Here is a 57,671-nt window from a genome sequence, read left to right on the forward strand (position 1 = left end):
CCCGGCCGGACGTCCCCGCGGCGGCTCCTGCCGACCCGACCCGCACCGCGCCCTCGGCGCCGTCCGCGGGATCGGCCTCCTTGGCTCCGGCCGCCGCACGACCCTCCGTGTTCCCCGTCGTGGGACGGCCCGCGGCCCCGTCGGAGGAGCATCCCCCCGCGGCCGATGACGCCTCGCCGTGGGCGCAGAGCGCCCCGGCGCGGCCGGCGCGGAAGTCCCGCGGCCGGCGTGCCGCGACGGACCAGGACCAGGGATGAGCATCGAGAGGCTCGCGGTCGTCATCCCTGTCCACGGGCCCCTCGACCCCGTGCTCCCGCTCCTGGAGGACCTGCTGGGAGCCGATGTCCCCGCCCCGGACCGTCCCGCCCGCGTCCTGCTGGTCGACGACGCCTCCCCCGAGCCGCTGTCCGCCGCGGCGCTGCCCGCCGGGGCGGAGGTGCTGCGCCGGGAGCGCAACGGCGGCTTCGGCGCCGCTGTGAACACCGGCCTCTCCGCGCTTGCGCAGAGCGAGGGCACGGGCGGGAGCCCCGACCTCGCCCTCGTGCTGAACTCCGATCTGCGCGTCCCGACGGGGTTCATCCGGGACCTGCTCGCGCACGCCGCCCCGTGGATGCCCGCGGTGGTGGGGGTGCGCTCCGCGGACGAGGACGGACGCTCCGGGTACGCCGCGCGGTTCTTCCCCACCATCGGCCACCAGGTCGTCGAATGGCTCGTGCCGCTCGCGTCCCAGCGCGAGCGGGACCTGCTGCACCGCGCCGTGGGTCACGACCTCGCCGCGGAGCGCGGGCACGGCATGATCCCCGTGGACTGGGTCTCCGGGGCCGTGCTGCTGCTGCCGATCGCGGAGGTCCGCCGCCTGGGCGGTTTCGACGAGGGCTACTTCATGTACACCGAGGAGGTCGACCTCCAGCTGCGCCTGCGCCGCGAGGGCATCCCTTCCCTGCTGGACGCGGACCTGCAGGTCATCCATGCCGGCGGGGGGTCCTCCGGCGGGGAGGCGCGTCGCCGGCAGTGGCTGGTGGGGGCCCGCATGCGCTACGCCCGCAAGCACGGCAACGTGCATCTGCTGCGTGCCGGCATGACCGCTGCGACCGGGGCGAACCTCGTGTGGAACACGGGCCGCCGTCTCGCCGGACGGGACGTGGATCCCCTCGCCGTCGCCCGCGAGGAGCTCGACCTCATCCATCGCGCAGGACGGGAGCTGCCGCGATGACCCCGAACAGGCGCGGGACAGGCGGCCCGGAGCCCCGCGCCGCGAGGAGCATCGGCCCCGGGACCCGCGGCCGCGCTCTGCGGCTCATGATCGTCACCCCCAGCTTCCACGGGTACTGCGCGAGCCATGCCGCCGCGTTCGCCCGGCTCGGCTACGACGTGCGCACGGTCCGGTACGACGCCTACGACACCGTCGCCGAGAAGCTGCGCCTGAAGGCCACGGTCGAGCTGCCCGAGCGTCTGCATCTCGGGGCGCGGGCTCGTCGGGAGGGCGAGCGCCGCCGCCTCACCGACCGGGTGCTCGCGCAGCTGCGCTCCTACCAGCCCGATCGGGTCCTCGTGATCAAGGGCGATGCCCTCGATGACCGCTTCTGGGATGCGCTGGGCGACATGCCCCGCATCCTGTGGCTGTACGACGACCTGCACCGGCACGACTACGACGACGAGTTCCTGCGAGCCGTCGGCCCGGTCGTCGACTATGCCCGCTCCGAGGCGGACATGCTGCGCGAGCGAGGGATCGACGCGCACTTCGTCCCCAACGCCTTCGACCCCCACCGCGTCGCCCCCAGCACGCGCCGGACCGGGGAGATCGTCTTCATCGGCTCCGGCTACGACAACCGTCGCGAGCTGCTGACGGGCCTGGCGGCGCAGGGCCTGCCGGTGCATGCCTGGGGTCGGGACTTCTCCCGGCATCCCGTGGACCGGCTGCGGACCTTCAGCTGGACGCGGCCTCCGATCCGTGCCTCCCGCGAGGTGCCGCTCGAGCGCGCCTACCAGATCCACGCCGAGGGAGCGGCCGCCGTCGCGATCCACGGCCTCCAGAACGGCCATGCCATGCGGACCTTCGAGATCCCCGGGATGGGCGGGGTGCAGCTGGTGGACCGCGATGACGTGGACCAGTTCTACGACATCGGCACCGAGGTCGCCGTCTGGCACAGCCCGGAGGAGCTCGCCGAGCTCGCCGCCCGCGCGATCGCGGACCCCGCATGGGGCGACGGCCTGCGCGAGGCCGGCAGGCGCCGCACCCTGGCCGAGCACACCTTCGACCACCGGATCGCTGAGGTAGACGCACTATGGGACTGATCCACGCCACGAGCCTGGAGCGCTGGAGCGAATGGGAGCGCTCGCGCCACCGGGGACGGCTGCTCAAGCACGCGGTCCTCGGGACCCTGCGTCCCGCGGCGGCGGATCCGGGTCCCCGCTACGTGCTGCGCTCCCGCGGGACGGTGGCCGCGGCCGGGGACGGGACCGAGGCCGCGCACGCCGACGTCTTCGGCACCGACGGCTCCCGCACCCTGTTCGCCGTCGACTCCGGCTCCCCGACCTCGCGCGCGAGCCTGCTCACCGCGCTGCCCTACCTGCGCGGCGCCGTCGACGTGCTGCAGCCCGCCGGCCTCGACCTGCCGGAGACGAGCGGCCCGGAGTGGTCCTCGAGCGCCCCGGACGGCATGACCCTCCCCGAGGCTGCCGCGGCCCTGCGGGGACGCGGGCTGAGCGCCGTCGTGTCGCTGGGCCAGCACCTGGGCGCCGGCAGGATCGCGCATGAGCTCGCGAGCCGCGAGGGCTTGGCGAGCTACGTCGTCCAGCACGGCGTGCTGACCCCCTTCGCGCCGCCGCTCCCGCCGGAGGCGATCCTGCTGTCGTGGTCCGAGGCCGACGCCGAGTTCTACGCCTCCGGACGTGGCGACGTGAGCTCGCGGAACATCGGCTCCCAGCTGCTGTGGCAGGCTCGCCATGAGTCGGGCGCCCTCGGCGAGGCGTCCGCCGCGGACGCGGACGAGCGTCCCGTCTTCCTGGGGCAGCTGCACGGCGCGGAGCTGCCGCGCCGCATCACGGGCGGCGCCGCCTCCCGGTTCTGCCGCCTCCACGACGGGCTGTACCGTCCGCATCCCAGCGAGACCGACCGGCTCTCCCGCGCGACCCATGAGCTGTGGCGGCGCCGCGGCATCGAGTTCGCGCCCACGGACGTGCCTTTGCGCGCGCTGAGCAGCCCCGTCGTCTCCGTGTTCTCCACCGGGATCCTCGAGGCGGCCGCCCGCGGCGTGCCCTCCTGGGTGTTCGCCCCGGCCGCTCCCGCCTGGGTGGGAGAGCTGTGGGACCGCTACGGCATGCGCCGCTTCGGCGCGCCTCAGCCGACCGCTGCCCCTCCGCTTCCCGACGCGGAGCCCGCCGCCGCCCTCGCCGAGATCCTGGACGGCGTCGCATGACCGCGCTCGTCGTCATCCCCGCGCGCGGGGGCTCCAAAGGCATCCCGCGCAAGAACCTCCTGCCCGTGGGCGGGCGACCGCTCATCGCCTGGACCATCGCCCAGGCTCTCGAGGGGGCGCACGGGGCGGAGGGGGACCTGATCGTCGCCGTGTCCACCGAGGACGCGGAGATCGCCCAGGTCGCCGCCGCCCATGGCGCCCGGGTCATCGAGCGTCCCGCGCATCTCGCGGAGGACACCACCCCCACCGAGCCGGTCGTCGAGCACGCCATGGACGTGGTCGAGGCGGCAGGAACGGTCCTGGATGCGGTCGTCCTGCTGCAGGCCACCTCCCCGGTGCGCCGCCCCGACACCATCGCGCGGGCCCTGGCCCAGTTCCGCAACAGCGGCGTCGACTCCCTGGTGGGGGTCGTCGGCGAGTCGCCGTTCTTCTGGCGCCTGCCCGAGGCCCCGGGGGAGAACGCGACCGCGGCCTACGACACGGCGGCGCGGCCCCGCCGCCAGGAGCTGCTGCCGGAGCAGCTGCACTACTTCGAGAACGGCAGCCTCTACGTGACGGCTCCGCGCATCTATCGCACCCTGCACAACCGCATCGGCGGGCGGACGGATCTGTTCGTCCTGGACGAGGTGGAGGGCGTGGACATCGACACCCTCACGGACGTCGCCGCCGCCGAGGCGATGCTCGCACGACTCGGTTGGAGGACCGCATGATTCTGGATCGACGCACCGCCCCCTACGCAGTGGACCCGCAGGCCACGGTGCTGGAGGCGCTGCGGCGCATCAGCGAGAACCAGTCCCGCGTCGTGTTCCTCGTCGACACCCAGGGCCAGGTCCGCGGCACCCTCACCGACGGAGACGTGCGCCGCTGGCTCGTCGCCCAGGCCGTTCCCGACCTGTCGACCCCTGCCATGGAGGCCGCTCACGCCCGGTTCGTCTCCGTCCCCGAGGGCACCCCGGTCGCGAGGATCGAGGAGCTGTTCGGCAACGGCGTGGACCGCATCCCCGTCGTGGACGAGCGCGGTCGCCTGGTCGCGGTCGCGACCCCGCAGGCGGCGACGCTGAGCATCGGCCGCCGCACCGTGGGGGCCGGGCACCCCGCGCTGATCATCGGCGAGATCGGCAACAACCATCAGGGCGACGTCGAGCTCGCCAAGCAGCTGGTGGACCGCTGCGCCGCGGCCGGGGTGGACACCGTGAAGTTCCAGCTGCGCGACATGGAGGCCCTGTACCGATCCTCCGGCGGCTCCAGCAGCGGCGAGGACCTGGGCCCGCAGTACACGATGAACCTGCTGGCCAAGTACTCGCTCGGCGTGGAGGACATGTTCCGCGTCTTCGATCACTGCGCGGCCCGGGACGTCGACGTGATCTGTACGCCCTGGGACATCCCCAGCGCCGATGCGCTCGCCCGCTACGGTCTGCCCGGATACAAGATCGCCTCCGCGGACCTGACCAACCACGACCTGCTCGCGCACGTCGCGGGCTTCGGGGCGCCGATGATCGTCTCCACCGGCATGAGCACGGAGCAGGAGATCACCGCCGCCGTGGAGGTGCTGCGCCATCACGGCGCCCCCTTCGCCCTGCTGCAGACCCAGTCCACCTACCCGGCGCCCTTCAAGGACGTGAACCTGCGGTACATGGACCGCCTCGCGACCCTGGGCGGCGGCTGCCCCGTGGGCTACTCCGGTCATGAGCGCGGCGGACACGTGCCGGTCGCCGCGGTCGCCCGCGGCGCCTCGATCATCGAGAAGCACGTGACCGTGGACCGCAGCCTCGAAGGCAACGACCACAAGGTGTCGCTGCTGCCCGACGAGCTCCAGACCATGGTCCGGCAGATCCGCGAGGTCGAGGAGGCCCTGGGGAGCGACGCCCCGCGCGAGCTGTCCACCGGGGAGCTCATGAACCGCGTGAACCTCGCGAAGTCGCTGGTCGCGACGCGGGACATGCGCTCCGGCGAGACCGTCGCCGTGACCGATGTCGACGTGAAGTCCCCCGGCCGCGGGCTGCAGCCGGACCGTCGCGCCGCGCTGATCGGCACCACCCTCCACCGCGACGTCGCCGCCGGCGACTTCTTCTACCCCGGGGACCTGGCCGGACGCCCCCAGCCCCGCGGCGACTACAGCTTCCGTCGCCCCTGGGGGCTGCCGGTGCGCTTCCACGACTTCCGCTCCCTGCTCGAGGTGTCCCGCCCGGACTTCCTCGAGTTCCACCAGAGCGCGAAGGACATGGACCTGCCGATCGGCGAGTTCTTCGCCCCCGGCGAGAAGCTCGAGCAGTTCTTCACGGTGCATGCCCCGGACCTGTACCCCGGGGACTTCCTCATCGACCTCGCCTCCCCCGACGAGGCGATCTTCGAGCGCTCCATCGTCGAGGTGCAGCGCGTCGTGGATCTCGCCCGGGACCTGCGTCAGCACTTCACGTGCGAGGAGGACCCCATCGTCATCGTGACGATGGGCGGCTTCCTGCCCGATCGCCACCTCGCCGAGGCCGAGCGCTACCCGCTGTACGAGCGGATCCAGCAGGGCCTCGAGCGCGTGGACGAGACGGGCGTGCGGCTGACCGCGCAGACCCTGCCGCCGTTCCCGTGGCTGATGGGCGGGCAGCAGTACCACAACCTGTTCATGGACCCCGAGGACACCGTCTGGTTCTGCGAGACCTACGGGCGCCGCCTCACCTTCGACGTGTCCCACACGAAGCTCGCCGCGAACTTCGCCCACCGTCCCTTCAGCGAGTACATCGAGGCGATGGGCCCCTACACCGAGCACCTCCACGTGGTCGACTCCGTGGGCGTGGACGGCGAAGGCGTGCAGGTGGGCGAGGGAGAGGTCGACTTCAAGGACCTCGCCGAGCGCATGGACCGCCTCGCCCCCGCCGCCCCGTTCATCCCCGAGATCTGGATGGGCCACGTCAACACCGGCGAAGGCTTCTTCACCGCGCTGGACAGGCTGCGGGAATGGTTCTGAGAGCCTCCGCGGGCACGGCGCGCCGCACGGCGCTGTGGCTGATCCCCGTCCCGGAGCTGGGCGGGGTGGCGCGGCATGCGCTCGATGCGACCGCCGCGGGGATCCCCGGCTGGCGGGTGATCGTACTGTGTCCGGAGGGTCCCCTGGCCGAGGCTCTGCGGGACCAGGACACGCCCGTGCTCACCGGTCCGGTCTCCCCGGCAGACGGCACCCGGTGCGCGACCGCCCATGTGCGTGGAGTCCTGCGGCGCCTGCGCCCCGATGTGCTGCACACCCACCTCGCCTTCGCGGACCTCACCGGCGTCGCCGCCGCGACGGGGCTGCGGTCCGGGCGAGGACGGCGGATCCGCGTCGTCTCCACGGAGCACGGGATCGCCGGGGTGCGCGGCTACTACCAGGCCGGACGCCCGCAGGCGGCCGCGAAGGCGGCCGCCCACCGGGCGCGCCTGCACCGGACCGACGCCGTGATCGCGGTCAGCGAGTCCACCCGCGAGCAGATCCACGCCCAGTGGGGGCACGCCGCCCCCGTCACCGTGATCCGCAACGAGGTGCAGGTGCCGGCCGGCGTCCCGCAGCCGCGGCCCGGCCTGCGGATCCTGTCGCTCGCGCGCCTGGCCCCGGAGAAGCGGATCGATGAGCTGCTGCGCGCCTTCGCGCTGGTCCTCGCCGAGCATCCGCAGGCGCGGCTGACGATCGCCGGCACGGGGCCGTGCGAGGCGGAGCTGCGGGCCGTGGCCGCGGAGCTCGGTCTCGCCGAGGCGGTCACGTTCCCCGGCCATGTCGACGCCGCCGCGGCGCTGGCCGAGCACGATGTGGTCGTGCAGCTGTCGGTGTGGGAGAACCTCTCCTACACGCTGCTGGACGCCGTGGCCTATGGTCTGGGCGTCGTCGCCACCGATGTGGGCGGAAACGCGGAGATCGTGCCGGCGCGGTGCCTGGTGGTGGCGGAGGATCATCGTGGGGTAGCGGCGATGGTCCTGGAGCAGGGTCTCGAACCGGCACGGCGGCCCGTGCGACCGCCCGAGTCCGGGGGCGACCATGGGCTCGCTCGTATGACCGCGCAGATCGACCGGACCTATGCGGAGGCGGTCGCATGAGCGCGGAGACGTTCGCACGGCACGGATCGCTCCGCGAGGGGGCGGCGGAATCGTTCCGCGTCGTCGGAGCGCTGCGGATCCCGGAGCTGCTGCTCGGGTTCCTGCTGATCTTCGAGGGGACGCAGCTGGGGCTTCCGCTGCCGTTCAACCAGATCGTGCTGGTCCTCATCCTGGGGCTCTCGCTTCTGCGCCGGCCCGTCTACAGCCTGGGGAAGCTGCAGGTCCTGATCCCGATCGTCGTGGTCGCGCTCTTCTACATCGGCATGGTGTCCATGGTCGCCGAGCCGACGGAGTTCGCCTTCGACTGGAAGCGGAGGCTCCTGCGGCTGGTCCTCACAGCGGCGTTCCTGTTCGTGCTCGCCTCCGGCCGCATCGACATGAGGTCCTTGCTGGTCGGCTACGGAGGCGGCATGATCGCGAACGCCGTCGCCTTCTACGCTGGCATCGCGCCGGACAACTACGGCGGGACGCTCTCTGGATTCTTCGAGGACAAGAACGTCGCGGGGCTCACCTACGCGGTGATCGGCATCCTCATCGTGAGCCTCGCCCGCAGACCGTGGCCTCGGCTTCTCGTCTTCCTGGGGATGGGGTATCTCGTCCTGCTCACGGACTCGCGGACATCGATCACGGCGTACGCGGCGGCCGGCCTGTGGATCCTGATCGGAGGGCGGCTCCCGAGAATGGGTCGATGGCTGCTGGGAGCGCTGATCTGGTTCAGCGTCGTGATCGCCGCGGAGGACTTCGCGCAGATAGGCCGGTTCTCCGCGCGCGAAGGCTCTGACGCGCTCCGTGCGCGGATCGACGCGGCATCCGAGATCCGCGTGGGGGAGGCGGGGTTCTTCGGCGAAGGGCTGGGGGAGGCGTATGTGTTCCTCAACGAGCAGACGGGGCAGTGGCTGTTCCACAACTCCTACTGGACCTTCCTCGTCGAAGGCGGGTGGCCGTGGCTGCTCGTCGTTCTCGGGATCACTCTTCTCGTCGGTCTCCGGCCTTTCCGCAGTCGTCTCACGCCGATGGAGCTGGTCGGCCAGGCTGCGACCGTCGCGCTGCTCATCTGCGCGTGGCGTCTGGGGGAGGTGTTCTTCACGCTCCAATGGGCGATCCTCATCGCCTTCGCCATCCAGGCGCGGTTGGCTGCGGAAGGGGCTGTGTTCGTGCCTCGCACGCATCATCGCTTCCTCGGGCCGCAGGGCGGACCCTCCTCCGGAGCCCAGGCATGAGCGCTCCTCGCATCGTGGTCGCCACCAACAACGGCGACCTCGGCGGCGGCGAAGTGATGCTGCTGAACATCGCGGAGGCCCTGCGGACCATCGGCCTGGACGTCCGCGTGATCGGGCCGACCGAGCCGGGCGACGTTCTGGTCGAGGCCATGGCCCGTGACCTTCCGACGATCGCGTTGCCGGCCCGCGGACGCAAGCAGTACATGGCTGCACTGCGGGTCTGGCGGATGCTGCACCCGAACACGCTTCTCTGGTGCAACGGGCTTGTGCCCTCGTTCGCCACGGCAGGGATCGGGCCGCGCCTCGTGCACCTCCATCAGCTGCCGACAGGGGCGCAGCAGAGCGCTGCAGAGCTCGCCCGAGCGGGTGCCCGCGAGCTGCTGGTCCCCTCGACGTACATGGCCTCCCGCATCCACCACGGCCGTGTACTCCAGAACTGGACCGAGGAGATCGAGTTCGCGCCCCATCGATCGGCGGAGGACGGCCCGCTCCGCGTCGGGTTCCTGGGTCGCCTCACCATTGCCAAGGGTGTCGAGGTCCTCGCCCGGGCTATGGAGCAGGTGATCTCTCACGCACCCCGGGAGGTGCGCCTCGTGGTGGCGGGCGAGAACCGCTTCGGAGACTCCGAGGACGACCGGAGGGTCGCCGAAGCACTCGGCCGACTGGCTCCGCGCGTGGAGAAGCTCGGATGGATGGACCGCGGCGACTTCTTCCACGTGATCGATCTTCTGGTCCTCCCCTCGGTGTTCCCCGAGTCCTTCGGCCTCGCGGCTGCCGAGGCGATGGGGGCGGGCATTCCCGTCGTCATCTCGGATGCCGGGGCTCTTCCGGAGGTGACCGGGCAGCACCACCCATGGATCGCCCGCAGCGGCGATGCCGAGGACCTGGCGGGCGTCATGCTCCGAGCGCTCGGCGGGATGCCGGAGGAGCGGGACACAGTGGTGCGCGCGGCCCGGCACCGTTGGGAGGAGAGGTTCTCACCCGATGCCGGAACGCGTCGCGTGGCCCAGCTGCTCTCCGAGCTCGATTCGCCCCGTAGAACGAGACGAGTGATGAGGCGAGCGGTGGCATCGGAACCAGGACCGAAGAGAGGACGAGCATGAGCGGCGAGTCGAGACACGAACGGATCCGTCAGGACGCCGCGGATACGCAGCCGCCCGAGGACGTGGTGGCGAGCGTCGTGGTTCCGACATTTCGAGGCATCGATCGGCTGCCGGCCCTCATGGACGCCTTCGCCGTCCAGGGGCCGGATTCACCGGCGTTCGAAGTCGTGGTGGTCGTTGACGGCGTCGATGACGGATCACCTGCGCTCGTCGAGGCAGAGGACCGCTTTCGCACGCGGACCATTGTCTTCCCCGAGAACCGCGGGCGTGTAGCGGCGCTGAACGCGGGACTTGCCGCCGCGCGCGGGGAGATCCTCATCCGTTGCGATGACGATCTGGTTCCCGGTCCCGACTACATCGCCGAGCACGTCGCCGCGCACTCGCCGTCTCCACGCGCCGTGATCGGCCTGTATCGAAACGAATATGCACGGACCCGCTACGCCGAGGTCTACGGCCAGGACGCCGATCGCCGTTTTCGCGCCGGTGCCTACGAAGCACCGGTGGAGCTGAGGTGGCGGTACTGGGCCGGGAACTGCTCGGTCCACAGATCCGCCTATGAGACGGTCGGCGAGTACGACCCCGCCTACCGGCTGTATGGGTGGGAGGATGTCGACTACGGGTATCGCCTGCACAGGGCAGGCTTCGAGGTCATGCTCGTACCGTCCCTTGAGACACCCCATCGTGTCGCCGCTGTGACGGCGAGGAGCCGCGCCGTCCGGGCGAAACACGCGGCCGCCGCTCGACGGATCTTCGAGGCGAAGCACCCCGAGTGCCAGCTTCCCCCGGCGATTCCGCCCGCATCCGCATGGAACCTGCTCGTGCGCGGGGCGGCGCCGCTCATCGGCTCGAGGGCGGAGGCTGCCGGTGCCTTCGTCGATCGGATCATCCCGCGCCTGCCTGCAGCGGTCGGTCGGAAGCTCGTGGCGCTCCTCGTGGAGGCTTCAGCTGTGGCGGGCTACCGCCGTCCCGACGCGGCATCGGACGTGTTCTGATGCCCGTCCGCGTCGCGATCGCCCATGACTACCTGACGCAGCGCGGCGGTGCTGAACGCCTGGTGCTGTCGATCTGCCGTGCCTTCCCCGATGCCGAGGTGCACACTCTGTTCTACGAGCCGGAGCAGACATATCCCGAGTACCGGGACAGGACCGTTCGTCCCAGTGTTCTGAACCGGATCGGCGTTTTCCGCCGAGACCCGCGCCTGGCGATGCCGTTGCTCGCGCCCGTCGCCTCCCGCATGCGGATCGATGCCGACGTCGTGATCGCGAGCTCCTCCGGCTGGGCCCACGCGTTCCGGACCCGAGGGACGAAGATCGTCTTCTGCCACTCGCCCGCCCGCTGGCTGTACCTGCCGGAGGACTACCTGGGGGAGACGGGGCGCTTCGATCCGAAGCGGCTCCTGCTCGCAGCGCTCGCCCCGGCGCTGAAGAGGTGGGATCGTCGCGCTGCGCTGCAGGCGCAGCGATACGTGGGCAACTCCACGGTGGTTCGCGAACGCATCCGTCGCATCTATGGGATCGAGGCACCGACACTGTTCCCGCCGTTCAGCCCGGACGTCGCCGAGGGTACCCAGGAGCCGATCGACCAGCTCCAGGGCTGGGCCGGCACCGATGGGTCCGTGGGCGGTCACTACCTGGTCGTCTCCCGTCTGCAGCCGTACAAGCACGTCGACCGCGTGATCGAAGCTTTCCGGGACCTGCCCGGGCAGCGGCTTCTCGTGATCGGCAGAGGACCCGAGGGAGAGCGGCTTCGGGGGATCGCCCCTACGAACGTCCGCCTCGTCGAAGGGCTCAGCGATGCGCAGATGCGGTGGGCCTATGCCCACTCGCGGGCGCTCATCGCCGCAAGCCACGAGGACTTCGGCCTCACTCCGCTGGAGGCTGGAGCGCATGGGGTGCCCACGCTCGCTCTGCGGGCCGGCGGCTATCTGGACACGGTCGCCGACGGGATAAGCGGCGCATTCTTCGAGACCACCAGCGCGACGAGCATCCGTGAGGCGGTCATGGCTGATGCCGACACGACCTGGGACCCCGACCGCATCCGAGGGCACGCGCAGCGGTTCTCGGAAGAGCGCTTCATCGCGACGCTCCGGGACCTCGTCGAGGAGGTGTTGTCATCATGAGCGTGTTCCCCCGCAGCGATCGTCCTCGCATGGTCGTGCTGACGCACGTCGTCCCCCTCGACCATGCGGACAACGCGGGACAGGTCTACGTGACGGCGCAGATGGACCACTGGAGCCGCGACTGGGACGTGCGCTGCCTCCTCATCGACGGGCGATCCGCGCAGACGGAGCGAGGACGCTCCCATGCTCCGACGACGCTCATCACGCCCTCTCGCCGGCGCCGCCGCCGGGTCCTGGAGCTCATCGACAGCAGGATGCGCTGGTCCCCAGCCAGCCCGAGCCGGACGCTCCGGCATGACATCCTCCAGGATCCGGCAGCGATCCGGGAGCTGCAGTCAGCGGATGCGATCGTCCTGCAGTGGGAGCATGTCGCCGCGCTCGCTCCGACGATGCGCCGCATCAACGCCACCGCGCAGATCGTGGGGGTCCTCCACGACGTGGTGAGTCAGAGCGCTCGTCGCCACCTTCTCGCTGCCAGAACCGTCCGGGAGAAGGTGAAGCACCGTGGGGCGGAGATGGTCGCGCGCTGGCACGAGAGGCGCCTGCGCCGATGGCACGACCGCCTGATCGTCCTCAGCGCGAAGGACCGATCCCTGCTTCCTCGCGGAACCCGCGAGAGGACCGGGATCGTGCCGGCCCCGGCGACCTTCACCTCGCGCGCGTTGCGCGCCCCGGTGCCGGGCCGGATCCTGCTGGTTCTCAACTGGCGACCTGAGAACCTGGACGCGCTCGCTTGGTTCTGCGACGAGGTGTGGCCGCACGTGGGCGTCCCTGCCGCCGACCTGGAGGTCCATCTCATCGGGAAGAGCCTGCACGGACCGGTCCTGGAGAGGGCGCTCCGGCTCGGCTTCGTGGAGAGGGGGTTCGTCGACGATCTGTCCTTGGAGTACTCGCGGGCCGCGCTCGTCGTCGTCCCCCTCCGGCTCGGCGCGGGTGTCAAGTTCAAGACGGTCGAGGCCCTCGCACACGGCGTCCCTCTGATCACGACGACGGTCGGGGCGGAGGGCATCGCCCCGCTCGTGTCGGACCCACAGGTCACGGACGATCCCCGAGAGTTCGCGCGCCTCGTCTCTCGGATTCTGAGGGACCCGGGGACGGCGGAGGAGCACGCTCGAGCTCTGCGCGAGAGGGCCCGGGAGGCGCACTCCGTCGAGGCGATGGCGCGTGCTCTGGATGAGATCGTCTTCCACCGCGGTGCGGGGGAGTGACATGAAAATGGGCATTCTGCTGTATCAGCGAGAATCTCCGAGAGGATCGTAGGGGTCTGGAATATGCGAATGTCTGCGCTTCGGAAGATGATCTCCGACGTGAGAGCGGTGGTGGCCCTCGTCCCGTGGCGGATGCGCCCCGTCCTGCTCCTGCTGGTGGCCGGATCCGTTGCCGCCTCCATGCTCGATCTCGCCGCAGTCGTGCTCATCCTGCCGATCATGCAGCTTGTCGCGAACACTCCTATCGAGGAATCGCAGATGCTCTCGATCCTGAGTCGGCTCCTCGGGCTCGACCAGGTTCCGGCACTCCTGATCGCCGTGCTGGTCGTCGTGGTCGTCCTGATGGTCCTGAAGAACGCGTTCACGCTGATCTTCCGGCGGTGGAGCCTCAGCGTGATGGCGAGGGCCCAGTCCGATGCCCTTCAGGTGGTGATGGGGCGTTACATGAACGAGTCCTACCTCACGTTCAGGCGGCGAAAGGCTGAGGACATCATGCAGGTCCTCAACGTCTATCTGAACTCCTCGTTCGCGGGAGTCCTCTCGAACCTCGTCACGCTCTCCACCGACCTGATCTCTGCGGGAATTCTGCTCGCGGGGCTGCTGGTGCTGTCCCCCCTTGCGACGGTGACGGCGATCGTGTTCTTCGGTGTGTCCTCCGTGCTGATGCAGTCGCTCCTCCGCTCGCGTCAGCACCGGGTCGGCGAAGCGATGCGCGAGTCGAATCTCGAAGGGTGGAGGTATCTCAGCCCAGCGCTGGACGGCTTCAAGGAGCTGAAGATCGCGGGGGCCAGCGATCGGTACGCGGACGAGTTCTCACGCGCCCGGCGCGAGCTGGCGATGTTCACGCGGACAGCGAGTCTGCTGTCGGAACTGCCGCGCTACCTGCTCGAGGTCATCATGATCGTGGGGATCCTGCTGGTCACCCTGGTGCTCTTCGCGGCCGTGGGTCCGGTGAACGCCTTCGCGTTCCTGGGCGTCTTCGCTGTCGCGGCAGTCCGGCTGCTCCCCACGCTGAACCGCATCATGGGGTGCCTGAGCGTCGTGACCACCAATCTTCCCAACGTATCCGCTCTGGTCGAACAGCTCGAGACTCTGCCGGAGGCCACGGAGAGCGGTGTCGACACGGTCCGCACGTACCCCAGGGGGGACATCTCCTTCCAGGGTCTCACTTTCCGATACCCTGACAGCGATGATCTCGTCCTGGACGGCGTGAGCGGAGTTATCCCGGCGGGGAAGACCGTTGCTCTCGTGGGTGGGAGCGGCGCCGGGAAGACCACGTTCGTGGAGCTTCTCCTCGGGCTCTTCGATCCGGTGGCAGGGTCGATCACGGTGGATGGGCATTCGATCCATGACGGCAAGATCGCCTGGCGCCGTCAGCTCGGGATGGTTGCGCAGAACGTGTATCTGCAGGATGCGACGATCCGCGAGAACATCGCCTTCGGAGTGCCCGTCTCGGAGATCGACGAGGACAGGGTGCTCCGCGCGGTGACGATGGCAGAGCTCGGAGACTTCATCGACGGCTCCTCCGCGGGGCTCGACACCGTCGTCGGATACGGAGGGGCCCGGGTCTCCGGCGGACAGAAGCAGCGGATCGGGATAGCTCGAGCTCTGTATCGGGAACCACAGCTGCTCGTGCTGGACGAGGCCACTTCTGCCCTCGACAACGAGACCGAATCGCGCATTACCCGGACCATCGAGGACCTGCACGGCACCATGACGATCGTGGTCGTCGCTCATAGGCTCTCCACCGTCCGGAACGCGGATCTCATCCTCTTCTTCTCCGGAGGGAAGATCGCTGCGCGGGGAACGATGGCGGATCTGTCCGCGACCAACGAGGAGTTCGCGGAACTCGTCCGCCTGGGAAGGTTGAACTAGACATGCCGGACATCGTGGTCATCATCCCGTCGCTGAACGTCGCCGAGACGCTTCCGCGCCAGCTCGCGGCCCTCGACGCCCAGACGGACCTGGGCTTCCGCGTGGTCATCGCCGACAACGGATCCGAGGACGGGACCGCACGTGTCGCACGCGAGTGGCCTGCGCGGTTCGAGGGCATCGAGGTCGTCGACGCCTCGGCGCGCCGAGGCGTCGCGTCGGCCCGCAACATCGGGATCCGGGAGTCGTCCGAGCCGCTCATCCTGATCTGTGACGGCGATGATCGCGTGCATGAGCGCTGGGTCGAGTCGATGCGCCGGTCGCTCGCGTCCGCAGCCGCCGTCACCGGGCCGCTGCGGATCGTCCGGGACGGCGAGCTCGGGGAGACCGTGAACCAGACATCGGTTCCTGTGGCGATGGCGTTCCGGCCCTACATGCCCGGCTGCAACATCGGAGTCCGTCGGGAGGCCGTGGACCTGGTGGGCGGCTTCGATGCCGATCTGAGCATCGGTCAGGAGGATGTGGACTTCGGATGGCGCCTTGACGCGGTCGGCATCGAGATCGTGCATGATCCCGGCGCATGCGTCGACTACTACCAGCGAAGTACGCCGGTGCAGCGCATCAGGCAGCAGTATCGCTACGGGCGCGCCTACGCGATGCTGTATCGCAAGCATCAGGACGTGGCGCCGCCCCCGGCACGGCTCCGCACTTCGATCCGGTGGTTCTGGGAGTGGTGCCGGCAGTTCCGGCCCCGGGACGGACTCGTCGCCTTCGGTGATCCCGCGTTCCACATCGGTCGGCTCGTGCAGTCGGCGCGGCTGAAGACGCCGACTCCGCTGTGATGGTCCGGAACCCGTCCCCCAGCGCTCATGCGCGAGTCGAACGGAGCTAACGGTGGGAGCATACGACGACGTGGTCATCTACACCCCCTGGGACCCGAGCTCGGCGCGGTCCTGGTCAGGCGCCATCGTGAAGATGCGTGCGGCTCTCGAGGAGGAGCTGCCCGGGGCACGCCTTCTCCCCCTCACGGCTCCGGACTCCCTCATCGATCGCCTCCTCGCCAGGGGGCTCGGGGCCGTGGGCATCCCGTATCTTCCGCGCTGGTCGATCATGACCGCCATGGCCCGGAGCCTGCGACTGCGCCGAGCCATCCGCGACTCCGGGTGCGTGAGGGTGATGATCGTGCTCGCCGGGACGCCCGATCTGATGGCGGTTCCGCGCGGCGTGAAACTCGTCCAGGTCACGGACTCGTCATTCGCGGCCTACTCCCGGAACTATCTCGGGAGACTGTCGGGACTGTCCTCGACCCAGGCCACGCTGATCGAGCGTGCGGCGTCCAGGAGGACGGACCATTACGCCGTGGCCTCCGGGTGGAGCAAACGCGTTCTCGTCGAGGATGCGCGCATCCCACCGGGGAAGATCGAGATCGTTCCCTTCGGCCCAGCGATCTCGCCCGAGACCTCTCCGGAGCGATCTCCATCGCGGGGCGCGGAGCCTGTGAGATTCCTGTTCGTGGCCAGCGACTGGGTCCGAAAAGGAGGCGACCTCGCCGTCGAAGCGCTGTCCCGGATCCGAGCGCGCGGGCACGCGATCGGGCTGACGGTCGTCGGGGCGACGGATCGTGACCTCCCGCCGTGGGTCGATCACCGGGCGCGGCTGTCACAGTCAGAGCTCAGCAACGCGTATTCCTCGCACGATGTCCTCATCGAGCCGACCTCCGCGAGCGCGGGCGGCGTCGTCGTCACCGATGCCCTCCACCACGGACTGCCGGTGCTCGCTCACCGCATCGGTGGGATGACCACCCTCGTCCAGGACGGGATCACCGGGTGGCTGGTCGAGCCCTCGGGTATGCCCGAGACCCTGGTCGCGAGCATTGAGGACCGAGTTCTGAGGGACGACCTCGCGGCGATGTCCGTGGCGGCGCGTGACTGGGCTGGCGCCCACGCCACGTGGCACGGATGGGCGAAGCGGATCGCATCGGCAGTGGACTCGCTCCGGTGAGGAGGCGCCCGGCACGATGCCCGTGCGATGGGTCGGCGGGGAAGATCCCTGCCGGCATCTGTGTCGTGGGTGGGTGCTCGGCCGCTATGGCTTCGACCGCGGTGGGCGTGAGAACGCCCGTGGGCCCTCTCCGCGGACGACGGAGATGAGCCGCCGCCCGGCCGCATTCATGGGTGCCTCGACGACCTTCCAGGATGCCCAGGCGAGGATCACCGTCACCACCGTGGATGCCAGGAGGTGGGCGAGTCCGGTGAGACCGAGCATCGCCCAGAGCTGCTGAACCGGGAAGGCGTAGATGTACACACCGTATGAGACGTCGTTCGTCGCACCCACCCGGGTGCGGATCGTCGCGCCCGCTGCCAGGACCAGGTACCCGTAGGGGACCGCGGCGTACCGGTAGCCCTCCGGTACTACGAAGAGCACAGCGGTGAGGACGGCGGAGCCGAGGATGAGCGGGCCCGTGATCGGAAGCTTCTCGCGGAGGGTGAAGATCAGCATCCCTGCCGCGAAGAACGAGCCCAGATGTGCAATGTTCAGGTAGAGGTTCGTGGTGATGTCGAGAGGCCCGGCCAGTGCCGTGACGGAGGTGAACCCGATCAGCGCCATAGCAGCCATGAGAGTCGCGTGCCGTCTGCACCACGGGATGGAGAAGAGCACCAGGCATCCGGCGTACGCGAGGATCTCGTACATGAGCGTCCAGGCCGAGCCGTTCCACGCGTCGTAGTGCGGGAACACCATCCCCTCCATCGAGAACTGGAGAGCGAACGTCGTGACGTTGCGCGCGACGTATTCGGCAGCGGACGCGGGTGACCATGTCGACGGGCCGAGGAGAGTGGCGATCGGCGCCAGGATGAACGCGACGATCAGCAGCTGCACCCAGTACGCCGGATAGATCCGGGCGGCGCGCCGGACCACGTACGACCACCAGGACGACCGCATCCGGCTCCCGGTGATCAGATACCCGGAGATGATGAAGAACCCGGAGACCGACCAACCCCCGAGGCTGGCGGTCCACGCCGGCCACACCGCCCCGGAAATCGCGGGCGTGTGCGACACGATCACCAGGAGCGCGAAGACGAGCCGCAGGAAGTTCAGGGCATTGTCCGAGCTACCCAGAGCTAGGCCGAGCGATCGGTCCTTCGCAGCGGTGCGGGATGTGCCCTGCGGGGTGACGCTGGATGCGGCCATGGTGATCCTCTGGAGCTGTCGAGACGTGCTGGGGTCCGGGTTCGATGCCCGCCGAAGCGGGGCCTGGTGATCGACGGTGACTTCTTCATCGCTGTCTGCCGATGCTCAGGGCGGGACCTTCGCAGGACTCCATCATCGCAACCTCCGATCGACAGAGAGTACGCGACCAGAATGCTCTCCCGGATGGGTAGTGGGGCACGGAAAGGAGTATCGGGTGGGGGTACTGCGCCGGGCCCCAGTGCGGCTGACGGGATGTCAACCTCTGTCAGGTGCTCGAGCCCAGCCGGGCCGGGGTCGATCGCGGAACCACGGAGCGATCTGCCCCGGCCGCAGGTTCATGTCCGGGCTGGGGCGACCCCAGTCGATCGGTGCCCACTCCGTCATGTGCCACGGGAACTCATGAATGGCCATCTCGCTGTTCCCGTAGCGGTCGCGGTAGAGCTGTTCGATGATTCCGCCGGTCGCCCACGGGTCCATGCCGTAGACGTGCTTCCACACGCGCCCCTGCTCGGCGTTGAAGGCGTGGCACCAGAGATTGGTGTCCGTCGCGACCAGGCCGTACGTCTTCGCGGCCCGGATGATCATCCGCAGGAACCGTGGGTACGGCTTCCCTGTCCGGGGGTTGTGGTCCGGGTCGACCTCTGCCTTGAGCCTGCCCCACTGTCCGTGCGTCGGCGTGATCGTTCCACCGTTCCACACCTTTCCCTGGGCGTGCTGCGGGCCACCGGGCAGGTAGTTCTCGAGTTTCCCATCGGATCCGCGGGACGGCCAGGAGATGAGCGGGGACCCCTCGAGCGGCGTCGGCCCGTCGTCCCGGCGCATGCGGAGCGCGGAGGCGGTGAAGCACAGCGCGTGGGTGATCTCTCCGCGCAGCGCCTCCCCGATCCCGATGAAGCCCAGGCTGTTGTGCATACCCGCGACGTTGGACAGCCCCCGGCGCTGCTGGAGGGCGTAGTTGTCCGCGGCGAGATTCCGCAGGCCGGGCTGGGCGACGGAGTACCCGCCCCCTCCGGTCCATTGCCCGGAAGAGTTCTTCTGCGCCATGAAGAGCTCGCGCATGATCCCTGTCCCGGTGTCGTATATGGCCAGGCCGCGGTCCCCGTTCTGGGCCGGGACCATCCAGTCGGCCATCGGCACCGGTCCCCGCATATAGGTCTCGACCTCGAGGGGCGGCGTCTCGATCGCCGTGGCGTTCCAGATCTGGGAGACCGCGCGAGGATGAGTGGAGTCCACGACATACATGTGGATGGGCTGCGTCCCGTAGGCGCTTGTGTTCAGCGACGTCTTCGATCCCCAGGCGCCGTTCGGGGAGAAGGGCGATGCCTCGCTCATGTATGACGCCATCGCGTCGGAGGCTGCGGCGATCGGCATCGAGCGGATGTCGCGCTGGAGCACCGTGCCCCGGCCCAGGTAGGTGCGCGGGTCGAAGGAAGAGGATAAGCGGATGAAGTCGTCCTCGCGCCCCTCGAGGATCTCCACCCAGGCGTTGCCGTCGTGTCCGTACGATGCCGCCCAGTCCCATTGGGCTCGGGCGCTGAGGAGACGAGGTGCCATGGCTTCAGGCTCCGATGGTGCTGACGACGAGGTTGTCGATCGCGTAGTCGAGGTTCGGAGCGCTCGTCGTCAGGTTGCTCTGTCGGATGCCGAACCAGGTCCCATCCACGTCGGGAGCTATGGCGGGGATGCTGACCTCGTGATGCAGACCGTCGGGAGTATCCAGAATCGCCGTGCTGCCCGCCCTCTTCAATGTATATCGACCCTGCTCGAGTGGACCGACGTGCATCACCTGTGAGGTGTTGATGCTGTGACCGGCGCCGTGGACGAGGATCTTCCCGCCGGCGTTGGTGTTGAATCGCCAGACCCATCCATGGATGCCGTGAGGATGAGACCCGAGCGAGATCGTCATGATGTCATTGACTGTCGTCATGCCCGTCGGGATGTGGAGATCGAAGCTGACGGACATGTTCTCCGCACCGGTGTCGAACTTGACCGCGCCCCAGGCTGTCCCGGCCGTGATCCGGAGCGCGGATCCTGACACGGTGAAATGGCTGGTGGAGTTGATGCCGTCCCACAGAATCGGCGTCCCGCCCAGCGCGGCATCGGTGGCGGAGCCGACCAGGGGACCGTCCGCGCGGTCGAAGGTGTCGGAGGTGAAGACGACCACGGCGGTCGGGTCCGGGTAGGTGTGCCGCCAGGCGAACGCGGCCGGGAGCGTGTAGCCCAGGGTCGCGAAGGCCTGGACGTCGATGTCGAACGGGACGGGGACCCCCAGGACTCCGAGGGGGAACGGAGCATCGGGCGTGATGACGATGTCCCGCGGCGTCGTCGCACCGTCCTTCGTGACAGCGGTGATGCGGTATTCGACCCCCACCAGGCTCGGGACGAGGACCGTCGTGTTCCACGCATCCCACTGCGGAGTCTCCGGGACGACGGGCACGACGACGTCGAGGGGCTTCTGCCAGATCACGGGAACGGTCGTCCCGTCCGCCGTCGTATAGGTCGGCGAGGCCGGCTCGCCGGCGGAGACCTCGATCCAGAACCCCTGCGCGGTCGCCTGCTGGTCCTTCGACCAGGTCGTGATGACGTTCTGCTGGACCGTGGTCCATGCAAGCCCGTCCTCGCCGGTGCGCGTGAGGACCTGGCCATCGGTGCCGCCCGGGGGCAGAGATTCAGGAGCCTCCGTGCGGACGAGGTCGATGACCTCCTGTTTCGCGACGGATGGCAGGTGCCCGGTCGCGAGGAGCCCGCGGAAGGTGTTTCCCATGGTCATGCTCCGATCTGATAGACGCCGTCGCCGATCTCGTGCACGGGGAGCGGTGCACCGACACCGTCCACCACGCTCCAGGTCCCGTCCCCGTCGTGGACGACGCTCACATGCTCTGCGGCATCGAAGCGGTCGAAGAGCGCCTGGACATCGGCGTCGACGGGGACGAGCGCGGCCTCGAAGTCGGCCGGGACCTGCCCGATCGTCGTCGTCGCAGGATAGGGATAGCTGCGGTGCGGAGTCGTCGGCATCGGCCCTCCTCGATGGCGTCCTTGGCGGAGAACATAGCCCGGTCCTCGCCCGGTGTCAGGCGCTCGCGGAGGGATCTTCGGGGGTCTTCTGCGGCCTGTCGAGTCTTCCTCCGCTCCTGGGCTGGCCGCGCCCAGTCGGTGACATGCTCATGAACTCTCCTCGACAGTTCGGGGCTCGACAGCTCGGACCCCCGGGGAATCGGAACGGCGGGGTCCTCGGAGCGCGGTCCGGCATGCCTGGGTGGGTCACGCCTTCGGCGGTGCGTTCTACCGCTACGCAGCAGCGTTGACCGCCGCGCTCCTTCTTCCTGCGGTTGACGGGTGCTGCGCGGCTCGGTGCTGGCCTCCGTCATCCCGTAGCGGATGAGCGCGTTCCGGCAGGCCGCCGCGTTCACCGACTGTCGCCGCCATCCGTACGCGGTCCGGTCGGCCTCGGCGTCATGGATGACCGCCTCCACCAAGCCCGCGACGGCGGCTGGGGGACCTCGACGATCGTCCGTCGGGGAGATCCTCCGAGCATGACCACGCCGAGCTCCTGTCCCATTTCCGCGCGCCAGCCCAGGATCCATGCCCCGGGAGGGGGCGGCGGATGTTGATGTGACCGCGGTGCTCCATGAGGTGGTGGCCGGCGTGCGCCTCCGCCTCGGCGCGCCCCAGGTCTGGTGGCCGACCAGATGATCCCCCGGACGGGTGGTCGTCGTAGCGAATCCGGGGTTCTCGGTGCACACGAGGCGTCGGCGGATGCGCTGCCGCACAGCTTCCCCCGCGCTCATGCAGGTGGGAGGCGGTTGTGCGGCCGTGGCGCGGCGGGGAAGCATCGGTTCGCTGTGCGGCTGGTGTGGGGAGGACGCTCGTCCGGGCGTCGAAACATGGGCCGACACTTCCACCGGGGGCCCGTGCCGAGGACCCGCCCTGGTTACGCTGAGCGGCGTACGACGCGCTCGTCGGTGACGGGGAACGAGCTGGCGAAGGCCGCGGGACATCTGTCCTCAGCCACATGCGCAGGCGCGCAGCTCCCATAAAAGGGGCGACGGACCCGGTGTCGCAATACGGCGGGGCCGCGAGAAGGGAGGGGTGAGCTCCTGCTTGCGGGCGGCGTTCACCGTCTGATCGGCATGCTCGCGGGCTGCTCGCGAACCGGGCTCATCTCGTCCGGCGCTCACCCCCGGGCGACCAGAGCACGCGTCGCTGCGCTCGCCAGACGCCGATCACGTCCGCCGCGTCGAGGCGGGAGAGCACCGTCGGGTCGATCCGACGGGTCCCGTGGAGGGGCTCGCCGTCGATGTCCAGCAGGACATCGCCCGGGCTGAGCCCGGATCCCGCCGGAGCCGCGTCGACGTACACGCCCTCGAAGGGCATGAGCCCGGTCGCAGAGGCGAGCAGCGGGTCGGCCAGCGGTCTCAGGGGGATTCCGTCCCACAGCACGGCCGCCTCCTCGGGGTCCGCGGCATCGATCGGGTCCGCGGGCGCGGTCAGCCGCTCAAGGGCGATGCACAGGAAGTCGTCCATCGGTACCCCGCATGGCGGACGCACCTGTGCGAGAAGCTCCCGCGCCTTCTCACCCCACGCCGAGCTGCGGTCGCTGCCGGACGTGTCCCAGGCGGGACGGTCCGGGATCCCGGTCCCGCGCTCCCAGGCGAAGAACCCGCCGTCGTAGAGGGAACCGGAGCGGTCCGGTTCCCCCTGGATGAAGCGGTACGCCGGGGAGGCGCTGAAGAGGTTGCCGGTGACCACGTCCCGAGCCTGTGCGTAGGAGACGTGCGAGTGGACGCTCCCGCGCAGCAGGACGTTGCCGTCCGCGCGGCGCCGATAGCCTTCGCGCAGCTTGATCCCGCAGTTCAGCAGCAGGTTGGACAGCAGGAGGTAGGAGGAGGAGCCGTCGTCGAGGTCGATTCCCCACTCTCCGTCGTGATGGATGACGTTGGCCTCGATCACGGTGTCGGCGAGGATGTCCCAGCGAGCGGCGGCGGCCCGCTCCGTGGGGGACAGCGCGGCTGTCCAGAACCGGTCCCGGCCCCAGGTGTTGATCGGCCCATGGTCCTCGGTCTCGCGCACCAGGCTGTGCAGGGCGTTACGGACCACCCGATGCCCGCCGAAGGTCCCGTCGCAGATGTTGATTCCTGCGCGGGGGCCGCTGCGCACGAGGTTCCCCTCGATCACGACCCGGAAGGAGATCGACAGGCACACGCCCGCGGACTGCAGGTCCGAGCGGCCGAACCGCTCGAGCGTGCATCCGGTGACCCGTATGTCGCGCGGATAGGCGTCGCCGCGCGGTCCCGGGATCGATGAGGCCGGGGCCGGGGATCCGGAGGGGTCGTAGCTCGCCCAGATGGTGGGGTCATGTCGCGCCTCGGGGGAACCCAGCACCATGATCGCGGAGCTTCCGGCGCCGACCACGTTGCTGTCGTGCACCTCCACGTCACGGGCGTGGTCGAGGATCGAGATCCCGTGCCCGCCGACGTCCTGGATCCGGGTCGCGCGCACGAGGATCCGCTCGGCGCCGCTGATCATGATCGCCCCCTCGCGAGCGGTCGCCCAGTCGCTCATGGTCAGCGGGATTATCCGGTCCGCGTCCAGCACCGGCGCGGTGCCGCCCAGAACGATGTCCTCCAGCACGAGGTCATGGACCGTCTCCGCACCGTGCCCGGCGATCTCGATCGCCACCTCGAGCTCGCTGAGCGCGAGCCATGGCTCGGGCGGGGTGTCTTCCGCCCCGGTGGCCGCGCGCAGCAAGTGACCGCGGCCGTGGTCCCAGCGCCAGCCGCCCGCGGGGATCGGTTCGGGGACGTTCTCGAGGAGCACGTGCGCGGGATCGAGCTCGAGCCCGCGCTGATTGTCGCCGATAGGCGTATGGTGCAGCTGCTCCCCGTCGCTGCGGGCGATCGAGGTGACCCCGCCCCAGCCGCGGGCGTGCAGCGACAGCATGCGCACGCCCTCGAGCTCGCCCCAGACGGGCAGGCGCGCGACGGCGTCCTCGAGCCGGGCCCAGGTGTGCACGTCGGTGCTGATCTCCTGTGGTGGGAAGGTCGCGACCGGCGCCCGGCCGCCCGGGCCGAAGCACTGGACGGGCGGCGTGCGTACAGAGTCGGCGAGATCCGCCGACCAGATCCCCTCATCGGCCGGGGCCCAGGCCTCGGCGGCGACCTGCCGCCCGCCGTGCAGCCGGGCGCCGGGCAGAGCCCGCAGGGTCACCGGCGCCGCAGGCGCACCGGAGTGCCGAGGTCCCAGCTGGAGCGGTCGGGAGAGAAAATACTCTCCTGCGGCGAGCTCGAGGACGATCGGCTCCACGCCTCGCCGCGGATGCTCGGCGAGGGACTCGAGCGCGGTGTGCAGCGCCGCATCGCTTGCGAGGAGTGGTCCGCCGGCGGCATCGGGAGACGGGGCGATGGAGATGATCACGGGATCCATCACGGCTCAGAGCCCCCGCGTCTGCATGCCCAGCTCCCGCAGCTCGAGGTACCGGGAGAGTCCGGCCGCCTCGAGCTCGTCCTGGTATGTCTGCCAGTCCGAATCCGCGGAGACATCAGCTGCCCCTGCGATGAACTGCGCGATGTGCCGCACCCGGATGGCTTCGATGTTCGTCTCGAACTCGGCGACCTCCGCGGCTTGCGAGGTGTCGAAGATCCCGGGGTAGACGGTCGCCTCCTCCGGCATCCGGTACGGCTCGAACAGCTTCGTCGCGTCGTACAGGGTCGCCTCGAGGCCGCGGTGCGCCGGGTCGACCCGTTCCGCGTTGCGCAGGTCAAGGCCCTGGTTGTAGGGGCCCCAGTCCTGCCAGCCGAGGTTCGCCCCGTTCTCCTGCGGTGTCCTCGTGTAGATCGCCTGGCGGCCGTCGATGCCCAGCTCACCCTCCGCGGACCAGGAGAAGCCCAGCTCGGGCGGGCCCATCCGGGCGGAGGTCGTCCCGATCAGGTCCATCTGCGCATCGGCCCAGCGCACCAGCAGCTGCGGGTCCGCGCAGGACGAGGTGATCATGAGGTTCTGGTCGACCGCCCGCCAGTAGTCCCACGGGAGGACAGGGTCCACGTCGCCGGCGGAGACCGGCGCCATGGCCACGAAATCCGTCCAGGGGTCCTCTCCGGGGAGCCAGCCCGAGGTGATGGCGACAGGGGAGTGTGCGGTGTCGCCGATCAGGCGATCGCGCTGATCGGCATCCTGGGTGAAGGCGGCCGGATCCAGCCAGCCCTTCTCGACCCATCCGCGCAGCAGCGCGAGCGTCGTGCGCATGGCGTCGTCGGATCCGGCGTGGATCACAGCCCCGCTCTCCCGGCGCAGCCAGTCGTTCCCCGGGTTGTCAAAGCAGCTGTAGAAATAGGCCAGCGGCGGCGTGTCCCGCTCGCCGGTCAGCGTCGTCGTCACTCCGGTCTGGGCGCCGGTGCCGTGGATCGTCTCCAGCATGCTCTCGAACTCTTCGATCGTCCGCGGCTCCTCGAGGCCGATGCTGGACAGCAGTCCGCCGCGGATCCACAGACGTGTCGGTCCGCCGCTGCAGTGGTAGCACTGGCCGATGGACGGGAACGCGTAGATGTCGCCGTCGGGGGCGGTGGCCAGTGCGCGCGCGTTCGACATCCGAGAGAAGGTCTCGAGGAGGTTCGGCGCCCAGCGGTCGATGTGCTCGCCAAGCCCCTGGAAGACGCCCTGCTCGCCGTAGAGGGCGATCTCGGAGGGGGAGAACATGCTGGCGCCGAGCATGAATGCATCGGGCATGTTGCCGGAGGCGATCATTCCGGTGAGCGCCGGTCGGGCGTCGTCGCCGGGTGGGAGCGTCTCGAAGACGATCCGGACGCCCGTGGTCTCCTCGAGCCAGCGGCTGTGCGCGTTGGTGGCCATGTCGACGTCCGGTGCCGCCGGGACCACGATGCGGAACTCGGCGTCCTCCTCCGTGAGCCGTGTGCGCTGGCGGGCGCGAGGGCCGTCGTAGGACTCGGGATACTGGACGCCGTCGACCTCCGGGGCGAGCTCGACCTCGAGCTCCGCAGAGCCGGCGACGTAGGCGGGGGAGCTGGAGACGGGTCTGTGGTCACCGGTGCACGAGGCCAGGATCGGGGCAGCCGCTCCGGCGGCTGCGAGGGAGGCGAGCGATCGCCTGCTCACGGTGAGGGTCATGGGAGAGCTCCTTTGCTCCGGGCCGCTTCTGCGTGCCCGATGGATGGCCGCTCGCTCACGTGCGAGACGCGTGCGCCACAGACTACCGATCAGTCCCACGTTTGACTAGTCTGTGATCCGCGAGCTCGCGCATGAAGAGCCGCTCGCAACCCTTGAAACATCGGATGAATAAGGGGGTGTGGATGGTGGCGCCGATCCTGCCTTCAGGAGCTCGTGCGCGGGACGATCCGATAGTCGGTGACGGGCGTGGCGGGTTCCTCTCCCTGGGCCAGGGCGAGACCTGCGGCGAAGATGTCGCGACCGAACTGATGCGCGTCGTAGACGAGGGAGGTGATCGCCGGGTGCAGCTCGCGGCCGGATTCCTCGCCGTCGATGCCGACGACGGAGATCCTCTCCGGTACGGCGAGCCCTGCCTGCAGTGCAGCTCGCATGATCTCGATCGCGCAGCGGTCGCTGTCGGCGAAGATGCCGAGCCGGGGTCCGGAGCGCGGCAGCGAGAGGATCCACTGGCTGATCGTCATGGAGTGCATGTCCGCGTGGACGACCTTCGTCGACCGGGCGGGGAGCGAGCTCAGGAAGCCGTCGAGCCGGGATCGCGTGAAGGCGGAGACCTCCAGGATGTCGGGGACCACCGCGACGAACCGGTCCGCTCCGGAGTGCAGGAGGTGCTGTGCGGCTAGGACACCGGCCCGGGCGATCTGCTCGTCGACGGCGAAGACGCGAGGCAGCTCCGGGGGGCCGATCGAGACGATGGCCCGGGTTCCGGACCGCTGCAGGGAGCCGACGACCTCGCCGGACAGCTGTGCGCCATCGGCGATGAAGATCGCGGGACGCAGGGACGCCCACGCGCGGCTCGTCGCGTCGTCGACCCGTCGCGAGCCGTGGATGAGGAAGTTGAACCCGTGCCGCTCCGCGGCGTCCGCGATCCCGTCGACGATCTGGTCGGCGCTGGACCCGGAGGATGCGTGCCAGAACGGCATCAGAGCGATCCGCGACCTGCCTTCGCGCAGCTGGGCGGCCGCGCTGTTCGGGACATACCCCAGCTGCGCGACGGCCTCGAGGATCCGCTCCTTCGTGGCCTGGCCGACTCGTTTCGTCCCCGGGTTGCGCAGGACCAGCGATACCGCCGAGCGGTCCACCCCGACGAGGTCGGCGACGTCCTGGCCGGTCACCTCACCTCTTCGGGGCATATGTCCAGCACCTCACGAGGTCGACGCGTCTGAGTAGGGAGCCGGCGCGGACGAGAGGGCCCTCGCTCGCGCATGGCGAGAGCATACGGCACGGACAAGAGGCCGTGGCTCGTGCGGGGCAGCGCCACGTGGGCGGCCGACGGCGCGGAGGCAGGAAGCCTTCCATGTGCCCTCCCCCGGGTGTGATGGCGGAGATCAAGGGGCGAAGGCGACCTCGAGCACCCGACCGACCTCCGTCATGGTCTCGAGGGTGACGGCTCCCGCTGGCCCGCGGAGCGAGGATCCTCTTCCGGAGAATGTGTACGTCATGTACACGTCCGCCGGGGGCCGTGGTCTCGAGCTCGGGGTGCGACGTACACGAGGGCAGAGAGGCTTCGTGCGGGGACGACCCGGCGGGCGGGCCGATGACCGCCGGTGCGATGCAGATGCCGTTCCATCTCGTGCGTATGAGCATGGGCGCCGCGCAGTCCTCCGGGAGAAGAGGAGCCGGCCCCGTGGCTCCTCACCCCGCCGCGACCACCCACTCCCCGTAGAACACGGCGAGCCCCGCGCCCACGCACACGGCGGCGATGATCCAGAAGCGGATCGCGACGGTGACCTGGCTCCAGCCGAGCATCTCGAAGTGGTGGTGGATGGGGGTGATGCGGAACAGCCGCTTCCCGACGCCGCCGTTCCGGCGCTTGGTCGCCTTGAACACGCCGACCTGCAGGATCACGGTGACGGTCTCGAAGACGAACAGGCCGCCCAGGATGATCATGAGCAGCTCGGTGCGGGACATGATCGCCAGACCTGCGAGGGCCGCGCCCAGGGCGAGGGAGCCGGTGTCGCCCATGAACAGCTTCGCCGGCGGCGCGTTCCACCACAGGAAGCCGATGCATGCTCCGGCGAGGCAGGCGGCGACCAGCGCGAGGTCCAGCGGATCGCGGACCTCGTAGCACCCGGGCGCCGCGGCGAGCCGGCAGCTCTTGAGGGACTGCCAGATGCCGATCAGCGCGTAGGCGATGAACACCAGCGTCGCCGCGCCCGCGGCCTGGCCGTCCAGGCCGTCGGTCAGGTTCACGGCATTGCTGGCCGCTGCGATCATGAGCGTCGCCCAGGCGATGAACAGGACCACGCCGATCACCGTCCCGAAGGCGGCCAGGTCCAGCGCCGTGTCCCGGACGACGGAGATCCGGAAGCTCGCCGGGGTCAGGCCGTCGCGCGGGAACCGGGTCGCCAGCAGGGCGAACACGACGGCGATCGCGATCTGCCCGGCGATCTTCTGGCGGGAGGTGAGCCCCAGGGAGCGCTCCTGGCGGATCTTCGCCCAGTCGTCGAGGAAGCCGATCAGCCCCGCCCCCACCATGAGCAGCAGGACCAGCAGGCCGGAGACGGTCGGCGCAGACCAGGTCGCCAGGTGCGCGGCCGCGTAGGCGAGCAGGGTCGTCGCGATGATCGCGATCCCGCCCATCTGCGGGGTCCCGCGCTTGGCGTAGTGGCTGGTGGGCCCGTCGGCACGGACGAACTGGCCCCATCCGCGTGCCCGTGCGAGCTCCGCGTACAGACGGGTGCCGATCAGGCCCACGACCACGGACACCGCCGCGCCGATCAGGATCAGGGTCATCAGGGTCCTCGCGTCCGGTCGCCGTCAGTGCGCGGGGTGCACCGTGCGGCCCGCCCCGGGGACAGGATACGGGGAAGCTAACCCCCGTCAGGGAATGCTGCGGGCCCCTGCCGGATCCGCGTCGCGGGCGGCCGCGCCGACGCGAAGGCCGCCGGAAACGGGCGCCGCGTGCGGTCAGGCGCCGCCGGCATCGGAGACGAGGGTGTCCTCCGGCGGTGCGGGACGGACGGTGTCCTCGCCGGGGGTGAGCGTCGCGCGGATGCCGAAGGTGCTGGGCGTGGTCAGGTACAGGAGCAGCTCCGCATCGGTGTCCAGCGGGTCGCCGCTCGGGTAGAGGCCGCCGTCTGAGCAGGTCTCCGGGGTCGAGGCGACCTCGATCGTGCCGCCGTCCTCCACCTCGCCCTTCAGCACCACGCGCACCGCGACCTCGTGCACGGCGGCATCGACGCCCATCATCGGCACGGTCGAGGTCGAAGCGGCCGGAGTTCCGACGACGACGGCGTCCGCGGACTCGAAGGCGAGCGCCGGATCGGAGAAGTCCGCCCAGTCGGCGCACTGGTACACGCCGGTCCGCCCACCGGGGGCGACCGTGCAGGCAGGCAGGACCGGCCCGATCACCGCGATCAGGATCAGCGCTGCGATGCGTCGCCCCCTCATCGGCCCAGCGTCCCCGGGGCGCGCCGGAACGACAAGGGCGGGCGCGAATCGTGCCGTCATCGTGACCCGGGACGGGAGGTGCGCGCGGGGCGAGCCAGAAGACGCCGCCCTCGGCTCGTGACGCTCGCATCCCTGGGGTCGCGGCCCGTGCTTGACCCGCGTGCCCCGCCCCGTGAGCTCGGCTTGACCGGGAAACCGTAAAGGTCTAGGTTTTCGCGCACCTGGGCCGCGCCGATCAACGGTGATCGGGGGAGCGGACCCTGCATGCCTCAGGAGGCAGCGATGTCGACGTCGAGCGGTTCAGCCGCAGGGATGCCGTCCGGAATGACCGCCGCGACCGCGGCGGTCCGGGAGCACCACTGGTTCCCGGAACCCACCGAGCCGCCGCCCATGCGCTACAAGGTCGGCCTGATCACCGCGCAGCTGATCTTCTTCATCGCCCTGCTGGGACCGGCGATCATCGGCGTGGGCCTTAAGGTCATCGACATCGTCCCCGCCGAGGGGACCGAGCGCGAGTCCGCCGCCGCGCTCATCGCCGGCCTCGGCGCGGCGGGCGCGCTCGTGGGTAACGTGGTCTTCGGGCGTCTCTCGGATCGCACCACGGGCCGATGGGGCCGGCGTCGCCCCTGGGTCGTCTGCGGCACGATCGTCATGACGATCGGCTTCCTCATCATGGGCGTCAGCGGGAGCGTCCCCGTGGTCGCGGCCGGCTGGCTGATCGCCCAGCTCGGAGCGAACGCGACGCTCGCCCCGTTCATCGCGACGATCGCCGATCAGGTCCCGAAGTTCCAGCGCGGCAGCGTCACCGCCCTGCTGGGCATCGCCCAGAACGTCGGCATCCTGGGCGGCACCTACGTCGCGCAGATCTTCCAGGACCACATGGTCATCATGTTCGTGGGCCCCTCCCTCTTCGCGATCCTCGCGATGATCGGCTTCGCCTTCGTCCTGCCCGACCAGGTCCTGCCCGTCAAGCCGCCGCGGATGGACCTGCGCGAATGGGCGCAGACCTTCTGGGTCAGCCCCGTCAAGCACCCCGACTACGCCCTCGCCTGGTGGTCGCGGTTCCTCATCACGCTCGCGACCTTCATGTTCACGACCTACCGGCCCTTCTATGCGACCCGTCAGCTGGGCGTCGCGGAGGACCAGGTCGCGGCCGTGATCTCGACCAGCGTGCTCATCTACACCATCGGCCTGGTCATCACCGGCTGGGTCGCGGGCAAGCTCTCCGACAAGACCGGCCGTCGCAAGGTGTTCGTGGCCGGCTCGACCGCGCTCTTCGCCGTCGGCACGATCCTGCTCGCGCATGCCACGAGCGTGGACACCTTCTACATCGTCGAGGCGATCCTCGGCATCGCCTACGGCATCTACATCGGCGTGGATCTCGCCCTCGTCGTGGACGTGCTGCCGAACCCGGACGACTCCGGCAAGGACCTGGGCGTGTTCAACATGGCCAACGCGATGCCGCAGACCCTCGCCCCGATCCTCGGCGGCGTGCTCGTCGGGATCGGCGCGTCCGCGGGGCCGAACTACACGCTGCTGCTGTGGGTCGCGGGCATCCTCGCCTTCCTCGGCGCGCTGGTGGTGCTGCCCATCCGGTCCGTGCGCTGACCGCTCCCCGGGACCGGACCGGCATCCGGTCCGGTCCCGGGATGCGTGGATAGGGTGGTCTCATGATGAGCAGGAGAGGCCCCTATGCCAAGGGGGAGGCGAAGCGTCAGGAGATCCTCGACGTCGCCCTCGAGGTCGTCGCCGAGATGGGCTGCCGCAAGGCCTCCAACCGGGAGATCGCCCGCCGGGTCGGTCTCAGCCAGGCCGGGCTCATGCACTACTTCGGCTCCCGTGAGGACCTCTATGTCGCCGTGCTGCGCGCCCGGGACGAGCGCGACGACGCCGCCTTCTGGCTGCCTCAGCAGGACATCCGCGGCTTCCTCGCGATCATGCGCCACAACTCGCAGGTCCCGGGCCTCGTGCAGCTGTACGTCGAGTTCTCCGCGGAGGCGAGCATCGGCAAGCACCCTGCGCACGGCTTCTTCGTGGAGCGCTATGCCTGGCTGCGCGAGCGGTTCATCGGCTTCGTCCGCTTCGCGCAGGAGGACGGGACCTTCGGTGCGGGCGTCGATGCCGGGCAGGTCGCGGACGTCATGATCGCCGCCGCCGACGGCATCCAGCAGCAGTGGCTGCTGGACCGCGACCTCGACATGGTCGCGCGTCTCGAGCTGGTGTGGGAGGGCCTCGCGGCCGTGTCCCGAGGAGCGGTGCCGACCGTCTGAGCGGCGTCCGTCCGCCCTCCGACGAAAACTTGATCTGTTACGGGTTTGGGGGCACACTCGCCTCATTCCGGCCACGCGACGAGGCGAGGCCGATGACGAGATGGAGCGCCTCCATGGCCGAGAACCCGAGCTCTTCCTGGGACAACCCGGACACCGACCAGCGTGTCGAGCAGCTGCTGGCCCAGATGACCCTCGAGGAGAAGGTCGCCTTCGCCACCGGCGACCTCAACTTCGACTACGGCTTCTTCGCCCACGGGCTCGAACGCCTCGGCATCCCGGACATCCAGATGGCCGACGGCCCCGCCGGCGTCCGCATCAACAAGGGCGACGTGCACGACGGCCGCGCCACCGCCCTTCCGGCCCCCATCGCCCTCGCCGCCACCTGGGACGAGGACCTCGCCGGGGACTACGGGGGCGTCGTCGGCGCCGAGTGCCGGGCCAGCGACCACAACGTGTCCCTCGGCCCCGCCGTCGACATCGCCCGCGTCCCCCTGGGCGGACGCACCTTCGAGTCCTACGGCGAGGACCCCCTGCTCGCCTCCCGCATCGGCGTCGGCGTGGTCCGCGGCATCCAGTCCCAGGGAATCCAGGCCTGCGCGAAGCACTTCGCGATCAACAACCAGGAGGACCACCGCAGCAGCATCGACGCGATCGTCGACGAGCGCGCCATGCACGAGCTGTACCTCCAGCCCTTCGAGGCCCTCGTCCAGGACGGCGGGGCAGCCTCCTTCATGGGGTCCTTCAACCGGGTCGGGGGAACCTACGCCTGCGAGAACCCGGAGCTCCTGCGCGGCGTGCTGCGGGACCGGTTCGGCTTCCGCGGCTGGATCATGAGCGATTACGGGGCCAACCACTCGACCGCCCCCGCGGCCAACGCCGGCCTGGACCAGGAGCAGCCCAACGAGGGCTTCTGGGGAGGGCAGCTCCGTGCCGCCGTCGAGAACGGCGAGGTCAGCGAGGCGACCATCGACGAGAAGGTCCGCAACATCCTCCGGCCCCTGATCGGCCTGGGCCAGATCGAGGAGCCCGTCGGGATCGGCGACATGGGCGCGGACGCCCATCACGAGACCGCCCGCCGGATCGCGGAGGCGGGCATGGTGCTGCTGCGCAACGACGGCCTCCTCCCGCTGCAGGGCGCCCGGAGGATCGCGCTCATCGGCCCCGACGTCGACGCGACCACCGCCCACGGCGGCGGCAGCTCCATGGTCAAGCCCGCCCGGGAGGTCACGCCGCTGGACGGCCTGCGCGCCGCGCTCGGGGCCGATGCCGAGATCGACGTGGTCCACGGCACCGATCCCGTCACCCCCGGAGCGCTGCTCCCCGGCGCCGATCCGATCCCCTCCGCCTTCTTCCGCACCCCCGATGGCGAGGTCGGCCTGCACGCCGAGTACTGGACCGGCACCGAGCCTCAGGGCGAGCCCTTCCACGTGCGCACCGACCGGCAGATCGACCTCATGCAGGGCTTCCACAACTTCCCCGGGTTCAACGCCGCCTCCGCCCGGTACGAGCCGCTGCCCGGGGAGCTCAACGGACAGATGTCCGCCCGCTGGAGCGGCAGCCTCACCGTCCCCGTCACCGGCACCTACCGCTTCACCATCACCCATCTGGGGCGCTACAGCCTCGAGCTCGACGGCCGGCTCGTCGCCCGCTCCGGCGTGGGCGGCCCCTCGGCCGAGGCGCTCGCCGACCTCGCCGGCCCCGGCCCCGAGGCGCAGGAGCAGCTCGGAGAGGTGCAGGACGCGCCGGAGACCCCCTACGGCTGGGGCGACGGCGGCGAGGGCGAGGCCGTCGTCGAGGAGATCGCGGTGACCCTGCGCGCCGGCCGCGCCTACGAGCTGCGCCTGGAGTACTCGGCGAACCATCCCTCCCAGGGCTTCCTGCTGGGGGCGCGCCTGCGTCTGGGCTGGGTGCCTCCGGCCGGCGTCGTCTCCCCGTCCGTCGGCGAGGCCGCCGCCGCGGCCGCGCGGGCCGATGCCGCGGTCGTCGTCGTGCGCACCTATGAGGCGGAGGCCGACGACCGTCCCCGGCTGAACCTCCCGAACGGGCAGGACGATCTGGTCCGCGCCGTCCTCGCCGCGAACCCGCGCACCGCCGTGGTGGTGATGTCCGGTGCGCCGGTGGACCTCACCGCCTGGGGCGCGCAGCCCGCCGCGCTGCTGCAGGCCTGGTTCCCGGGACAGGCCCAGGGCGATGCGCTCGCCGCCGTCCTCACCGGGGCCGCGGAGCCCGGGGGGCGGCTGCCGCTCAGCCTGCCGGCGAGCCTGGACCAGACTCCGGCCGCGCACCCGCGCACCTACCCCGGCGTGGACGGGAAGGTCCACTATGACGAGGGGGTCCTGGTCGGCTACCGCGGCCTGGACCATGGCGGGCTCGACCCCGTCTATCCGTTCGGCCACGGACTGGGCTACACCAGCTGGGAGTACTCAGACCTCGAGGTGACCGCGGCCGCGGATGCCGATGCCGCGGCGACGGGGCGCAGTACGGCCGTGGCGACGGTGTCGTTCACGCTGACCAACACGGGCGGCCGCGCCGGGTCGACCGTCGCCCAGGTGTACATCGGGGCGCTGCCGGTCGATCTGCCCATGCCGCCCCGTCAGCTCGCCGGGTTCGCGAAGGTGCATCTGGAGGCGGGGGAGTCCCGACGCGTGAGCATCCCGATCACAGCGCGCGCCGTGTCCTGGTACGACGTCGGCATCCACGACTGGGCGCGCGCTCACGGAGATGTCGAGCTCAGCGTGGGACGTTCTTCCCGGGACCTGGTCCTCACCGGGTCCCTCCGCGCCTGAGGTCTCCCACCGGGCCCGGCCCGTCGGGCTGCTGCCTTCCCCGGCCCTTCCGGGCGGGGGAGGGAGCTCAGGCGGGGACGGCGAGCTGAGATGCTCGGATTCCGGCTCGCCGTCCTGCCCGCTGCTCAGCCGTCCTTCTTGGCCTGGCGCGCCCGGCCCTTGGCGGAGCTCGCGGCGTCCCGCTTGGTGCCGCCCGTCGTCTTCACGTGCTGGCGGGCCCTGCCGGTGCCCGCGGCCTTGCCCGTGCCGGGGACCTTCGGGGCCTTCGGTCCCGTGCCGCGGCCCGACTGGGCCTGTGCGAGCCGCTCCCCCTTCAGGCGCTCCGACTCCCGGTGAGAGACCTTCGCCAGACGGGCGGACACCCGCGAGAGCGCCTCCTCGAAGGCCTCGGCGCGGTGGCGGGCCTTGGAGCCGCGCGGATAGGCGGCTCCGCGGCCGCCCTTCTTCTCGACGTTCTTGGCCGCCGCGCGACGGTAGTTCGTCGTGTGCTTGGTGCGGGCACGGCGGATCCGCTGATGCAGGTCGATCAGCTCGTCCTCGTCGAGCTTCTTCATGCGCGCAGGCTCGACCTCTCGCAGCAGGTCGCGCTCGGAATCCTTCAGGATCTTCAGGTAGTCGTCCACGGCGATCTCCTCGTCGGAAGCGGGGCGGGCTCTTCGAGTCACAGTACTCCCGGCTCCGCGCCGAGGGACCCGTGCATGATGTCCGGGATGCCCGCGTGGGCCACCGGGGGGCCTCGGCGAGCTCGGTCCCCGATGAGCTCGGTCCCGAGGGGCCGGACAATCGGGGGACGTGGGAGGTGGGCACGGTGCTAACCTGCAGATGCGGGCGGCTCCCCCGGGACCCCGCCCGCCCCGTGCTCGTGGACGAGCCCGCGCGACGGCGCGGCGGAAGGAGCGACCCGACGATGCGTCTGACCCCCTCGGACACGGAGAAGCTGCTGCTCAGCGTCGCCGGCATGGTCGCTCGCGACCGGCGTGAGCGCGGAGTCAAGCTCAACCACCCCGAAGCCCTCGCCCTGCTGTCCTGCTGGGCGATGGAGCGAGCCCGCGAGGGCTGCACCGTCGCCCAGGTCATGGAGGCCGGACGCCATGTGCTCGCCCGCGACGACGTCATGGACGGCGTACCGGAGATGCTCGGAGACGTGCAGGTCGAAGCCACCTTCCCCGACGGCCGGAAGCTGATCACGATCACGGACCCGATCCCGTGAGGCCCGGTGAGATCCGGGTCGCGGACGCCCCGTACCCCGCCCCCGCGGATGCCCCGCGGCGCGTGACGCTGCTGTTCGTCAACGACGGCGACCGGCCCATCCAGATCGGGTCCCACCTCCACCTGCCGGAGGCGAACCCGGCGCTCGCCTTCGACCGGGAGGCCGCGCACGGGCACCGGCTCGACATCCCCGCCGGCACCTCCGTCCGCTTCGAGCCCGGGGTCAGCCGCGACCTCGCCTGCGTGCCGCTGGCCGGCACCCGCTACGCCACCCCCGTCGCAGGAGGCGAGAACTGATGGAGCCCCTCGACCGCCGCCGCGCCGCCCAGCTGCTCGGCCCCACCGTCGGCGACCAGATCCGCCTGGGCGACACCGATCTGTGGATCGAGGTCGAGGAGGACCGCACCCATCCCGCGGACGCCGCCGTCTTCGGCGGTGGCAAGACGATCCGCGACGGCATGGCCCAGAGCTCCCTCTCCCGCGGACAGGGCGCCCTCGACCTGGTCGTCACCAACGTCGTCGTCCTCGACCACGGAGGCATCGTCAAGGGGGACGTCGGCGTGCGGGACGGTCGGATCGTCGGGATCGGCCAGGCCGGCAACCCGGAGGTGTCCGATGCCATCACCCCCGGCCTCGAGATCGGCCCCGGCACCGACGTCATCGCCGGGGAGGGGTATCTCCTCACCGCCGGGGCGGTGGACACCCACGTCCACTTCATCTCGCAGGAGCAGGTCCGCGAGGCGCTCGCGACCGGCACCACCACCCTCATCGGCGGCGGAGCCGGACCTACCAAGGGCACCAAGGCCACGAGCGTCACCGCCGGTGCGCGCGCCCTGGCGATGATGCACCGGAGCCTCGACGAGCTTCCCGTGAACGTGCTCCTGTTCGGCAAGGGCAGCACCACGAGCGCGGCCGCCCTCCGGGAGGACGCGTTCGCCGGCGCCGGCGGCTACAAGATCCACGAGGACTGGGGCTCCGCGCCGCCGGTGATCGACGCGGCCCTGCGCGCTGCCGAGGAGTTCGGCCTGCAGGTCGCCCTGCACAGCGACAGCCTCAACGAGACCGGCTACCTGCGCCAGACCGTCGAGGCGATCGCCGGCCGCAGCATCCACGCCTTCCATGCCGAGGGCGCCGGCGGCGGTCACGCCCCCGACATCATCGCGATCGCGGCGGAGCCCAATGTGCTGCCCGCCTCCACGAACCCGACGATGCCGCACACGATCAACACCGTCGACGAGCATCTGGACATGCTCATCGTCTGCCACGCCCTGAACCCGAAGGTGCCCGAGGACCTCGCCTTCGCCGAATCCCGGATCCGGGCGACGACCATGGCCGCCGAGGACGTCCTCCACGACATGGGCGCCATCTCGATCATGTCCTCCGACGCCCTGGCGATGGGCCGGATCGGCGAGATGATCTGCCGGACCTGGCAGACCGCGCACGTCATGAAGGCCCGTCTGGGCCGCGGCGCCTCGTCCCTGCCGGCGGACAACGAGCGGGCCCGCCGCTACGTCGCCAAGTACACGATCTGCCCGGCCGTCGCGCACGGCGTCGATCACGAGGTCGGCTCCGTCGAACCCGGCAAGATCGCCGACCTCGTGCTGTGGAAGCCGGCGTTCTTCGGGATCCGCCCCGACGCGGTCATCAAGTCCGGGGCCGTGGTCGCGGCGCCGCTGGGCGATGCGAACGCCTCGATCACCACCCCGGAGCCGGTGCTGATCCGTCCCGGCCTGCCCGGATACCGGGCCGCGGCCGCGCACCTGTCGACCACCTGGGTCGCACCGGCCGCGCTCGAGCACGGGATCGCCGGCCGCCTGGGGCTGACCCGGCGTCTGGCCGCGGTCCGGCCCACCCGCGAGATCGGCAAGAAGGACCTCCCGAACAACACGGCGCTGCCCCGCATCGACGTGGACTCGGAGACCTTCGGGATCAGCATCGACGGGGAGCCGGTCGTCCCGCAGCCCGTGTCGGAGGTGCCGCTCGCGCAGCGGTACTGCCTGTTCTGATGGGGGCCGATGGGCAGCTGGCCGCCCTGGTCCTCGCCGACGGCCGCCTCCCCGTGGGCGGGCACGCCCAGTCCGGCGGCCTCGAGCCGGGACTGGCCGCGGGCCTCGCGCCGCAGCAGATCCCCGACTACATCCGCGGGCGCCTGCGCACCGTCGGGCTCGTCGAGGCCGCGACCGCGGTGCTCGCGCGCCGTGCGGCCGCAGCGCCCGATGCCGTCGCCTCCCTCTCCCGGATCGGCGACGCGTACCTCGCCCGCACCCCGAGCGCCCCGCTGCGCATCGTGTCCGAGCAGGTGGGACGCGGGATGGCGCGACTGGCCCGCGTCCTGTGGGCCGATGCCGGCCCCGTCGCCGCCCTGCACGAGCTGGCCGCGCCCCCGCGGCCCGTGGCGCTCGGGATCCTCGCCGCGCTGGGCGGTCTCGACGATGCGCAGACCGCCCGCACCAGCCTGTACGACGACGCGCAGACCGTCGCCTCCGCTGCCACGAAGCTCGTCCCCATCGACCCCGTCGAACCGGTCCGCTGGCTCCTGACCTGCGGCGCGACCCTCGAGGAGATGGTCGAGCGCGCCGTGGCCGTCACCGGCCCGGATGACCTCCCCGCCTCCGCTGCTCCCCAGGCCGAGCAGTGGTCCCTGGATCATGCCGCACGAGAGAGAAGGATCTTCCATGCCTGAGACCGTCACCGCCCCCGTCGCCCCCGCGGCCCCCGCGGCGGGCCATCGCAGCAGCCTCCGTCTGGGGGTCGCCGGGCCCGTGGGCACCGGCAAGAGCACGCTCATCGCCTCCCTGTGCCGTCACCTCGCCGATGAGCTCGAGATCGCCGTGGTCACCAACGACATCTACACCGACGAGGACGCCCGCCTGCTGCGCGCCGCCGGGGTGCTGCCCACCGAGCGGATCATCGCGGTGGAGACCGGCGCCTGCCCGCACACCGCCATCCGTGACGACGTCACCCCGAACCTGCTGGTCGTCGAGGATCTCGAACGGAAGCTCGCCCCGCTGGACCTGGTGATCGTCGAATCCGGGGGAGACAACCTCACCGCGACGTTCAGCCCCGCCCTCGTGGACGCGCAGATCTTCTGCATCGACGTGGCCGGCGGCGGCGACGTGGCCCGCAAGGGCGGCCCGGGAATCGAGCGCGCGGACCTGCTGGTCGTCAACAAGACGGACCTCGGTCCGCACGTGGGCGTCGACGTCGAGCAGATGGTCGCCGACGCCTCCGCTGCGCGCGAGGGTCGCACCGTCCTCGCGCTCAGCCAGAAGGATCCGGAGAGCCTCGCGCAGCTCATGGACTGGGTCCGGGGAGTGCTCGCGCAGCATCGGGAGCAGACCTGGGAGCGGATCGACCCGGGGCCGATGGCGCCGCACTTCCACGCCGACGGCGAGGAGCACGAGCACTCCCACGAACACGCCCCCGGCCATGAGCATGCGCATGATCACGACCATCCGCACACGCACTGACCGGTGCCCGCGCCGGCCTCGGCACCGGCTCGGGCCGCGGCGCCCGCATCGGACGCTCCAGGGGCGCGGTCCCTCCGGCCCACGGGCGCCTCTGCCCCGCCGCGCGTGACTGCGACCCGGGTGCGCGTGCAGCTGCGCGACGATCGGGTCGCGGTGCCCGAGCTGCGCGCCGGCGACGCCCTGGTCCCGAGGATCCTCGACGTCGAGGGGCGCCGCATCCGCATCGCGCTCGTGGGGCGCTGCGCGACCCTGCTGGCCGGGGACCGGGTCGAGGTGGCGGTGGCGGTCGGACCCGGCGTCGAGCTCGAGCTGGTCGAGCCCTCCGGCACCGTCGCCTACGACGGCCGCGGCGCCCCCGCCTCCTGGGCGGCGCGGATCGAGGTCGGTCCCGGGGGAGCGCTCCTGTGGAACGCGGCACCGTTCGTGATCGCCCGCGGCGCCGATGTCCCCCGCGACCTGCACGTCGATCTTGCGGACGGGGCGTTCGCCCTGCTGTCGGAGCTGCTGGTCCTGGGACGTTCGGGCGAGGCAGGAGGGGCGCTGCTGGCGCGGCAGCGGGTGCATCGCGCGGGCCGGCCCCTGCTGGTCGAGGACCTCGACCTGCGCGATGCGGTCCTCCGGGCCCTGCCCGGAGTGCTGGGTCAGGAGCGGGTGCTGGGCAGCGTCGCCCTGCTGGGGCTGCGCCCCGAGCACATCCCCGGACCGCACGCCACGCCGCTCGCCGGGCCGGGGGCGCTCGCCCGCGTGCTCGCTCCGGCCGTGCACTGTGCCCAGCCCGTCGTGGAGGCGTTCTGGCGGGAATGGCGGGGCCTGGTTCAGGCGGCCGGGACCTCGACGGGCTCCTGAGGCCGGTCGCGCACCCGGCGCCCGCGGCGGCTGAGCAGCAGCGCGACCGGGGTGAGGACGGCGGCGACGAGACCGGCCGCGAAGCCGTTCCCGTACAGGTTCAGACCTGCTGTGAACGCACCGGTGACCTGGCCGACGGAGACGTGCAGGAAGCCGGCCAGAAGCCCCCAGTGCGGACCGAAGCGCCCGGCGACGGGGGCGAGGCAGGTGCCGAACAGCGCCGCCCACACGACGCCCGGATCGGTGAGCCCGAACGGCTTCGCGAGCGCCCCCAGCAGCACCCCTGCCATCACCGGGACGATGTTCGCCGCGTGCTTCCCGCAGGCGCCGAAGCCGATGATGCTCACGATCCCGCCGACCACGGGTCCGTTCAGGTCCGCCCCCGTGAGCAGCACGAGCAGGGTGCCGATCGCTCCGACGACGGCCATGTTCAGCAGGGTCGGGCCCGCTCCGTGGGCGGCGAGGAAGTCGGCGGGCGCCTGGCCGGGGTCGCGGTGCAGTGCGAGCAGCCCCTGCCAGGGACGGCGGTCCAGGACGAGTGCGGCGGCGATCACGCCCGCGAGCATGAGGGCCACGAGGACCAGCAGCGGGAGGTCGTGACCGCTCGTCCACGCCATCGGCGGCTGGGGCGTCAGCCCGTAGGACTGGAGGACCGCGATGACGACGACGCCCAGCACTCCCGCGGCGAAGCCCATGTTGTACAGGGAGAAGCCGTTGTGAGCGCGGAACAGCTGCCGGGCGACCACGGGGATCACGAAGCCGATGAGCACACCGATCAGCAGTCCCAGCGGGACCGATGCCGCGCGCGGCAGGGCCGAGTTGAAGGCGATCTCCGTGAACACCGGCGCGAGCGCGGTGGCGAAGATCGCCGTGGTCAGCTGGTCGCGCAGCGGCTCCTCGCGGAAGCGGCAGTACAGGGCGACGCCGGCGAGGATCGGCCACACGTTCAGCAGGGTCTTCCCGAACAGCGCGAACCCCAGCAGCATGTACAGGCAGCCCACGGCGGAGCCGTTCACCGACGCACCCGTGATCCGGTAGGCGCCGCAGGCGAGGAGCGTCAGCAGCCCCGCCTGCGCGAAAGCACCGCCCAGTCCGCCGACGTCGACGAAGTCGGTGATCAGCACGTCCGTCGGCGTGAGGATCCGGCCGATTCCGCGCAGCACCTCGCCGGGCGGGTCGACGGCGAATCCGAACGCGACGCAGCCCAGCGCCGTGAGCGCCACGAGCCGCAGCAGGATCCGCTGCTGGCGCGCGAGCGCGTCGGGCTCCGGAGCTGCCGGGGAGATGACGGGATGCTCAGCCTCCATGCCGCCGATCCTCGCACGGACGCGGACGCGGCGTGAGGGCGCGCGGCGGCTCAGGCGGCAGGGCCGCTCATGGCCACGGCAGCTCCACCGGCGTGATCGGCGGCGGCGACCGCCAGGTCGAGGAACAGGGCCGCGGACCAGCCGAAGCAGGTCGTCGCCCGGCCGGCGCGCTGTGCGGTCGCGGCGTCGAAGTACTCGTGCGGGCCGCCGCCGGCGCGGACCATGGCGAGGGTCGACTCGGCGAGGGCCTTCGCCTCCGCCTCGCGCCCTTGGAGCCGCAGGCCCTGGATGACCAGCCAGTTCGTGTTCACCCACACGGGGCCGCGCCACATGCGCTGCGCGGCGAAGGCGGGATCGGCGGCGCTCACCGTCGGCGCCGGGAAGGGACGTCCGTAGCGCTCCGGATCCTCGAGCGCCTCCACGAGGCCCTCGACGAGCCGCGCCTGCAGCCCGTCGACCAGCAGCGGCATCAGCCCGACGATCGCGTCGACCGGCACGGGCCCCTCGCCGCCGATCGCCCGGAAGCATCGGCCCTGCTCGTCCCATGTCCCCTCGAGCGCGGTGCGCAGGCGCGCGGCCCGCTCCCGATGCGCCGCGGCGGCATCGGCCTCGCCCCGCTGCTCCGCCCAGCGCGCGAGCACCTGATCCTGGCCGATGAGGTACGCGGACAGGTCCGGGGAGCGCAGGATCGCATCGTGGTCGAAGATCGGGGAGTCGTCCAGACCCGAGGAGTACGGGTGCAGATAGGCGGGGACCCCCGTCGCCCCCGGGTCCGAATGCTCGAACCACCAGTCCTGGGACCGGGCGATCCCCGCACGCAGCTCGTCGATGATCGCGGGGCCGGTGCGGGCGGCGATGATGTCGAGCGCGAAGGCCGTCAGCGGCGGCTTCGTGAGCGGGATGCGGGTGCCCTCGAGGGCGGGCGAGGCCATCGCCCGCAGGTTCTCGAGGTCGCCTGGGGGCAGGTCGTCGGAGGAGGCCAGCACGCCCGCCTCGTGCAGGACGTCGGGCAGCTGGCCCTCGTCCGTAGGGCGCGACAGGGCGAGCCGCATCTGCTCGAGCGCGAGCTCCGGATCGCCGTGGCTGAGACCCACCGCGATGAAGTACGCGTCCCACTGCCAGTGGCCCACGTACCCGATCTTCGAGGGGACCACGGCGCGGCCCGCCGCGGCGCCGCCCAGCTCGAGCGTGTTGACGCCCAGCACCCACCAGCAGAATCGCGCCATCGCCCGGTCCTGGGGGCGGACCTCGGGGCAGCGCTCCATCCACTCCGCCGCCGTGCGGACGATCTCCGCCTCCGCGGCCTCCGGTGCCGTCCCGGGCTGTTCGAGGACGAGCCGCGCCTCCGCGCGAACCGGACCGTCGGTGCTCGTGACGGTCCAGCCGGCCGGCAGGCCGCGCAGGATCACGCGGTCATCGGCCGTGACCAGCAGCCGAGCCGGACCGATGTGCACGCAGCTCGCGCACACGGCCTCGACCGGAACCGGCGTCCCTGATCCGTCACGGACCTGCAGGCCCGCGAGGACCACGCTGTCCGCCATCCGGCGCTCGTACACGCTGCGGACGATGTCCAGCGAGGTCGCCGGAGGCGCCCCCGCTCCCGCCGCCTCGGCCCGGTCCGTGCGCAGCACCAGCAGCCGCGAGAACCGCACCGTGAACGGGGCGTCCACCAGGTCGAGGTGCGCGGACAGATCCGCGGCGAAGGGCAGGGAGCAGGTGCAGGACATCAGCGGCCTCCGAGTCCGGACGTGGCGAGGGAGTTGATGATCTGCCGCTGGCCGAAGACGAAGGCGACCAGCATCGGCAGGGTGGACAGGGCGGTGGCGGCCATGATGATGCCGTAGTCCATGCCGCCGAACTGTCCCTGGAACTGCGAGAGCAGCAGCGGCACGGTGAACAGCTCCGTCGAGTTCAGCAGCACCAGCGGCAGCAGGAAGCTGTTCCAGGCGGAGAGCGCGACGATGATCCCGAGCGCGCCCATGCCCGGGCGGATCGCCGGCAGGATGATCTGCCAGTAGATGCGCCAGCGGCTCGCGCCGTCGACGGTCGCCGCCTCCTCGAGCTCGACGGGCACGGCGAGGATGAACTGGCGGGCCAGGAACACGCCGAAGGGGTTGATGAGCACCGCGGGCACGATGAGCGCCAGATGCGAGTCGACCCAGCCGATCTTCGCCATGATGAAGTAGAACGGCACGAGCGTCACCTGCGAGGGCACCATCTGCATCGCGAGGAACACCCAGAAGATCGCGTTCGATCCCCGGAACGGGATGCGCGCGAAGCCGTACGCGGCCAGGGTGCACGTGAACAGCGATCCGACCACGGTGAGGGCCGTGATGTAGATCGAGTTCATGTAGGCCCGCCCGAAGGGCAGGGCGTTCCAGGCATCGGGCCAGTTCGACCAGGTCCAGGGATCCGGGATGATCGACAGGGGCTCCTGCAGCTGCTGCGGCAGCGCCTTCAGGGACGTGAGGACCATCCACGCGAAGGGCGCGAACATGGTGATCGCGACGAGGGCGAGCACGATGTGCAGGGCGATCTTCGCGGGGCGGATCCGGGGAGCGCGCGGCGCCGACGGGGCGGCGGCCACGGGGGTCGTGGAAGAGGCGGTCATGGCTTCCTCGCCATTCACTCGTAGTGGACGAAGCGCTTCTGCAGACCGAACTGGGCGGCCGTGATCAGGAGCGTCAGGATCAGCAGGATGATGGAGGCGGCGCTGGAGACGCCGAACTTCTGCGCGCTGAACCCGGTGTCGTAGATGTGGTAGACGATCGTGCGGGTCGCGTTGTCGGGGCCTGCGTTCTTGATGAGCACGAACACCAGGTCGAAGGTCTGCAGGGAGCTGATGAACGCGACCACGCTCTGGTAGAAGATCACCGGGGACAGCAGCGGCAGGATCACCGAGCGGAACCGGCGCAGGGGGCCTGCGCCGTCGATCTGCGCGGCCTCGAGGACGCTGTCGGAGATGTTCTGCAGGCCCGCCATGAAGATGACGATGTTCAGGCCCAGGGACGACCAGATCGTCACCATGCACACGGAGATCAGCGCGAGCCTCGGATCGCCCAGCCAGTCCGGCGGCGCGATGCCGAGCACCTTCGCGATGCCCAGGGACAGCACGCCGTCGGCCCGCAGCATCTGCTGCCACAGCAGCGCGACGGCGACGACGCTCGTGACCACGGGCGCGAAGAACATGATCAGATACACGGTGCGTCCGGTGATCCTGTTCAGCGCCACGGCGCCGATGATGGCGAGCAGCAGGCCGATGGGCACCGTCACGACCGCGAGGAACAGCGTGTTCGCGATCGCCCGCCACAGCAGCGGGTCGGACAGCTGATCGCGGAAGTTCGCGAGTCCCACCCAGCTCGGCATCCCGAAGCCGTTCCACTCGGTGAAGGCGAGCAGGAAGGCGAGGGCGAAGGGCACGAGCGTGAACAGCAGCATGCCCAGGGCCTGCGGGGCGACGAACGCCATGCCCCACAGACGGTCGCGGCGCCGCCAGCTCGTCTCGCCCCGCCGCACCGCCGGGGCGGTCCGGGGGGTCTGGACGACGGTGCTCATCAGGCTGTCTCCTCGGCGACCAGGTCGGCGACCTTCTGCAGGGTCGTGGCGGCATCGGCCTTGCCCTGGTACAGCGGGTTCATGAGGTCCACGCTGATCTTCGCGGACAGCCCCGGGACGGCCGCCTCGGTCGGGAAGTTCGAGAACCCGATGTCGCGCATGTCCAGCATCGTCTGCGCGTGCGCGGGGAAGCCCGCGTCGGTGACGAGATCATCGGCGCCCGTGATGGAGGGGACGGCGGTGCCGGTCGTCTCCAGGCGCAGGCGCTGGCCCTCCGCGGAGAGGAACTCGCTGAAGAAGGTGAAGGCGGCCTCCGGGTCCGCGGCCTTCTTGTTGATCGCGAGGTAGGAGGCGGCCACGCCCGTGGGGGCGGCCTTGCCGTCCGGGGTGGGCCAGCGGACGATGTCGTAGCTGTCCATGTTCACGCCCGCGCCCTCGAGGGAGGCGATCGTGTACCGACCGGCCGCGAAGAAGCCCAGCTTGTGGGTGACCAGCATCGAGGTGGGGCCGCTGCCCTCGGGCAGGTCCTCGGCGAGGACGAGCTCCTTGCTGACGAAGCGCTCCGCGTAGCGGTCCATCGCCTGGATGGACAGCGGATCCTCGTGGGCGACGTAGGCGCCGGCCTCGTCGTAGACCTTCCCGCCCTCGGCCGTCATGAAGCTGCCGTGGGTGGCCCAGTAGTTGTAGTAGACCGCCCCGGTCAGGCCGGCGGCGGCGAGCTTCGCGGTCATGTCGAAGTACGCGTCGGTCGTCCAGGCGTCGTTCTCCGCGAGGGTCGCCGGGTCCTCGGTGACGCCGGCGGCCGCGAGGGCCTCCTTGTCGTACCAGAGGGTGTCGGGGTTGACATCGTTGGGCAGCCCGTACAGGACGCCGTCCTTCGAGGAGACCTCCAGCAGGCTCGCCGCGAAGTCGTCCTTGGCGATGGGGGAGCCCTCGCCCGCGATCAGGTCGTCCACGGGCAGCAGCACGTCGTTGCGGATGAAGGAGGCGATGTAGTCGTCGCCCACGTAGAACACGTCGGGCGCCTTGCCGGAGGACAGCTGGGTGAGCAGCTTCGAGTGGTACTCGTCGTAGGAGGCGGTGGGCTGGAAGTCCAGCGGCACCTCGGGATGGTTCTCCGCGAACGCCTCCTGGAAGCGGTCGTAGCTCTTGAGGTCCTCGGGGGAGCCCCAGGTCGCCCAGGTGACGGCGCCGTCCTTCGAGGAGCCGCTGCAGGCGCTCAGCGCGCCGCCCGCGGCGAGGGCGGTCAGGCCGAGGGCGCCCAGGCGGCGGCGGGAGATGGGGGTGCGGAACATGGGGTTCTCCTTGGATCGTCGTTGATGCGGGAACTGCGAGGGTGGTGAGGGATGCCCGCGGCGGAGCGCCGGGCGGGAAGATCGAGGGCGGCGGAGGCCGCGGCCGTCAGACGGCCGGCTCGGGGGCGTCGCGGCCCGGAGGCCGGCCGGGCGGGTCCGCCTCCTCGGTGATCGGTGCGTCGCCGGCGGAGGCGGCTCCGCGGGGTGCACCGGTTCCGGGGCCGCCGGAGGCCGGGTCCTCGCCGGGGGTGTCGGTGAGGACGCCGACGACCATCGCCGCGAGGATCAGCGCCCCGCCCAGCAGCAGGCGGGCGGTGAGGCTCTCATCGGAGAACAGCACCGCGAAGGTGGAGGCGAAGACCGGCTCGAGGGTCATGATCACCGCGGTGCGGGTGGGGGACAGGTGCCCCTGCGCCCAGGTCTGGAGGGTCATCGTGACGATGCCCGCGATGACCGCGGTGTACAGGATCGCGCCCCACACCTCGCCCGACGCGGGGAGCTCGATGCCCCCGGGGATCGCGAGGATCCCGCAGGTCAGGGCGATGCCGAAGATCTGGATGGTGGCGAGGGCGGTGGCGTCCATGCGCTGGCTGGGCTTCTCCAGCAGGATGATGTGGACGGCGTAGATGATCGCGGAGACCAGGGTGATGAGGGCTCCGGCATCCGCCGAGAACCCGGTCAGGCTGAGGACCGCGAGGCCCGCGAAGGCGAGGATCACCGCCGCCCACATGCCGCGGCCGATGGGCCGGCGCCACAGCAGCCACATGAGCAGCGGCGTGATGATCACGTAGGTGCCGGTGACGAAGCCGGAGATGGAGGCGTCGGTGATGCGCAGCCCCCAGGTCTGCGCGACCTGGGCGAGGCCGTACACGAAGCCCAGGACCAGTCCGTCGCGCCAGGCGCGCCGGCCCAGGCCCCGCAGGCGCCGATGGAACAGCGCGCCCATGATGAGCGCGGCGATCGCGAAGCGGATGGCGAGGAAGTCCACCGGGTCGTAGGCGGCGACGGCGCCCTTGATGAGGAAGAACGTCGAGCCCCAGATCGCGGTCACGAGGACGAGGGCGACGGTGGCGCGGCTCCGGATGCCAGGACCCACGGGGCCTCCTTGCATGGTCGCGGCGAGCCCGGCCGCGGGGTCGCTCGTCAGATTGGTATCGGTTTCAGAAGGGAATGTAACCGATACCAATCCGGTGTGCAAGAGGTGGTCGCCCCGTTGCGCCCCGCCGCGGCGCGTTGCGCGGGCGAGGTCTGCCCGTATCCGAGGCAGATTGGCGCCGCCGGGGTGCGGTTGCCCGCGTCTGTGGCAGATCTGCGGGGTGCTGCCTCGTCGCCGGGCAGCGGCGCATCGTTGGGCGATGGCGATGGTGATGGCGGTCCTGATCTGCCCGTATCTGTGGCGGATCGGCGCCGCCCGGGTACGGTTGACCGTATCCGTGGCGGACCTGCGTGCTTCCGCCTCATTGCCGGGCAGTGGTGGATCGTCGGGCGGGCGTGGTGATGGCGGAGGGTCGGTGCGTGGTCGAGGTCTGCCCGTGTTTGAGGCAGATTGGCGCCGCCGGGGTGCGGCTGCCCGTATCCGAGGCAGATCGGGGCTGCCCGGGGGTGGCTGCCTGTATCTGTGGCTGACCTGCGGGGTTCTGGCTCATCGGTGGGCAGCGCTCGGCGGGTCCGGGATTCCGGCCGGCCGGGCCTCCTGCCTCCCCCGTGCCGCCCGCCGATGCGCCGCCTCGCGGACGGGGGACGGGCTCAGGCGCTGGCGCGGGGGACGAGCGCGGAGGGGAGGACGACCGTGCGCGGGAAGGTGCCGCGGATCAGGGCCAGGGCGAGCTCCACGGCGCGGGCGCCCTCGTCCTGCATGGGCTGGGCGATCGTGGTCAGCGGAGGTCGTGTGGCCTCGCCGAAGGGATGCCCGTCGAAGCCGATGACCGCGACCTGCTCGGGGACGGCGATGCCGCGGGCGGCGAGGGTCTCGAGGGCGCCCGCGGCGATCCGGTCGGAGGCGCACAGCAGCCCGTCGATCTCGACGCCGTCGTCCAGGAGCTGCGCGGTCATCGCGGCGCCGCTGCGCTCGTCCCAGTCGCCGTGCAGCACCCGGTCCGGACCGAGCCCCGCCCCCAGCTCGCGCCGGTATCCGGCGAGGCGATCGGTGCTCGCGGGGTTGTCGGCCGGCCCCAGCAGCGCCGCGGGATGCCGCACCCCGCGGCGGAGCAGGGCGTGCGCGGCGAGCGCCCCGCCCACCTCGTCGTCGGAGTAGACGACGGAGAAGCGGCCGTCGTACGGGTCGCCGGGCAGGCGGCCCAGCAGCACGGTGGGCATCCCCATCTCCTGCAGGTGGGGGAGGAGGCCGTCGTCGAAGTACGGAGTCAGGTGGATGACGGCGTCCACGCCCCGCTGGTCCAGGAGACGGCGCACCTTGGCCTGCTCCTGCGCGGTCGAGGCCTGCAGCAGGACCGGGATGAGGGCGCTCCCGGCGAGGGCTCCGTAGACGCCGTGGAGGATCGTCGCGAAGGTCGGATCGGAGAAGAGGGTGCTGAGCGGCTCGGTGACGATGAGGGCGATCGCGTCGGACTGCCCGGTCGCGAGGGTGCGGGCCTGCCAGGACACGGTGTACCCGGCCTGCGTCATCGCCGCCTCGACGGCCTCGCGGGTCGCGGCGTTGACGAGGGCGGAGTCGTTGAGCACACGCGAGACGGTCGTCTTGGACACCCCGGCGAGGCGCGCGATGTCGGCGATCGTGGGCCGGCGGTTCCCGGTCTTCTTGGGCGGCATGCGTGCTCCTTGTCGAGGTCCCCTCATTGTGCCTGCTCCGGATGGCGGGCGGTGAGGACGTGCGGCGGGCGGGCGCCGCGGGAGGGCGGTCCGTGGGGTGCCGCTGCGGCCCCGGCCCGCTGGTCGGCGGTGCGGGGCGGCGGCGGATCGGTCCGGTGGGGTGGGCGGGGCTCCGCTCCTCTCGCGTCCCTGCCGGGGCCCTGCCCGGCGCTCTGTCCGGCATTCCCTGGTGGAACCGGTACCAATGCTGTTATGGTACCGATGTCAGCAGGTGGTGACCCCGCCAGCTGCCGGCGCTCTGCGGGCCCTGCGGCCTGCGGGACGGCTCACGGCGCGACCGCCGGAGCCACGATCGGACCGCTCGGCGACCCGCCGGGCCGGTCCCCGGACCCAGGCATGCCGAACTCACCGCGGAGGACGAATGGCGACCCACGTGCAGGATTCCCCGGCCACCCCCTCGACGGCCTCCGACGAGACCTGCCCGACCGCGCCGAGCGGCCCCGGAGACCCCGCGGCCCCCGCGCTCGCGGAGGACCGGCAGTCGCCGCACGAGCACGGCGAGCAGTGCTCCGCGGCCCCCGCGCCCTGGGAGGATCCCGCGCTCCCCGGCATCGGCCGCCTGCCCGCACGGGCGGCCTTCTTCGGGTACGCCGCGCCCGAGCAGGCCGAGGCCCGCCGCCGCGAGGACTCCCGCGGCTTCCAGCTGCTCAGCGGGCCGTGGCGGTTCCGCCTGGTCGACGGGCCCGGCCGGGTGCTGCCGCAGTGGCATGAGAGCCTCCACGAGGACTGGGACCAGGTCACCGTCCCCCACCACTGGCAGCTGGACGGCTACGGCTCGCCGGCGTACACGGACGAGTCGATGACCATCCCCGTGGACCCGCCGCGCGTGCCCTCATGGACGCCGACCGCGGTCTACCAGCGCGTCGTCGACCTCCCCGCATCGGACCCGAGCACCCACCGGTGGGTGCTGCGCCTGGACGGCGTGGAGTCCTATGCGGAGATCCACCTCAACGGCATCTTCCTCGGGATGACGAAGGGCTCCCGCCTCGCCGCGGACTTCGACCTGACCGATGCCGCGCGCGAGGGCGAGAACCTCCTGTCGATCCGGGTGCTGCAGCACAGCGACGGCACCTATGTCGAGGATCAGGACATGTGGTGGCTCGCAGGGATCTTCCGCGACGTCTACGTCCTCCAGCGTCCCGTCGCCGGAGCCCGCGACCTCGCGGTCACCACCGCCTGGGGGCCCGTCGCGCGGATCTCGGCGGAGGTCGTGGTCGGCGAGGGCTGCGCGCGGGTGGACTGGACCCTGCGCGACGGATCGGCCGCGATCGCCACCGGCACCGCCGAGGTCGACCCCGCCGCGACCGCCGTCCCCGGCGGCCCCGAGCTCCTCCCCGGCCCCCGGGCCCGCCTCGGGATCGACGTCGCCGACCCCATCGGCTGGAGCCCCGAGGACCCGCATCTGTACCGCCTGGATCTGGTGCTGCGCGATGACGCCGGCGAGATCATCGAGGTGATCCCGCAGCGCGTGGGCCTGCGGGAGATCACGATCGAGGACGGTCTGCTGCGTCTGAACGGCGCCTATTTCATGATGCACGGCGTCAACCGCCACGATCAGGACGAGCGTCACGGCCGTGCGGTCCCGCTCGCCCGGATGCGCGCGGACCTCGAGCTCATGAAGCGGGCGAACATCAACGCCGTGCGCACCGCCCACTATCCCAACGACCCCCGCTTCTACGAGCTGTGCGATGAGCTGGGGCTGCTGGTCATGGCGGAGACGGACCTCGAGACCCATGGCTTCGCCGTGGTCGGCGACCTCGATCGGATCTCCGACGACCCGGCCTGGGAGGCGACCTACGTCGACCGGATCGAGCGGCACGTCGCCGCGCAGCGCAACCATCCGAGCGTGGTCATGTGGTCGCTCGGCAACGAGTCCGGCTACGGCTGCAACTTCCGGGCCATGGCGGCCCGGGCGAAGCAGCTCGACCCGACCCGGCCGCTGCACTACGAGGAGGACCGGGACGCGGAGGTCGTCGATGTCGTCTCCACCATGTACTCGCGGGTGGCGCAGATGAACGACCTGGGCGAGTTCCCGGTCGGGAAGCCCCGCATCCTGTGCGAGTACGGGCATGCGATGGGCAACGGCCCCGGCGGCATCGCCGAGTACCAGGCCGTCTTCGAGCGCTGGGACTCGATCCAGGGCCACTTCATCTGGGAGTGGTCCGATCACGGGATCCGCCGCGACACCGAGAAGGGCGCCGACTGGCTCTACGGCGGCGACTTCGGCGAGTACCCGCACAACGCGAACTTCTGCATCGACGGCCTCGTCCTCCCCACCGGCGAGCCCAGCCCGGGCCTCGCCGAGTACGCGAACCTGCTGTGCCCGCTGGGGATCGAGGCGGCCGATGCCGGGATCCGCCTGCGCAGCCGGCTCTGGTTCACGCGCACCGCGGGGCTCGAGCTGGTCCTCGAGCATCTGGCGGACGGCGAGCTCGTCTCCTCGAGGCGCCTCCCCTGCCCGGAGCTCGCGCCGGGGCAGAGCACGCTGCTCGCGGTGGACCCCGCGGGCTGGGCGGCCGATGGGCCCGCGCTCGCCGCGGACGCCGAGCGGACGCTGCTGGTGCGCGTGGTGCGACCGGAGGCGACATCCTTCGCCCCGGCCGGCCACGAGCTGGGCTTCCGTCAGGTCCCGGCGCCCGCCGGCGTCGCCTCGGCTCCGCCCTCGCTGCGCGCGGAGACGTCGCGGGACGATGCGGGTCCCGCCGCCGTCCGCGTGGAGGAGACCCCGCTCGAGCTGCGCCTGGCCGCCGGAGGGGAGCGGCTGGTCCTCGACCGGATCGACGGGAGCCTGCTGTCCTGGAGGCATGGGGGCCGTGAGCTGCTGCGCCGGGGGCCGCGGGTGAACTTCTGGCGCCCGCTGATCGACAACCACCAGCAGGAGCACGACGCGGTCTGGGGACCGGCGCTGCTCGCGCATCTCCAGCAGTCCACGCGCCGGGTCGCCGTCCGCCGTCCCGACGAGCAGGGGGGTGCCGTGGAGGTGGTCGTCGAGGTCGACGTGGCACCGCCCGGCCTCGACCACGGGATGCACGCCTCGCTCGTGTACCGGCTCCTGCCGACGGGGCGTCTCGAGGTGCGCGTGGCCGGCACCCCCTTCGGCCCGTACGACGGACTCGTGCCCAAGCTCGGCCTCGAGCTCGCGCTGCCCCGGGAGCTGGACCGGGTCGAGTATCTGGGGCGCGGCCCGGGGGAGAACTACGTCGACTCGCGCACGGCGACCTGGATCGGTCGCTTCTCCACGACCGTCGCGCAGATGGAGACCCCGTACGTGCGTCCGCAGGACTACGGCAACCGCGAGGACGTGCGCTGGATCAGCTTCACCGACGAGCACGGTGCGGGAGTGCGGGTCGACGCGATCGGCGAGCCGCTGTGCGCGAGCGCCTGGCCGTATTCGCGGCAGATGCTCGAGGCGGCCGCGCATCGCACCGACCTCGTCGCCGATCCGGAGGCGATCACCGTCAACCTCGACCATCGGCTGCTGGGCCTGGGCTCGAACTCCTGGGGCGCCGAGGTGCTCGATGGGCACCGGCTCCGCTGGCGGGCCTTCGAGTACGCCTTCGCCCTGACCGCGCTCGATCCCTGCCAGGAGGACTGACCATGCAGATCCACGACTCCCTCGCCGCTCTCGAGCACTGCCGCGCCGGCTTCCCGATCTGGGGACGGCTGCGGGAGGCGATCACGGCCTCCTCCTCGCATGCCGTCGGGCAGATGCACTCCCTGGGCGATGCGATCACGTTCCTGCGCACCCCGCGGCGCCATCGGGGCGACGCCTTCGTCGCGCACCGGCGCTATGTCGAGATCGTCGCGGCGGCCGGCTCGCCGGTCCTGCTCGAGGTCGCGCCGATCGCGGACCTCGTGGTGACCACCCCGTACTGCGACCTCAGCGATCGCGAGCTCCTCGCGGGCGCGGGGGAGCGGGTCCGCCTCGAGCCCGGACAGATCGCGGTCCTCGAGCTGCAGGAGGCGATCCGCTACCCCGAGGAGGCCGCGGAGGCGCCGACGGTGCTGCATGTGAGCGTCGAGCGGTTCCCTGCCGCGGCCGCCTGAGCGCGGCCGGCGGCGAGCACCGGACGGGACGCGGCGGGAGACGACTTCCAGGTCGTCTCCCGCCGCTCGTCGTGCGTCGTCATCGGGGACCTCGGGCTACGCGGCGGAGGCCTCTCCGGTCTCGCCGGCGTCCGCGCTCTGATCCGGCGCGAGGACGAGGGCCGTCCAGCCGACCATGTCGGCGTCGCGCAGCGCGCCGGCGTCATAGGACTCCCAGATGCGTTCGCCGTCGCGCAGGCGCAGCACGCAGAGGTATGAGTCCGGCTCCTCGTCGAACCGGGCGATGGTCCCGACGGGGAGCCGCTGGGCCTCGCCGGGATCCCGGATGGGGGTGGTGCGGTACAGCATGGGGTCCTCCTCTGGTCCGCGGATGGACGTGTCGCGGGCGCGGGGACGCCCGGACGCGGGAACCCTACGGCGGAGGGCGCGTGTGGCACCAGTGACCGGGGTCAGGAGTCGGGGACGGTTCCGGGGGGAAAGCGGAGGGGAGGCGGGGGAGGCGAGGGGGAGGGCCGGGGGGATGCAGGGAAGGATCTCCCCCGGACGGGGGAGGAATGGGATGTCACCTGGGATGTCGTCGGGAGGTACGGGCTCCGGACAGGGCGGCGCGGGCGCCTCTGCCCGGGGGCCGATATCCGCGTCCTGCGAGATCCATGGAAATCTACCGATGGGTAACCGGCGTATACCCCCTGAACACCCCCGATCCGCCCCCGCGCAGGAACTCCGGGTTACGGGCCAATGCCCTGGTGACAAGGGGGTAACGAATTCTGAGGGGGTCCCCCTGAGGGGTTCCGGCGAGTATGGTGGGGGTATGGCTTGCCACGGCGACGCCGGTGATTCCGTGGGGGAACCTCCGGCTCATCCGCCGGGGTCGTATCCGGTGCTTCTGCCGGATCTGCCGCATCACCGTTCGACGCTCCGGGACCAGGGGGCGCCGAGCGCCTCGGGCACGGGATGCGGTGAAACGCGGCGCACGCGAGGTCTCGTGCGCTCACATCATCCTGGTCATCAGCAGGCGGACCAGCAGGATGTGAAGACCATGGAGTCGACTCCGGTGATGGTGGAAGCACGGACGATCGTCGCGGACGAGGAGGAGACCGTCGCGGCGACGCCGGAGCAGGGGATGCGCGCCCGGATGCATCGGCTCCGGCGGGAGAGCACCCCGGAGGAGCTCGCGGCGTTCCTGGACGCCGAGTTCTTCGCCGCCTCGCTCCTCGCCCCCGAGCAGCTCGCGCAGCTGCTCACGCAGCACGCCCCGATGCTCGAGCAGGCAGGAGGGCGCTTCACCCTCGGCATGCACCTGCTGCGCGTGGATGTGCCGGCCCCTATCCAGGCGACCTCGGCGCTCGGCGCCGCTCTGGAGACCACGATGCACCCGCTGCTGAAGGACCGCCTGGGCCTGCAGACGCTGCGCATGCAGCAGCTGACGTTCGACGGGAGCTTCGACCTGGCCCACCGGATCGGCGATGAGCTCGCCGGCGAGCTCATCGCCGCGACCGACCGCTCCGGGCTCACCGACATGCTCCCCGTGGTCCTCGTCGAGATCGGGATCGTGCAGCTGCTGGCCGCGGACCCGGATGCGGCGATCGGCACCTTCCGCAACGCCTCCCGCTGGGCCGCCGTCAACGGCGGGCATCCGGCCGGAGCGCATGCGGACCAGTTCGCGGAGCTGGTGCGGATGCTGCGCGGCGAGGACGCGGCCGCGCACCTCCTCGGGGAGGCGGAGGAGCCCCCGCGGGGAGTCCCGGGAAGCCGCGTGTGGATGTGGACCGCGATCCCCCTCCTCACCCGCGCCCTGCACCTGCTGCGCGTCTGGGACCTCGACGGGGTCGAGCGGATCCTGCGCCTGGTCGACGCGCCGGACCCGCTCGCGGACACGAGCTCCCTGGGAGGGCTGTGGTGGCTGCCGGTGCACGTGCACGCCCGTCTCGCCCTGCTGCGCGGCGACCGCGAGCGGGCCCTCGCCGCCCTGCGCAGCGTGATGCAGGACTGGTACTCCTCGCTGGGCCGGAACTCCTATGCCGGGAGCCTGCTGCGCGCCGACTACACGGACCTGCTCCAGGCCGCCGGAGCCTACGCCGAGGCCGGCGAGTTCCTCGCCCAGGCGGAGACGGGCGTGCGGATCCCGCAGCTGATCGCCAGCCGCGCCCGGCTGCTGTGGCTGACCGGCGAGAGCACGGGCCTGGACCGACTGCTGCTGCAGGTGGGCCGCTTCCATCCGGCCAGCTCTGCGGAGCTGGACGTGCTGCGCCTGGTGCGCCGCTTCGAGAGCGGCGCCCGGAGCACGGCCCGCGCCGAGGACCGGCAGCTGTGGGAGTCTGTGCGCGCCCGCGCCGGGGTCCTCGAGCTCGGGATGCTGCCCGTGCACGTGCGGACCCTGCTCGCGGGCCCGGACGAGCTCGCCGTCGCGGATCCGGCCGGCTTCACGAACCCCTACGTCCGTGCCCAGGGCGTGCGGCTCAGCCGCGGAGAGCGGGAGCTGGTGCTCGAGCTGCAGGAGGAGGACTCGATCGTCTCCCTCTCCCAGCGCCTGTTCCTCTCCCCGAACACGGTCAAGACACGGCTGCGCGACATCTACCGGAAGGCGGGCGTGCACTCGAAGGAAGAGCTCTTCCACGTGCGCGAGACGATCCTCCGGCAGGGACGATGAACGGGATGCTGCTGAGACCTCCCCGACGATCCGCTGAATCACCCGCGGAATCCACCCGAGGGCGGGGGACAGGAGGACCGGGGGTCGATACGGTGGACGCCGTACCCGGTGGTGGGGCGGCGGGAGTCGGGTTCCCGCACGGAGAATGCTGCGGGGATCGGATCGGGACGGAGGGGACATGACCACATCGCGTGAGCGCGCCCTGGCGGTGCAGACTCCTGCTGAGGCGCGCCGCGGCGTCCGCCGGGTCCTCGCCGGCTCCCGCACCGCGCGGGATCTGCGCCGCCGCTCCGTGGCCATCATGGTCCTCGCGGACATCCTCTCCCTCGTCGTCGCCGGCGCGGCCGCCTTCGCCATCCGCCAGGCGACCCTGGGGCGCGCCGGCGACCTGGGCGATTCCCTGTCCGATGCCGCCGTCCTCATCGCGCTCGGCTGGCTGGTCGCGATCGTGCTGTTCAGCGGGTATGACTCCCGTCTGCTGCCGGCGGGTCCGGAGCTGTTCGGCAACGTCCTGCATGCGAGTCTCGCGGCGGCCGGGATCGTCGGCGCGATCGTGTATCTCGCGGGCATCGAGCTCTCGCGCGCGTTCTTCCTGGTGTTCTTCCTGGTCGGTCCGCTGCTGCTGCTGTTGAACCGCTTCCTGCTGCGTCGTCTGCTGAACTCGATGCGGGGGCGTGGGCATCTGCGTCAGGGCGTGGTGGCTGTGGGGGATCTGCGTCATGTCGAGGGCATCGCGCGGACCATCGCTCGGGAGACCTGGCTGGGCTACGACATCGTGGGGGCGATCACGCCGACGGGCCGGGACGAGGGTGCTTCCGCGCTCGGCATCCCCGTGCTGGGCGCGGAGCGGGACCTGTTGCGCATCGCTGACGAGACGCGTCCGGGGGTGCTGCTGTTCACCGCGGGTGCTTCGGCCAGTGCGGAGGAGTTCCGGCGCACGGCGTGGAAGCTCGAGGACGAGGACGTGGCCGTGATCGTGGTGCCTGCTCTGACGGAGATCTCCGCGGACCGGGTGCGGATGCGGCCGGTGGCGGGGCTGCCTCTGGTGCATATGGACCTGCCGCGTGCTCGGGGGGCTCTGAAGTGGACCAAGCGGACGATGGACGTGATCGCGGCTGCGGTGCTGCTGATGGTGCTCGCTCCTGTGCTGGTGGGTATCGCGGTCTGGGTGAAGGTGTCCGATGGTGGTCCGGTGATCTTCCGTCAGCAGCGGGTGGGTCGTGATGGGGTGCATTTCGAGTTCCTCAAGTTCCGCAGCATGGTCACCGACGCGGAGGCGGTTCTGGTGGAGATGACGGAGCGGGCTGTGCAGGATCGTGGCAACGCGGTGATGTTCAAGATGCGTCATGATCCGCGGATCACGAAGCCGGGTCGTGTGCTGCGTCGTTATTCCCTGGACGAGCTGCCGCAGCTGTGGAACGTGCTGCGGGGGGACATGTCGCTGGTGGGTCCGCGCCCTGCTCTTCCGCGGGAGGTCGCGGGGTATGACGAGGATGCTTTCCGGCGGCTGTCGGTGCGGCCGGGGATCACGGGTCTGTGGCAGGTGTCGGGGCGTTCGGATCTGTCGTGGGAGGAGACGGTCCGTCTGGATCTGTATTACGTGGACAACTGGTCCTTCACGCAGGACGTGCAGATCCTTTCCCGGACCGT

At 71.0% G+C, this 57,671-nt stretch carries 45 protein-coding genes and 1 pseudogene (1 of these 46 running past the window's edge); 28 read left to right on the forward strand and 18 right to left on the reverse strand.

Features of this window, described 5'->3' with window-relative positions:
• The 15 genes and pseudogenes from ACFFF6_RS11970 to ACFFF6_RS12040 form a co-directional block, all read left to right on the forward strand.
• Window positions 1-257: pseudogene (locus ACFFF6_RS11970) on the forward strand (dihydrolipoamide succinyltransferase); the annotation flags it as partial.
• Entirely contained in the window at window positions 254-1,213 is a 960-nt protein-coding gene (locus ACFFF6_RS11975) for a glycosyltransferase family 2 protein (RefSeq protein ID WP_376980989.1), read from the forward strand. The pseudogene ACFFF6_RS11970 and the gene ACFFF6_RS11975, both read left to right, overlap by 4 nt.
• Window positions 1,210-2,295, forward strand: a complete 1,086-nt coding sequence (locus ACFFF6_RS11980; RefSeq protein ID WP_376980991.1) for a CgeB family protein — start codon at window positions 1,210-1,212, stop codon at window positions 2,293-2,295. The genes ACFFF6_RS11975 and ACFFF6_RS11980 overlap by 4 nt, the downstream gene beginning before the upstream one ends.
• Entirely contained in the window at window positions 2,286-3,419 is a 1,134-nt protein-coding gene (locus tag ACFFF6_RS11985; RefSeq protein ID WP_376980993.1) for a hypothetical protein, read from the forward strand. Before ACFFF6_RS11980 ends, ACFFF6_RS11985 begins: the two co-directional genes overlap by 10 nt.
• Window positions 3,416-4,129 (forward strand): acylneuraminate cytidylyltransferase family protein, encoded by a 714-nt coding sequence (locus ACFFF6_RS11990; protein ID WP_376980995.1) that lies wholly within the window; start codon window positions 3,416-3,418, stop codon window positions 4,127-4,129. Before ACFFF6_RS11985 ends, ACFFF6_RS11990 begins: the two co-directional genes overlap by 4 nt.
• Entirely contained in the window at window positions 4,126-6,378 is a 2,253-nt protein-coding gene (locus ACFFF6_RS11995) for an N-acetylneuraminate synthase family protein (protein WP_376980997.1), read from the forward strand. Before ACFFF6_RS11990 ends, ACFFF6_RS11995 begins: the two co-directional genes overlap by 4 nt.
• Window positions 6,369-7,475 carry a glycosyltransferase gene (locus tag ACFFF6_RS12000; RefSeq protein WP_376980998.1) on the forward strand — a complete coding sequence of 369 codons (1,107 nt, stop codon included), beginning with the start codon at window positions 6,369-6,371 and terminating at the stop codon, window positions 7,473-7,475. Before ACFFF6_RS11995 ends, ACFFF6_RS12000 begins: the two co-directional genes overlap by 10 nt.
• Window positions 7,472-8,695, forward strand: coding sequence for an O-antigen ligase family protein (locus ACFFF6_RS12005; protein WP_376981000.1), 1,224 nt, complete (start codon window positions 7,472-7,474; stop codon window positions 8,693-8,695). Before ACFFF6_RS12000 ends, ACFFF6_RS12005 begins: the two co-directional genes overlap by 4 nt.
• A complete protein-coding gene (locus tag ACFFF6_RS12010; RefSeq protein ID WP_376981002.1) occupies window positions 8,692-9,798 on the forward strand; it encodes a glycosyltransferase family 4 protein in 1,107 nt (368 codons plus the stop codon). Before ACFFF6_RS12005 ends, ACFFF6_RS12010 begins: the two co-directional genes overlap by 4 nt.
• Window positions 9,795-10,790: a glycosyltransferase family 2 protein gene (locus ACFFF6_RS12015; protein ID WP_376981004.1), complete on the forward strand. Its 996-nt coding sequence runs from the start codon at window positions 9,795-9,797 to the stop codon at window positions 10,788-10,790. The genes ACFFF6_RS12010 and ACFFF6_RS12015 overlap by 4 nt, the downstream gene beginning before the upstream one ends.
• Window positions 10,790-11,917 carry a glycosyltransferase gene (locus ACFFF6_RS12020; protein WP_376981006.1) on the forward strand — a complete coding sequence of 376 codons (1,128 nt, stop codon included), beginning with the start codon at window positions 10,790-10,792 and terminating at the stop codon, window positions 11,915-11,917. The genes ACFFF6_RS12015 and ACFFF6_RS12020 overlap by 1 nt, the downstream gene beginning before the upstream one ends.
• Window positions 11,914-13,125 (forward strand): glycosyltransferase, encoded by a 1,212-nt coding sequence (locus tag ACFFF6_RS12025; RefSeq protein ID WP_376981008.1) that lies wholly within the window; start codon window positions 11,914-11,916, stop codon window positions 13,123-13,125. The genes ACFFF6_RS12020 and ACFFF6_RS12025 overlap by 4 nt, the downstream gene beginning before the upstream one ends.
• Window positions 13,126-13,305: 180 nt before the next feature.
• On the forward strand, window positions 13,306-15,000 hold the full coding sequence (locus ACFFF6_RS12030) for an ABC transporter ATP-binding protein (protein WP_376981010.1): 1,695 nt from the start codon (window positions 13,306-13,308) through the stop codon (window positions 14,998-15,000).
• 2 nt (window positions 15,001-15,002) lie between these two features.
• The gene (locus ACFFF6_RS12035) at window positions 15,003-15,839 is read left to right on the forward strand and encodes a glycosyltransferase family 2 protein (protein WP_376981012.1); all 837 of its coding nucleotides are present in this window, start codon (window positions 15,003-15,005) and stop codon (window positions 15,837-15,839) included.
• A gap of 277 nt (window positions 15,840-16,116) precedes the next feature.
• On the forward strand, window positions 16,117-16,998 hold the full coding sequence (locus tag ACFFF6_RS12040) for a glycosyltransferase family 4 protein (protein WP_376981014.1): 882 nt from the start codon (window positions 16,117-16,119) through the stop codon (window positions 16,996-16,998).
• Between the two features lie 84 nt (window positions 16,999-17,082).
• Here the strand turns inward: ACFFF6_RS12040 and ACFFF6_RS12045 are convergent, their stop codons facing one another.
• From ACFFF6_RS12045 to ACFFF6_RS12085, 9 genes are all read right to left on the reverse strand, one after another.
• Window positions 17,083-18,186 carry an acyltransferase family protein gene (locus tag ACFFF6_RS12045; RefSeq protein ID WP_376981016.1) on the reverse strand — a complete coding sequence of 368 codons (1,104 nt, stop codon included), beginning with the start codon at window positions 18,184-18,186 and terminating at the stop codon, window positions 17,083-17,085.
• Between the two features lie 255 nt (window positions 18,187-18,441).
• Window positions 18,442-19,740, reverse strand: a complete 1,299-nt coding sequence (locus ACFFF6_RS12050) for a hypothetical protein (RefSeq protein WP_376981018.1) — start codon at window positions 19,738-19,740, stop codon at window positions 18,442-18,444.
• A gap of 4 nt (window positions 19,741-19,744) precedes the next feature.
• Window positions 19,745-20,956 (reverse strand): hypothetical protein, encoded by a 1,212-nt coding sequence (locus ACFFF6_RS12055; RefSeq protein ID WP_376981019.1) that lies wholly within the window; start codon window positions 20,954-20,956, stop codon window positions 19,745-19,747.
• Window positions 20,953-21,201: a hypothetical protein gene (locus ACFFF6_RS12060; RefSeq protein WP_376981021.1), complete on the reverse strand. Its 249-nt coding sequence runs from the start codon at window positions 21,199-21,201 to the stop codon at window positions 20,953-20,955. The genes ACFFF6_RS12055 and ACFFF6_RS12060 overlap by 4 nt, the downstream gene beginning before the upstream one ends.
• 1,143 nt (window positions 21,202-22,344) lie before the next feature.
• Window positions 22,345-24,600: a hypothetical protein gene (locus ACFFF6_RS12065; protein ID WP_376981023.1), complete on the reverse strand. Its 2,256-nt coding sequence runs from the start codon at window positions 24,598-24,600 to the stop codon at window positions 22,345-22,347.
• Between the two features lie 15 nt (window positions 24,601-24,615).
• Entirely contained in the window at window positions 24,616-26,307 is a 1,692-nt protein-coding gene (locus ACFFF6_RS12070; protein WP_376981025.1) for a type 2 periplasmic-binding domain-containing protein, read from the reverse strand.
• Window positions 26,308-26,510: 203 nt separating this feature from the next.
• The gene (locus ACFFF6_RS12075) at window positions 26,511-27,497 is read right to left on the reverse strand and encodes a LacI family DNA-binding transcriptional regulator (protein ID WP_376981027.1); all 987 of its coding nucleotides are present in this window, start codon (window positions 27,495-27,497) and stop codon (window positions 26,511-26,513) included.
• 502 nt (window positions 27,498-27,999) lie between these two features.
• Window positions 28,000-29,100, reverse strand: coding sequence for a phospho-N-acetylmuramoyl-pentapeptide-transferase (mraY, locus tag ACFFF6_RS12080; protein ID WP_376981029.1), 1,101 nt, complete (start codon window positions 29,098-29,100; stop codon window positions 28,000-28,002).
• A 174-nt stretch (window positions 29,101-29,274) separates the two neighbouring features.
• On the reverse strand, window positions 29,275-29,757 hold the full coding sequence (locus ACFFF6_RS12085) for a hypothetical protein (RefSeq protein WP_376981031.1): 483 nt from the start codon (window positions 29,755-29,757) through the stop codon (window positions 29,275-29,277).
• A 324-nt stretch (window positions 29,758-30,081) separates the two neighbouring features.
• Here ACFFF6_RS12085 and ACFFF6_RS12090 point away from each other — a divergent pair, with 324 nt between their 5' ends.
• The 3 genes from ACFFF6_RS12090 to ACFFF6_RS12100 all read left to right on the forward strand — a co-directional run bounded on the left by ACFFF6_RS12090 (window position 30,082) and on the right by ACFFF6_RS12100 (window position 34,813).
• Window positions 30,082-31,365: an MFS transporter gene (locus ACFFF6_RS12090; RefSeq protein ID WP_376981033.1), complete on the forward strand. Its 1,284-nt coding sequence runs from the start codon at window positions 30,082-30,084 to the stop codon at window positions 31,363-31,365.
• A gap of 62 nt (window positions 31,366-31,427) precedes the next feature.
• Complete coding sequence (locus tag ACFFF6_RS12095) at window positions 31,428-32,027, forward strand: TetR/AcrR family transcriptional regulator (protein ID WP_376981035.1); 600 nt, start codon at window positions 31,428-31,430, stop codon at window positions 32,025-32,027.
• 113 nt (window positions 32,028-32,140) lie between these two features.
• Window positions 32,141-34,813, forward strand: coding sequence for a glycoside hydrolase family 3 protein (locus ACFFF6_RS12100; RefSeq protein WP_376981037.1), 2,673 nt, complete (start codon window positions 32,141-32,143; stop codon window positions 34,811-34,813).
• Between the two features lie 125 nt (window positions 34,814-34,938).
• Here the strand turns inward: ACFFF6_RS12100 and ACFFF6_RS12105 are convergent, their stop codons facing one another.
• Complete coding sequence (locus tag ACFFF6_RS12105; RefSeq protein WP_376981039.1) at window positions 34,939-35,436, reverse strand: hypothetical protein; 498 nt, start codon at window positions 35,434-35,436, stop codon at window positions 34,939-34,941.
• A 284-nt stretch (window positions 35,437-35,720) separates the two neighbouring features.
• Here ACFFF6_RS12105 and ACFFF6_RS12110 point away from each other — a divergent pair, with 284 nt between their 5' ends.
• The 6 genes from ACFFF6_RS12110 to ACFFF6_RS12135 all read left to right on the forward strand — a co-directional run bounded on the left by ACFFF6_RS12110 (window position 35,721) and on the right by ACFFF6_RS12135 (window position 40,338).
• Entirely contained in the window at window positions 35,721-36,023 is a 303-nt protein-coding gene (locus ACFFF6_RS12110) for an urease subunit gamma (RefSeq protein ID WP_376981041.1), read from the forward strand.
• Window positions 36,020-36,319, forward strand: a complete 300-nt coding sequence (locus ACFFF6_RS12115; RefSeq protein ID WP_376981042.1) for an urease subunit beta — start codon at window positions 36,020-36,022, stop codon at window positions 36,317-36,319. Before ACFFF6_RS12110 ends, ACFFF6_RS12115 begins: the two co-directional genes overlap by 4 nt.
• Window positions 36,319-38,028 (forward strand): urease subunit alpha, encoded by a 1,710-nt coding sequence (locus ACFFF6_RS12120; RefSeq protein WP_376981044.1) that lies wholly within the window; start codon window positions 36,319-36,321, stop codon window positions 38,026-38,028. Before ACFFF6_RS12115 ends, ACFFF6_RS12120 begins: the two co-directional genes overlap by 1 nt.
• On the forward strand, window positions 38,028-38,705 hold the full coding sequence (locus tag ACFFF6_RS12125; protein ID WP_376981046.1) for an urease accessory protein UreF: 678 nt from the start codon (window positions 38,028-38,030) through the stop codon (window positions 38,703-38,705). The genes ACFFF6_RS12120 and ACFFF6_RS12125 overlap by 1 nt, the downstream gene beginning before the upstream one ends.
• Window positions 38,698-39,492, forward strand: coding sequence for an urease accessory protein UreG (gene ureG, locus ACFFF6_RS12130; protein ID WP_376981047.1), 795 nt, complete (start codon window positions 38,698-38,700; stop codon window positions 39,490-39,492). Before ACFFF6_RS12125 ends, ureG begins: the two co-directional genes overlap by 8 nt.
• A 105-nt stretch (window positions 39,493-39,597) precedes the next feature.
• Window positions 39,598-40,338 carry an urease accessory protein UreD gene (locus ACFFF6_RS12135; RefSeq protein WP_376981049.1) on the forward strand — a complete coding sequence of 247 codons (741 nt, stop codon included), beginning with the start codon at window positions 39,598-39,600 and terminating at the stop codon, window positions 40,336-40,338.
• Here the strand turns inward: ACFFF6_RS12135 and ACFFF6_RS12140 are convergent.
• From ACFFF6_RS12140 to ACFFF6_RS12170, 7 genes are all read right to left on the reverse strand, one after another.
• Window positions 40,308-41,645: a DUF1576 domain-containing protein gene (locus tag ACFFF6_RS12140; protein ID WP_376981051.1), complete on the reverse strand. Its 1,338-nt coding sequence runs from the start codon at window positions 41,643-41,645 to the stop codon at window positions 40,308-40,310. The genes ACFFF6_RS12135 and ACFFF6_RS12140 overlap by 31 nt on opposite strands.
• A gap of 50 nt (window positions 41,646-41,695) precedes the next feature.
• Window positions 41,696-43,372: an MGH1-like glycoside hydrolase domain-containing protein gene (locus ACFFF6_RS12145; RefSeq protein WP_376981053.1), complete on the reverse strand. Its 1,677-nt coding sequence runs from the start codon at window positions 43,370-43,372 to the stop codon at window positions 41,696-41,698.
• Window positions 43,372-44,256 (reverse strand): carbohydrate ABC transporter permease, encoded by an 885-nt coding sequence (locus ACFFF6_RS12150; protein WP_376981055.1) that lies wholly within the window; start codon window positions 44,254-44,256, stop codon window positions 43,372-43,374. Before ACFFF6_RS12150 ends, ACFFF6_RS12145 begins: the two co-directional genes overlap by 1 nt.
• A 14-nt stretch (window positions 44,257-44,270) precedes the next feature.
• On the reverse strand, window positions 44,271-45,200 hold the full coding sequence (locus ACFFF6_RS12155) for a carbohydrate ABC transporter permease (protein ID WP_376981056.1): 930 nt from the start codon (window positions 45,198-45,200) through the stop codon (window positions 44,271-44,273).
• Window positions 45,200-46,495: an extracellular solute-binding protein gene (locus ACFFF6_RS12160; protein ID WP_376981058.1), complete on the reverse strand. Its 1,296-nt coding sequence runs from the start codon at window positions 46,493-46,495 to the stop codon at window positions 45,200-45,202. Before ACFFF6_RS12160 ends, ACFFF6_RS12155 begins: the two co-directional genes overlap by 1 nt.
• 106 nt (window positions 46,496-46,601) lie before the next feature.
• Entirely contained in the window at window positions 46,602-47,591 is a 990-nt protein-coding gene (locus tag ACFFF6_RS12165) for a DMT family transporter (RefSeq protein ID WP_376981060.1), read from the reverse strand.
• 650 nt (window positions 47,592-48,241) lie between these two features.
• Window positions 48,242-49,264 carry a LacI family DNA-binding transcriptional regulator gene (locus ACFFF6_RS12170; RefSeq protein ID WP_376981062.1) on the reverse strand — a complete coding sequence of 341 codons (1,023 nt, stop codon included), beginning with the start codon at window positions 49,262-49,264 and terminating at the stop codon, window positions 48,242-48,244.
• A gap of 421 nt (window positions 49,265-49,685) precedes the next feature.
• Here ACFFF6_RS12170 and ACFFF6_RS12175 point away from each other — a divergent pair, with 421 nt between their 5' ends.
• On the forward strand, window positions 49,686-52,919 hold the full coding sequence (locus ACFFF6_RS12175) for a glycoside hydrolase family 2 TIM barrel-domain containing protein (RefSeq protein WP_376981064.1): 3,234 nt from the start codon (window positions 49,686-49,688) through the stop codon (window positions 52,917-52,919).
• A 2-nt stretch (window positions 52,920-52,921) separates the two neighbouring features.
• Window positions 52,922-53,371 (forward strand): NanQ anomerase/TabA/YiaL family protein, encoded by a 450-nt coding sequence (locus ACFFF6_RS12180; RefSeq protein WP_376981066.1) that lies wholly within the window; start codon window positions 52,922-52,924, stop codon window positions 53,369-53,371.
• 96 nt (window positions 53,372-53,467) lie between these two features.
• Here the strand turns inward: ACFFF6_RS12180 and ACFFF6_RS12185 are convergent, their stop codons facing one another.
• Window positions 53,468-53,719, reverse strand: coding sequence for a hypothetical protein (locus ACFFF6_RS12185; protein ID WP_376981067.1), 252 nt, complete (start codon window positions 53,717-53,719; stop codon window positions 53,468-53,470).
• A 691-nt stretch (window positions 53,720-54,410) separates the two neighbouring features.
• Between ACFFF6_RS12185 and ACFFF6_RS12190 the strand changes: the two genes are divergently transcribed.
• The gene (locus ACFFF6_RS12190) at window positions 54,411-56,021 is read left to right on the forward strand and encodes a helix-turn-helix transcriptional regulator (protein WP_376981069.1); all 1,611 of its coding nucleotides are present in this window, start codon (window positions 54,411-54,413) and stop codon (window positions 56,019-56,021) included.
• 178 nt (window positions 56,022-56,199) lie between these two features.
• Window positions 56,200-57,671: the 5' portion of a sugar transferase gene (locus ACFFF6_RS12195; RefSeq protein ID WP_376981071.1), read on the forward strand. Its footprint extends 34 nt past the window's final position; 1,472 of the gene's 1,506 nt are visible here — the first part of the coding sequence; the start codon lies at window positions 56,200-56,202; the stop codon falls past the right edge of the window.

Source organism: Brachybacterium hainanense (genome assembly GCF_042434575.1).
In the GTDB taxonomy this organism is placed as follows: domain Bacteria; phylum Actinomycetota; class Actinomycetes; order Actinomycetales; family Dermabacteraceae; genus Brachybacterium; species Brachybacterium hainanense.

Bases quoted from the DNA above. Each gene is read 5' to 3' on its own strand.
- ACFFF6_RS11975 (WP_376980989.1), top strand. From the start codon at position 254: ATGAGCATCGAGAGGCTCGCGGTCGTCATCCCTGTCCACGGGCCCCTC.
- ACFFF6_RS11980 (WP_376980991.1), top strand. From the start codon at position 1,210: ATGACCCCGAACAGGCGCGGGACAGGCGGCCCGGAGCCCCGCGCCGCG.
- ACFFF6_RS11985 (WP_376980993.1), top strand. From the start codon at position 2,286: ATGGGACTGATCCACGCCACGAGCCTGGAGCGCTGGAGCGAATGGGAG.
- ACFFF6_RS11990 (WP_376980995.1), top strand. From the start codon at position 3,416: ATGACCGCGCTCGTCGTCATCCCCGCGCGCGGGGGCTCCAAAGGCATC.
- ACFFF6_RS11995 (WP_376980997.1), top strand. From the start codon at position 4,126: ATGATTCTGGATCGACGCACCGCCCCCTACGCAGTGGACCCGCAGGCC.
- ACFFF6_RS12000 (WP_376980998.1), top strand. From the start codon at position 6,369: ATGGTTCTGAGAGCCTCCGCGGGCACGGCGCGCCGCACGGCGCTGTGG.
- ACFFF6_RS12005 (WP_376981000.1), top strand. From the start codon at position 7,472: ATGAGCGCGGAGACGTTCGCACGGCACGGATCGCTCCGCGAGGGGGCG.
- ACFFF6_RS12010 (WP_376981002.1), top strand. From the start codon at position 8,692: ATGAGCGCTCCTCGCATCGTGGTCGCCACCAACAACGGCGACCTCGGC.
- ACFFF6_RS12015 (WP_376981004.1), top strand. From the start codon at position 9,795: ATGAGCGGCGAGTCGAGACACGAACGGATCCGTCAGGACGCCGCGGAT.
- ACFFF6_RS12020 (WP_376981006.1), top strand. From the start codon at position 10,790: ATGCCCGTCCGCGTCGCGATCGCCCATGACTACCTGACGCAGCGCGGC.
- ACFFF6_RS12025 (WP_376981008.1), top strand. From the start codon at position 11,914: ATGAGCGTGTTCCCCCGCAGCGATCGTCCTCGCATGGTCGTGCTGACG.
- ACFFF6_RS12030 (WP_376981010.1), top strand. From the start codon at position 13,306: ATGCTCGATCTCGCCGCAGTCGTGCTCATCCTGCCGATCATGCAGCTT.
- ACFFF6_RS12035 (WP_376981012.1), top strand. From the start codon at position 15,003: ATGCCGGACATCGTGGTCATCATCCCGTCGCTGAACGTCGCCGAGACG.
- ACFFF6_RS12040 (WP_376981014.1), top strand. From the start codon at position 16,117: ATGGCCCGGAGCCTGCGACTGCGCCGAGCCATCCGCGACTCCGGGTGC.
- ACFFF6_RS12045 (WP_376981016.1), bottom strand. From the start codon at position 18,186: ATGGCCGCATCCAGCGTCACCCCGCAGGGCACATCCCGCACCGCTGCG.
- ACFFF6_RS12050 (WP_376981018.1), bottom strand. From the start codon at position 19,740: ATGGCACCTCGTCTCCTCAGCGCCCGAGCCCAATGGGACTGGGCGGCA.
- ACFFF6_RS12055 (WP_376981019.1), bottom strand. From the start codon at position 20,956: ATGACCATGGGAAACACCTTCCGCGGGCTCCTCGCGACCGGGCACCTG.
- ACFFF6_RS12060 (WP_376981021.1), bottom strand. From the start codon at position 21,201: ATGCCGACGACTCCGCACCGCAGCTATCCCTATCCTGCGACGACGACG.
- ACFFF6_RS12070 (WP_376981025.1), bottom strand. From the start codon at position 26,307: ATGACCCTCACCGTGAGCAGGCGATCGCTCGCCTCCCTCGCAGCCGCC.
- ACFFF6_RS12075 (WP_376981027.1), bottom strand. From the start codon at position 27,497: ATGCCCCGAAGAGGTGAGGTGACCGGCCAGGACGTCGCCGACCTCGTC.
- mraY (WP_376981029.1), bottom strand. From the start codon at position 29,100: ATGACCCTGATCCTGATCGGCGCGGCGGTGTCCGTGGTCGTGGGCCTG.
- ACFFF6_RS12085 (WP_376981031.1), bottom strand. From the start codon at position 29,757: ATGAGGGGGCGACGCATCGCAGCGCTGATCCTGATCGCGGTGATCGGG.
- ACFFF6_RS12090 (WP_376981033.1), top strand. From the start codon at position 30,082: ATGACCGCCGCGACCGCGGCGGTCCGGGAGCACCACTGGTTCCCGGAA.
- ACFFF6_RS12095 (WP_376981035.1), top strand. From the start codon at position 31,428: ATGATGAGCAGGAGAGGCCCCTATGCCAAGGGGGAGGCGAAGCGTCAG.
- ACFFF6_RS12100 (WP_376981037.1), top strand. From the start codon at position 32,141: ATGGCCGAGAACCCGAGCTCTTCCTGGGACAACCCGGACACCGACCAG.
- ACFFF6_RS12110 (WP_376981041.1), top strand. From the start codon at position 35,721: ATGCGTCTGACCCCCTCGGACACGGAGAAGCTGCTGCTCAGCGTCGCC.
- ACFFF6_RS12120 (WP_376981044.1), top strand. From the start codon at position 36,319: ATGGAGCCCCTCGACCGCCGCCGCGCCGCCCAGCTGCTCGGCCCCACC.
- ACFFF6_RS12125 (WP_376981046.1), top strand. From the start codon at position 38,028: ATGGGGGCCGATGGGCAGCTGGCCGCCCTGGTCCTCGCCGACGGCCGC.
- ureG (WP_376981047.1), top strand. From the start codon at position 38,698: ATGCCTGAGACCGTCACCGCCCCCGTCGCCCCCGCGGCCCCCGCGGCG.
- ACFFF6_RS12140 (WP_376981051.1), bottom strand. From the start codon at position 41,645: ATGGAGGCTGAGCATCCCGTCATCTCCCCGGCAGCTCCGGAGCCCGAC.
- ACFFF6_RS12145 (WP_376981053.1), bottom strand. From the start codon at position 43,372: ATGTCCTGCACCTGCTCCCTGCCCTTCGCCGCGGATCTGTCCGCGCAC.
- ACFFF6_RS12150 (WP_376981055.1), bottom strand. From the start codon at position 44,256: ATGACCGCCTCTTCCACGACCCCCGTGGCCGCCGCCCCGTCGGCGCCG.
- ACFFF6_RS12155 (WP_376981056.1), bottom strand. From the start codon at position 45,200: ATGAGCACCGTCGTCCAGACCCCCCGGACCGCCCCGGCGGTGCGGCGG.
- ACFFF6_RS12160 (WP_376981058.1), bottom strand. From the start codon at position 46,495: ATGTTCCGCACCCCCATCTCCCGCCGCCGCCTGGGCGCCCTCGGCCTG.
- ACFFF6_RS12170 (WP_376981062.1), bottom strand. From the start codon at position 49,264: ATGCCGCCCAAGAAGACCGGGAACCGCCGGCCCACGATCGCCGACATC.
- ACFFF6_RS12175 (WP_376981064.1), top strand. From the start codon at position 49,686: ATGGCGACCCACGTGCAGGATTCCCCGGCCACCCCCTCGACGGCCTCC.
- ACFFF6_RS12180 (WP_376981066.1), top strand. From the start codon at position 52,922: ATGCAGATCCACGACTCCCTCGCCGCTCTCGAGCACTGCCGCGCCGGC.
- ACFFF6_RS12185 (WP_376981067.1), bottom strand. From the start codon at position 53,719: ATGCTGTACCGCACCACCCCCATCCGGGATCCCGGCGAGGCCCAGCGG.
- ACFFF6_RS12190 (WP_376981069.1), top strand. From the start codon at position 54,411: ATGGAGTCGACTCCGGTGATGGTGGAAGCACGGACGATCGTCGCGGAC.